This is a genomic window from Flavisericum labens, assembly GCF_045446075.1.
GTDB classification, from domain to species: Bacteria; Bacteroidota; Bacteroidia; order Flavobacteriales; family Flavobacteriaceae; genus Flavisericum; species Flavisericum labens.
The window spans coordinates 1-57,671 of the sequence record NZ_JBJJBQ010000002.1 but is presented as its reverse complement, the minus strand read 5'-3'; the positions used below and the strand labels follow the sequence as shown (position 1 = coordinate 57,671).

General features: G+C 36.4%; 49 protein-coding genes. 23 read left to right on the top strand and 26 right to left on the bottom strand.

The window, feature by feature from the left end; translation table 11 throughout:
• Positions 1 to 148: 148 nt before the first annotated feature.
• Positions 149 to 724 (top strand): tetratricopeptide repeat protein, encoded by a 576-nt coding sequence (locus tag ACIEHO_RS03745; RefSeq protein ID WP_406968811.1) that lies wholly within the window; start codon positions 149 to 151, stop codon positions 722 to 724.
• Here the strand turns inward: ACIEHO_RS03745 and cls are convergent.
• The 3 genes from cls to ACIEHO_RS03730 are packed head-to-tail and all read right to left on the bottom strand — an operon-like array spanning position 721 to position 3,801.
• A complete protein-coding gene (gene cls / locus ACIEHO_RS03740; protein ID WP_406968809.1) occupies positions 721 to 2,172 on the bottom strand; it encodes a cardiolipin synthase in 1,452 nt (483 codons plus the stop codon). The two genes, ACIEHO_RS03745 and cls, sit on opposite strands and share 4 nt — an antisense overlap.
• 6 nt (positions 2,173 to 2,178) lie before the next feature.
• Complete coding sequence (locus tag ACIEHO_RS03735) at positions 2,179 to 3,099, bottom strand: lytic transglycosylase domain-containing protein (RefSeq protein ID WP_406968807.1); 921 nt, start codon at positions 3,097 to 3,099, stop codon at positions 2,179 to 2,181.
• Between the two features lie 36 nt (positions 3,100 to 3,135).
• A complete protein-coding gene (locus ACIEHO_RS03730; RefSeq protein ID WP_406968805.1) occupies positions 3,136 to 3,801 on the bottom strand; it encodes an alpha/beta hydrolase in 666 nt (221 codons plus the stop codon).
• 113 nt (positions 3,802 to 3,914) lie between these two features.
• Here ACIEHO_RS03730 and ACIEHO_RS03725 point away from each other — a divergent pair, with 113 nt between their 5' ends.
• Positions 3,915 to 4,211: a GNAT family N-acetyltransferase gene (locus ACIEHO_RS03725; protein ID WP_406968803.1), complete on the top strand. Its 297-nt coding sequence runs from the start codon at positions 3,915 to 3,917 to the stop codon at positions 4,209 to 4,211.
• A 68-nt stretch (positions 4,212 to 4,279) separates the two neighbouring features.
• Here the strand turns inward: ACIEHO_RS03725 and ACIEHO_RS03720 are convergent, their stop codons facing one another.
• Entirely contained in the window at positions 4,280 to 4,672 is a 393-nt protein-coding gene (locus ACIEHO_RS03720) for a hypothetical protein (RefSeq protein ID WP_406968801.1), read from the bottom strand.
• A gap of 111 nt (positions 4,673 to 4,783) precedes the next feature.
• A complete protein-coding gene (gene mtaB, locus ACIEHO_RS03715) occupies positions 4,784 to 6,115 on the bottom strand; it encodes a tRNA (N(6)-L-threonylcarbamoyladenosine(37)-C(2))-methylthiotransferase MtaB (RefSeq protein WP_406968799.1) in 1,332 nt (443 codons plus the stop codon).
• Positions 6,116 to 6,220: 105 nt separating this feature from the next.
• Between mtaB and ACIEHO_RS03710 the strand changes: the two genes are divergently transcribed.
• Entirely contained in the window at positions 6,221 to 7,849 is a 1,629-nt protein-coding gene (locus tag ACIEHO_RS03710) for an ABC transporter substrate-binding protein (RefSeq protein WP_406968797.1), read from the top strand.
• Positions 7,850 to 7,851: 2 nt separating this feature from the next.
• On the opposite strand, the gene ACIEHO_RS03705 is transcribed toward ACIEHO_RS03710, so the two are convergent.
• From ACIEHO_RS03705 to ACIEHO_RS03695, 3 genes are all read right to left on the bottom strand, one after another.
• Positions 7,852 to 8,184: a hypothetical protein gene (locus ACIEHO_RS03705; protein ID WP_406968795.1), complete on the bottom strand. Its 333-nt coding sequence runs from the start codon at positions 8,182 to 8,184 to the stop codon at positions 7,852 to 7,854.
• Positions 8,185 to 8,187: 3 nt separating this feature from the next.
• Positions 8,188 to 9,363 (bottom strand): GlmU family protein, encoded by a 1,176-nt coding sequence (locus ACIEHO_RS03700; protein ID WP_406968793.1) that lies wholly within the window; start codon positions 9,361 to 9,363, stop codon positions 8,188 to 8,190.
• Positions 9,364 to 9,506: 143 nt separating this feature from the next.
• A complete protein-coding gene (locus tag ACIEHO_RS03695; RefSeq protein ID WP_406968791.1) occupies positions 9,507 to 9,758 on the bottom strand; it encodes a type B 50S ribosomal protein L31 in 252 nt (83 codons plus the stop codon).
• Between the two features lie 160 nt (positions 9,759 to 9,918).
• Here ACIEHO_RS03695 and ACIEHO_RS03690 point away from each other — a divergent pair, with 160 nt between their 5' ends.
• The 7 genes from ACIEHO_RS03690 to ACIEHO_RS03660 all read left to right on the top strand — a co-directional run bounded on the left by ACIEHO_RS03690 (position 9,919) and on the right by ACIEHO_RS03660 (position 17,005).
• Positions 9,919 to 10,431, top strand: a complete 513-nt coding sequence (locus ACIEHO_RS03690) for a DUF4199 domain-containing protein (protein ID WP_406968789.1) — start codon at positions 9,919 to 9,921, stop codon at positions 10,429 to 10,431.
• 57 nt (positions 10,432 to 10,488) lie between these two features.
• Positions 10,489 to 11,439, top strand: coding sequence for a glycosyltransferase family 2 protein (locus ACIEHO_RS03685; RefSeq protein ID WP_406968787.1), 951 nt, complete (start codon positions 10,489 to 10,491; stop codon positions 11,437 to 11,439).
• Positions 11,440 to 11,533: 94 nt separating this feature from the next.
• Positions 11,534 to 13,264 carry a phospho-sugar mutase gene (locus tag ACIEHO_RS03680; RefSeq protein WP_406968785.1) on the top strand — a complete coding sequence of 577 codons (1,731 nt, stop codon included), beginning with the start codon at positions 11,534 to 11,536 and terminating at the stop codon, positions 13,262 to 13,264.
• 81 nt (positions 13,265 to 13,345) lie between these two features.
• Positions 13,346 to 15,175: an ABC transporter ATP-binding protein gene (locus ACIEHO_RS03675; protein ID WP_406968783.1), complete on the top strand. Its 1,830-nt coding sequence runs from the start codon at positions 13,346 to 13,348 to the stop codon at positions 15,173 to 15,175.
• A gap of 291 nt (positions 15,176 to 15,466) precedes the next feature.
• Positions 15,467 to 16,009, top strand: a complete 543-nt coding sequence (locus ACIEHO_RS03670; RefSeq protein WP_406968781.1) for an RNA polymerase sigma factor — start codon at positions 15,467 to 15,469, stop codon at positions 16,007 to 16,009.
• Positions 16,010 to 16,042: 33 nt separating this feature from the next.
• Entirely contained in the window at positions 16,043 to 16,543 is a 501-nt protein-coding gene (locus ACIEHO_RS03665; RefSeq protein WP_406968779.1) for a hypothetical protein, read from the top strand.
• Between the two features lie 6 nt (positions 16,544 to 16,549).
• Entirely contained in the window at positions 16,550 to 17,005 is a 456-nt protein-coding gene (locus ACIEHO_RS03660; protein WP_406968777.1) for a sensor of ECF-type sigma factor, read from the top strand.
• A gap of 58 nt (positions 17,006 to 17,063) precedes the next feature.
• Here the strand turns inward: ACIEHO_RS03660 and ACIEHO_RS03655 are convergent, their stop codons facing one another.
• Positions 17,064 to 18,047 (bottom strand): WD40/YVTN/BNR-like repeat-containing protein, encoded by a 984-nt coding sequence (locus ACIEHO_RS03655; protein WP_406968775.1) that lies wholly within the window; start codon positions 18,045 to 18,047, stop codon positions 17,064 to 17,066.
• Positions 18,048 to 18,147: 100 nt separating this feature from the next.
• Between ACIEHO_RS03655 and ACIEHO_RS03650 the strand changes: the two genes are divergently transcribed.
• The 3 genes from ACIEHO_RS03650 to ACIEHO_RS03640 all read left to right on the top strand — a co-directional run bounded on the left by ACIEHO_RS03650 (position 18,148) and on the right by ACIEHO_RS03640 (position 20,373).
• Positions 18,148 to 19,365 (top strand): RsmB/NOP family class I SAM-dependent RNA methyltransferase, encoded by a 1,218-nt coding sequence (locus ACIEHO_RS03650; protein ID WP_406969839.1) that lies wholly within the window; start codon positions 18,148 to 18,150, stop codon positions 19,363 to 19,365.
• 148 nt (positions 19,366 to 19,513) lie between these two features.
• Positions 19,514 to 19,831 carry a fructosamine kinase family protein gene (locus ACIEHO_RS03645; protein ID WP_406968773.1) on the top strand — a complete coding sequence of 106 codons (318 nt, stop codon included), beginning with the start codon at positions 19,514 to 19,516 and terminating at the stop codon, positions 19,829 to 19,831.
• 8 nt (positions 19,832 to 19,839) lie between these two features.
• The gene (locus ACIEHO_RS03640) at positions 19,840 to 20,373 is read left to right on the top strand and encodes a fructosamine kinase family protein (protein WP_406968771.1); all 534 of its coding nucleotides are present in this window, start codon (positions 19,840 to 19,842) and stop codon (positions 20,371 to 20,373) included.
• Between the two features lies 1 nt (position 20,374).
• Here ACIEHO_RS03640 and ACIEHO_RS03635 read toward each other — a convergent pair whose 3' ends face one another.
• Positions 20,375 to 21,436 (bottom strand): bestrophin family protein, encoded by a 1,062-nt coding sequence (locus ACIEHO_RS03635; RefSeq protein ID WP_406968769.1) that lies wholly within the window; start codon positions 21,434 to 21,436, stop codon positions 20,375 to 20,377.
• A 156-nt stretch (positions 21,437 to 21,592) separates the two neighbouring features.
• Between ACIEHO_RS03635 and purL the strand changes: the two genes are divergently transcribed.
• Positions 21,593 to 25,249 (top strand): phosphoribosylformylglycinamidine synthase, encoded by a 3,657-nt coding sequence (purL, locus tag ACIEHO_RS03630; RefSeq protein ID WP_406968767.1) that lies wholly within the window; start codon positions 21,593 to 21,595, stop codon positions 25,247 to 25,249.
• 75 nt (positions 25,250 to 25,324) lie between these two features.
• Here purL and ppdK read toward each other — a convergent pair whose 3' ends face one another.
• The 7 genes from ppdK to bshC all read right to left on the bottom strand — a co-directional run bounded on the left by ppdK (position 25,325) and on the right by bshC (position 35,773).
• Complete coding sequence (gene ppdK / locus ACIEHO_RS03625; RefSeq protein WP_406968765.1) at positions 25,325 to 28,054, bottom strand: pyruvate, phosphate dikinase; 2,730 nt, start codon at positions 28,052 to 28,054, stop codon at positions 25,325 to 25,327.
• A gap of 191 nt (positions 28,055 to 28,245) precedes the next feature.
• Positions 28,246 to 28,473 (bottom strand): DUF3820 family protein, encoded by a 228-nt coding sequence (locus tag ACIEHO_RS03620; protein WP_406968763.1) that lies wholly within the window; start codon positions 28,471 to 28,473, stop codon positions 28,246 to 28,248.
• Between the two features lie 5 nt (positions 28,474 to 28,478).
• Positions 28,479 to 29,033 (bottom strand): DUF922 domain-containing protein, encoded by a 555-nt coding sequence (locus ACIEHO_RS03615; protein ID WP_406968761.1) that lies wholly within the window; start codon positions 29,031 to 29,033, stop codon positions 28,479 to 28,481.
• Between the two features lie 32 nt (positions 29,034 to 29,065).
• Positions 29,066 to 31,015 (bottom strand): LysM peptidoglycan-binding domain-containing protein, encoded by a 1,950-nt coding sequence (locus tag ACIEHO_RS03610; RefSeq protein ID WP_406968759.1) that lies wholly within the window; start codon positions 31,013 to 31,015, stop codon positions 29,066 to 29,068.
• Between the two features lie 147 nt (positions 31,016 to 31,162).
• A complete protein-coding gene (gene guaA / locus ACIEHO_RS03605; protein ID WP_406968757.1) occupies positions 31,163 to 32,698 on the bottom strand; it encodes a glutamine-hydrolyzing GMP synthase in 1,536 nt (511 codons plus the stop codon).
• 98 nt (positions 32,699 to 32,796) lie between these two features.
• Entirely contained in the window at positions 32,797 to 34,167 is a 1,371-nt protein-coding gene (locus tag ACIEHO_RS03600) for a pyridoxal phosphate-dependent decarboxylase family protein (RefSeq protein ID WP_406968755.1), read from the bottom strand.
• 4 nt (positions 34,168 to 34,171) lie between these two features.
• A complete protein-coding gene (gene bshC, locus ACIEHO_RS03595; RefSeq protein ID WP_406968753.1) occupies positions 34,172 to 35,773 on the bottom strand; it encodes a bacillithiol biosynthesis cysteine-adding enzyme BshC in 1,602 nt (533 codons plus the stop codon).
• A 488-nt stretch (positions 35,774 to 36,261) separates the two neighbouring features.
• On the opposite strand from bshC, the gene ACIEHO_RS03590 reads away from it, so the two are divergent.
• From ACIEHO_RS03590 to ACIEHO_RS03575, 4 genes are all read left to right on the top strand, one after another.
• A complete protein-coding gene (locus ACIEHO_RS03590; RefSeq protein WP_406968751.1) occupies positions 36,262 to 37,524 on the top strand; it encodes a carboxypeptidase-like regulatory domain-containing protein in 1,263 nt (420 codons plus the stop codon).
• A 250-nt stretch (positions 37,525 to 37,774) separates the two neighbouring features.
• Positions 37,775 to 39,028, top strand: a complete 1,254-nt coding sequence (locus tag ACIEHO_RS03585; RefSeq protein ID WP_406968749.1) for an ammonium transporter — start codon at positions 37,775 to 37,777, stop codon at positions 39,026 to 39,028.
• Between the two features lie 29 nt (positions 39,029 to 39,057).
• The gene (locus ACIEHO_RS03580; RefSeq protein ID WP_406968747.1) at positions 39,058 to 39,399 is read left to right on the top strand and encodes a P-II family nitrogen regulator; all 342 of its coding nucleotides are present in this window, start codon (positions 39,058 to 39,060) and stop codon (positions 39,397 to 39,399) included.
• 112 nt (positions 39,400 to 39,511) lie between these two features.
• Positions 39,512 to 40,318: a TerC family protein gene (locus ACIEHO_RS03575; RefSeq protein WP_406968745.1), complete on the top strand. Its 807-nt coding sequence runs from the start codon at positions 39,512 to 39,514 to the stop codon at positions 40,316 to 40,318.
• Here the strand turns inward: ACIEHO_RS03575 and ACIEHO_RS03570 are convergent.
• The 5 genes from ACIEHO_RS03570 to ychF form a co-directional block, all read right to left on the bottom strand.
• On the bottom strand, positions 40,310 to 42,979 hold the full coding sequence (locus ACIEHO_RS03570; protein ID WP_406968743.1) for a DNA gyrase/topoisomerase IV subunit A: 2,670 nt from the start codon (positions 42,977 to 42,979) through the stop codon (positions 40,310 to 40,312). The genes ACIEHO_RS03575 and ACIEHO_RS03570 overlap by 9 nt on opposite strands.
• A 156-nt stretch (positions 42,980 to 43,135) precedes the next feature.
• A complete protein-coding gene (locus ACIEHO_RS03565; RefSeq protein WP_406968741.1) occupies positions 43,136 to 44,989 on the bottom strand; it encodes a DNA topoisomerase IV subunit B in 1,854 nt (617 codons plus the stop codon).
• A gap of 118 nt (positions 44,990 to 45,107) precedes the next feature.
• Positions 45,108 to 46,013, bottom strand: a complete 906-nt coding sequence (locus ACIEHO_RS03560; protein WP_406968739.1) for a DMT family transporter — start codon at positions 46,011 to 46,013, stop codon at positions 45,108 to 45,110.
• A 139-nt stretch (positions 46,014 to 46,152) separates the two neighbouring features.
• Complete coding sequence (locus tag ACIEHO_RS03555; RefSeq protein ID WP_406968737.1) at positions 46,153 to 46,626, bottom strand: SRPBCC family protein; 474 nt, start codon at positions 46,624 to 46,626, stop codon at positions 46,153 to 46,155.
• 104 nt (positions 46,627 to 46,730) lie between these two features.
• On the bottom strand, positions 46,731 to 47,825 hold the full coding sequence (gene ychF / locus ACIEHO_RS03550) for a redox-regulated ATPase YchF (RefSeq protein WP_406968735.1): 1,095 nt from the start codon (positions 47,823 to 47,825) through the stop codon (positions 46,731 to 46,733).
• Between the two features lie 156 nt (positions 47,826 to 47,981).
• On the opposite strand from ychF, the gene ACIEHO_RS03545 reads away from it, so the two are divergent.
• Positions 47,982 to 49,448, top strand: coding sequence for a carboxypeptidase-like regulatory domain-containing protein (locus ACIEHO_RS03545; protein ID WP_406968733.1), 1,467 nt, complete (start codon positions 47,982 to 47,984; stop codon positions 49,446 to 49,448).
• 236 nt (positions 49,449 to 49,684) lie between these two features.
• Here ACIEHO_RS03545 and ACIEHO_RS03540 read toward each other — a convergent pair whose 3' ends face one another.
• From ACIEHO_RS03540 to ACIEHO_RS03525, 4 genes are all read right to left on the bottom strand, one after another.
• Positions 49,685 to 51,049: a fibronectin type III domain-containing protein gene (locus tag ACIEHO_RS03540; RefSeq protein ID WP_406968731.1), complete on the bottom strand. Its 1,365-nt coding sequence runs from the start codon at positions 51,047 to 51,049 to the stop codon at positions 49,685 to 49,687.
• A 275-nt stretch (positions 51,050 to 51,324) separates the two neighbouring features.
• Positions 51,325 to 52,317 carry a Gfo/Idh/MocA family protein gene (locus tag ACIEHO_RS03535; RefSeq protein ID WP_406968729.1) on the bottom strand — a complete coding sequence of 331 codons (993 nt, stop codon included), beginning with the start codon at positions 52,315 to 52,317 and terminating at the stop codon, positions 51,325 to 51,327.
• Between the two features lie 73 nt (positions 52,318 to 52,390).
• Positions 52,391 to 52,996 (bottom strand): thiamine diphosphokinase, encoded by a 606-nt coding sequence (locus tag ACIEHO_RS03530; protein WP_406968727.1) that lies wholly within the window; start codon positions 52,994 to 52,996, stop codon positions 52,391 to 52,393.
• 103 nt (positions 52,997 to 53,099) lie between these two features.
• Positions 53,100 to 53,453, bottom strand: a complete 354-nt coding sequence (locus ACIEHO_RS03525; RefSeq protein WP_406968725.1) for a 4Fe-4S dicluster domain-containing protein — start codon at positions 53,451 to 53,453, stop codon at positions 53,100 to 53,102.
• 69 nt (positions 53,454 to 53,522) lie between these two features.
• Here ACIEHO_RS03525 and ACIEHO_RS03520 point away from each other — a divergent pair, with 69 nt between their 5' ends.
• The 4 genes from ACIEHO_RS03520 (at position 53,523) to ACIEHO_RS03505 (ending at position 57,542) form a co-directional block, all read left to right on the top strand.
• Positions 53,523 to 54,584: an acyl-CoA reductase gene (locus tag ACIEHO_RS03520; protein ID WP_406968723.1), complete on the top strand. Its 1,062-nt coding sequence runs from the start codon at positions 53,523 to 53,525 to the stop codon at positions 54,582 to 54,584.
• Between the two features lie 73 nt (positions 54,585 to 54,657).
• Complete coding sequence (gene serC, locus ACIEHO_RS03515) at positions 54,658 to 55,722, top strand: 3-phosphoserine/phosphohydroxythreonine transaminase (protein WP_406968721.1); 1,065 nt, start codon at positions 54,658 to 54,660, stop codon at positions 55,720 to 55,722.
• Positions 55,723 to 55,800: 78 nt separating this feature from the next.
• A complete protein-coding gene (locus ACIEHO_RS03510; RefSeq protein WP_406968719.1) occupies positions 55,801 to 56,751 on the top strand; it encodes a D-2-hydroxyacid dehydrogenase in 951 nt (316 codons plus the stop codon).
• Positions 56,752 to 56,900: 149 nt separating this feature from the next.
• Positions 56,901 to 57,542, top strand: a complete 642-nt coding sequence (locus ACIEHO_RS03505; RefSeq protein ID WP_406968717.1) for a DUF937 domain-containing protein — start codon at positions 56,901 to 56,903, stop codon at positions 57,540 to 57,542.
• Positions 57,543 to 57,671: the final 129 nt, after the last annotated feature.

The window sequence follows — 57,671 nt, the reverse complement described above, 5'->3', positions numbered from 1 at the left end:
CCCCCGACACCAGTATTTAAGTGTCATGAGGCAATTTTTTACAGGCTCGTCACACCTTATTTTTCATAAAATTTTAGTTTCTTTGCAGTCTTAAATACTTATTAAAGTTTCTTTTTAGGAAACCGGACCTAAAAATTGTATAAAAATTATGTTCAATAAAAATATAAAACTAGTAATTGCCGTGGGGCTAATAGCCTATGCTGTTTACCTTTTCACTGAAGGCTACGTTGGCAATGGCATCATGTTAATCTTATTATCGCTAATTTTTGTATTTCTATATTTTAAAAACGAATTTATTCTTTTAGCCTTTTTAAGGTTACGTAAGCAGGATTTTGATGGTGCAAAAAAGTGGTTAAGCAAAATTAAAAATCCGGAAGCTGCATTGGTAAAAAAACAACAGGGTTATTACAATTATTTACATGGTATCATGGTGTCTCAAACCAACATGAACGAGGCCGAAAAATACTTTAAAAATGCTATTTCTTTAGGATTATCTATGGACCACGATTTAGCCATGGCAAAATTGAACTTGGCCGGTATTGCTTTTTCAAAAAGAAGAAAGCAGGAAGCACAAAAACTACTTACCGAAGCTACTAAGCTGGACAAGCAAGGTATGCTTACCGATCAAATTAAAATGATGAAGGAAAATATGAAGCGCGCCCAAATGCCAAACCAACATTATGGTTCTGGTGGCTCTATACGTTCTCAAAAAAGGAGAGGTTAAATTAACGGCGACCACAACCTACAATACGACTCTTTTAGTTTTTCAATCTTTGGGCGGCTTGCCCATCGTTCAGGTTCAATCTGTTCAGCATGTTTTAAATCCTGGAGAAACTGCTGCTTAAGCATTTTGCTTTTTCCTTCATTGTATATAAAAGCATTGACTTCAAAATTAATGTTAAAGCTTCTGTAATCCATATTTGACGTACCTATGGTAGAAAAGATATCATCGACAACCATGGTTTTTGCATGCACAAATCCTTTAGTATAACGGTACACTTCAATACCTGCCTCCAAAAAATGCCGTAAATAAGAATTGGTAGCATGCTTAACAACCCAAGAATCTGATTTTTTTGGAATAATCAATTTAATATCCACACCACTTTTAGCAGCTACTTGTAGCGCCATAATCAATTGGTCATTGGGCACAAAATAAGGGGTCGTGATATAAACATAATTTTCCGCTGTGGTTATCGCTGTAAAAATGGCTTCCATGATATATGCCCAATCAGTATCTGGGCCACTAGCCGCTATTTGAACCGCCACATTATCTTTGCAATCGACCTCTGGAAAATAAGCGCGATCTATTTTTAGTTTTTCATTTGAAACAAAATGCCAAGTGGTAAAAAAATTAATCTGCAACGATTTCACCGATTCGCCCACAATGCGCACATGGGTATCGCGCCAAAAACTGTCGTTGTATTCATTAACATATTCATCGGCAATATTAATGCCACCTACATATGCTATTTCTCCGTCTATAACAGCGATTTTTCGATGGTTTCTGTAATTCATCTTTCCCGTAAACCTTGAGAAAACCACCGGCATAAATGGATGATGCTCAATACCGCAATCTTGAAACTTTTTTTTGGTTTTAGAAGACAGTTTACTGCCAACATCATCGTAAGCCAATCGCACTTGGACGTCTTCTGCTGCTTTATCGCACAGCACCTCTAAAATTTCGTCCCAAAGCCTGCCTTCAAATATCACATAATATTCTAAATGGATGTGATGTTTTGCCGATTTTAAATCCTCAATAAGTCGTTTAAACTTTTCATCGCCATTTATCAACACATCCATTTGGTTGCACAGGGTTAATGGCGAATTTTTGTTGCTGTACAGGAGCTTCACCAATTTCAACTTACCTTCAAGTTCGTTATCAACTTGATCTATTTCTTCCTTATCCAATTCCAATTCATCGTTTATCGATTTAATGGTAGCTTGGTTGAGGACGTGTTTTCTACTGAATATTTTATTCTTTCGGTATTCTTGTCCGAATAAATAGTAAATAAGCACCCCAAAAAACGGAAAAAACACTAAAACTATGACGTAAGACAAGGTTTTGGTAGGGTTGATGTTTTTAAGCACAATGGTTATAACCGCAGATATGGCTATAACGTAATTGAGCACTATTAATATAACCCAAATATGCTCTTTTATAAAGTCTATCACCACAGATTAGTTATAATATCCTTCTTTTGGAATATCAATAAAGTACTGTTTGCGAGATTTATTATTTAAATGAGGTTCGCGTAACCACGGGTTGTGTATTTTTAGCAGCTTATAGTTAATGCCAAACTGTTCGGCAAATTTTATAAAATCGGTAACCGCGGTATCTACTTCTACCTTAAATGTAGGTACTTGACTATAAAGATCCTTTTCACGAAAGTTGAATCCGTATTTTGAAGGGTTTGACAAAATTTCTTTGAAAGCCACAATCCTAAATACATATCGTCCCGTTTCTTCACCAAGCAACAAATCGTAGTAACCTGATACGTTCTGTTCTTTCAGCCGCCTCGACACACCCGCATTGCCAGCATTATAAGCGGCAGCAGCCAATGTCCATGACCCTAAATTTTCTTTTGCATCTAAAAGATACTTACAAGCTACCTCGGTTGCTTTTTCTAGATGGTAGCGTTCATCTACATTATCATTAACCTCTAGTCCGTTTTCACGACCAGTGGCTGGCATAATTTGCCAAACGCCTCGCGCTCCGGCAGGAGATACGGCATTTGTTAATCCGCTTTCGATAACGGCCAAATATTTAAAATCGTCTGGAACACCATATTTGGCAAGAATAGGCTCTACAATCGGGAAGTATTTTTTTGCTCGCTTGAACATAAGCAACCCATTTGATTGCCAATAGGTATTGACCAATAACTCCCTATCGATTCGTTCCAAAATATCGGGGTTTTCAATAGGTACTTGCTCTCCTGCAAAATTTAAATCTTGCGGAACTTGAAGTGCATAAACGTTATAATCGTTTATCAATTTCTTTTCAAAGTTTTCATCTGTTGGCGCGTCTTGTAGGGCATAAATAAATAATGCGCATAAACTTATTAATCCCACTAACGCCAGTGCTTTCTGTACAATCTTCATTTTTAAAAAGTTTTCTATAAAATTAAACAAATAAACCTAGTTATCTAAAATTATCCTAGGCAAATTTTCATTAAACCACTTATACTTATTGATTACCATAATGTGCGTGCCACCCTTTATAACCATACACTTTTTTATGTTTTTAATGGGAAACACAGGGTCGTTATCACCATGAATATGAACAAGATCTTTTCGGTATTCCATTTGTTCCCAGCACACCATATTTTTTATGGCCCAACTTAAATATTGGTCGTTATTAACCGAAAGATACTTTTTGTAAAGCTTTATTCGTTTTTCTATGGTTTTGCCAAACGTATACTTTTCAAGAACGTCTATTTTGCTAGCCAATTGTGTGGGCACAATCTTATAAGCCCCAGTAGCTTTTGCCAAAACCATTCTTTTGGGAAGCTCGTCCACACTTTTTATACTAGATATAATGATGAGTTTTTTTGCATGGATACATTTATCCATTTCTTGAACCAAAACCCCACCAAAAGACACACCGATTAACACAACATTACTGTGCTTTACTTTTTTGCACATTCGAACAGCATAATCGCTAAGCAACTCATTATCAAGGGGTATATGCCACTCCAAAAAATGCATCTTAAATTGATCCTCTGGCAATTTAATAAACTCGAAAATTTTTGGGCTAGCTGCCATTCCAGGCATAAAATAAACATGTATTAACTCTTGATGCATAGGAGATTAACCTTAGACTTCCTTTATTTTTAGCTTTTTTTTACGTACTTTTGCACAAAGTTATACAATAGTGCTCACTATTTCACATTCCTTATAAATTAAAATATTTTACCATGGTTGAAGCTGCAGAATTAATTGACAATGAGTTCTTGCGTCAATTTGAAATTAAAATTGATGGTCATTTAGCAAAAATTGAATACTCACTTCAAGAACGAAAGATCTTTTTAACCAAGCTAATTATCCCGGAAGACATTAAAGACGAGAATTTTCAAAAAGACTTTTTAGCTCTTGTCTTTGAACAAATTGCAGAACGCAATTTGAGTATTGTCCCTACTAGCCCAGAAATCGCAAAGTTTGTGAGAGGCAACAGAAAATACAAAAGAATGCTTCCTGTTGGGGTAAGGATATAGTGTTAGACAAAATAAAAAATCCGGAACTTTTAAAGTTCCGGATTTTTTATTTTATTTTTTGTGAGCGTTTATTGTTTCTTTAAAAAGACTGAATAATCATTGGATATTTTTTCCAGTAATATATCTTCCGAAGTACTTTGAACAAGTTCCCCATCAGAATTTATTAAATACTTTTCCTGAAGGGTATCGTCCATAATAGTAATTACATTATTACTTTCATTCCAATTAAATGAAGTAGCGCTTGATGTAATTGCTCCCGAACTAAAAAAAGACTCAGAAATTTTTAAACCTTCATTTTCAGGCGCGAATACTAATTTAAAAGTATTAGTGGTATTATTTTCAACCATAACCGCTTCCCAGACACCAAATAATTGATTACTTTCTTCAATGCTATCTTTAGAGCAAGACATAAATAATAATACAAGAGAAAGAAAGACTACTAGTTTGGGGCTGCATTTCATAATTAATAGGTTTGTTTATTTATTGTAGGTTTTCAAATTTATAGTAATCCTTAAACTTCAAATAATAAAAGCGTTTAAACCCAATTAAATTGGCTGAACTACAACCTCCTGTTATTCAGCAAGCATTTTAACATTAAAAAAATCAAACCTCACCAACCCGTCATCATCAATTTTCGTAAGTTCAACTTCATGCAAAGTGTTTACCAATTCTGGGTTCCAAGGGGCTTTTACCTTAACATAGTTTTCGGTAAACCCATGAATATAACCTTCTTTATTTTCACTTTCGAACAAAACAGTTCGAGTCGTGCCTAATTGCCTTTCGTAAAATGCACGACGTTTTTTAACCGATAAACCGCGTAACATTTTGCTACGTTTACTCCGCACATTTTTCGCCACTACACCTTCCATTTCTGCCGCTTCAGTATTATCGCGTTCAGAATAGGTAAATACGTGTAAATACGAAATATCCAACTCGTTTAAAAAATTGTAAGTTTCTAAAAAATGTTCGTCGGTTTCACCTGGAAAACCAACAATCACATCAACACCAATGCAGGCATGAGGCATCACTTCTTTTATTTTTGAAACACGGTCTACATACAATTCGCGCATGTAACGACGTTTCATCATTTTTAATATTTCGTTATTCCCAGACTGCAATGGCACATGAAAATGGGGTACAAAAGCCCTTGACTTCGACACCAAATCTATCGTGTCGTTCTTCAGCAAATTGGGCTCGATGGAAGAAATACGCAAACGCTCAATACCTTCTACTTCATCCAACTTGGTCACCAAATCCAAAAAAGTATGCTCGTGTTTTTTATTGCCAAATTCACCTTTTCCGTAATCACCAATATTCACACCAGTTAAAACAATCTCCTTGATATTTTTTTCTGAAATTTCCTTGGCGTTTTTAAGCACATTTTCCATAGTATCGCTACGGGAAATACCTCTTGCCAATGGGATGGTACAATAAGTGCATTTGTAATCGCAACCATCCTGAACCTTTAAAAATGCCCGGGTTCTGTCGCCAATAGAATAACTCCCCACATAAAAATCAGCCTCTTCAATTTCGCATGAATGCACCTCTCCAAAATCGTTTTTGGTCAGGTCGTTTAAGTAATCGGTAATCTTAAATTTTTCAGTGGCACCTAAAACCAAGTCTACACCATCAACATCGGCCAACTCTTGCGGCTTTAACTGGGCGTAACAGCCAACAGCAGCCACAAAGGCTTCAGGGTTTTTCTTTTGAGCCTGCTTCACAATGGTTTTGAAACGTTTATCGGCATTTTCGGTTACCGAACACGTATTTATCACATAAATATCAGCGTTTTCAGAAAAATCAACCCGATCAAAACCTTCATCATTAAAGCTTCTGGCAATGGTAGAAGTTTCAGAAAAATTCAGCTTACAACCTAAAGTATAAAATGCGACTTTTTTATTCATGAACCCTTTTATTATTCTGTACCAATCTCCATCGGGATTGTTTCAGAATCATTTAATATATATCTTTACATTTAAAAGATTGCAAATTTACAACTAATAAACCATATGATAAAACCTGTTTTAGGCCAAATAATATTCTATCTATCAATTAGTTGTACTTTATTTTTGTTTTTTTCTTGCGGAAACGACGCCAACCCAAACAGAGACCATTTGGTTTTTCGGTACAACGAATACGCTAATATCAACACCTTGGACCCAGCTTTTTCGAGAACGCTACAGGACAATTCCGTTTGCAACCAACTTTATAACGGACTTGTTCAATTGGATGACGAATTGAACATACTTCCAAGTATAGCAAAGCGTTGGCATATTTCTGAAGACGGATTAACATATACGTTCCATTTAAAAAACGACGTCTCCTTTCACAAACATGTACTTTTTGGAAAAGATTCAACAAGAACTGTAACTGCTCAAGATTTCACCTATAGCCTAAACCGCCTACTGGACGAAAAACTAGCCGCACCGGGCAGTTGGGTTTTAAACAAAGTTGATGATTTTGAAGCTGTTAACGACTCCACTTTTCAAATCTACCTAAAACAACCTTTTCCAGCCTTTATTGGCTTGTTGACCATGAAATACTGTTCGGTGGTGCCCAAGGAAATTGTAGAGCATTATGGCTCTGAATTTAGGTCGCAACCCATTGGAACCGGCCCTTTTAAATTTAAGCGCTGGGAAGAAAATATTAAACTCGTTTTAAGAAAAAATGAAAACTATTTTGAATCCGATGAAAATGGCGAGCGACTCCCCTATTTAGAAGCTGTTGCACTCACATTTTTACCCGATAAACAAAGTGAGTTCTTGCAGTTTGTGCAAGGCAATCTCGATTTTTTAAATAGCTTAGACGCCTCTTATAAAGACGAACTGTTAACGGCAGACGGAAAGCTAAGAAACAAATATGCTAAAACCGTTAATATGATTCGTGGCCCATATTTAAATACCGAATATTTGGGTTTTTATTTAGATTCAGACACACCAGAAATACAATCTGAACTCATTAGAAAAGCCATCAATTACGGTTTCGACCGAAAAAAAATGATGATTTATTTGCGCAACGGAATTGGTAACCCTGCTAACGGCGGTTTTATTCCCATCGGGCTTCCTGGTTACGACAAATCCATCGGCTTTGCATATCAACCGGAAAAAGCCAAACAGCTCATTGAGCAGTTTAGGGCTAAAAGCGGTATAACAAATCCTGAAATCACCTTAGTTACAACCAGTAATTATTTAAGTTTTTGTGAATTCATTCAACGAGAACTTGAAAAGGCAGGACTTACAATTAACGTAGACGTAATGCCCGAAGCCACTTTACGAGCAGCACGTTCAAACGGGAAAGTAGACATGTTTAGAAGCTCTTGGATTGCCGATTATTTGGACGCCGAAAATTATCTATCAATTTTTTATAGTAAAAATTTCGCGCCCAACGGCTCTAATTATTTCCATTATAAAAACACTGCTTTTGACAGCTTGTACAATAGAGCATTTACCATTACCGATATTGAAAAACGGAAGCACCTATACAAGACCATGGATTCCTTAGCTATGGACAAAGCTTTAATGGTACCATTGTATTATGATGAAGTGGTACGATTTACACAAAAAAATGTAAAAGGTTTGGGGATCAATCCGATTAATTTATTGGATTTACGACACGTTAGGAAAGAAAAGACTAACTAGTCTTATTCTTCAATATTTCTTCCAATATCATTAATTTCATCCTTCACAACTACTATAGATTTTTTCCATCGATTTTCAAGAAGGATATAAAACCCCCAAAGAGCAGCTAAACCTATGGGCAGAGCCAGTAAATTTACACCTAAATTAGACTCCCAATTAAACCCCCAATTGAACACGGCCATATCTAAAACAGCTATTAAAGCTAGTACAACAAAACCCGAAACATAATAAATAATAATACTTAAAATAGCATACAACCATTTACTTTGATTGTAGTCTTCGGCTAAATCGTAAAATCGTTTGCCGATAAAATAAATAAGTAAAATTCCGAGCATATGCTATCCTCTTCTGTATTTTTTAGTTTCCTCAAAAACGTGCTCTAAAATAGCTCGGTCTTTTTCGGAAAACTCAACACTTCTCCTTGCCATAACCACCTTGGAAACTTCAAACGACTTTTTTGTTAAGTATGTTGTGAAACCACTGCTACCTCCCCAACTGAAACTAGGGACAAAATTTCTTGGAAAACCACTACCAAAAATATTGGCACTTACGCCAACCACCGTACCGGTGTTAAACATAGTGTTTATACCACATTTACTATGATCGCCCATCATGAGTCCACAAAATTGAAGTCCTGTTCTAGCAAAACCTTCTGTTTGGTAGTCCCACAAGCGTACTTCAGTATAGTTGTTTTTCAAATTAGAATTATTAGTATCAGCCCCCAAATTGCACCATTCACCTAAAACGGAATTACCTAAAAAGCCATCATGACCTTTATTGGAATACCCAAAGATTACTGAATTATTAACCTCTCCACCAACCTTACTGTAAGGCCCTACCGTTGTAGGCCCATAAATTTTGGCACCTAACTTAAGAGCTGCACCTTGGCACAGTGCCAAAGGCCCACGGATTATTGCCCCTTCCATAATTTCAGCTTTCCGCCCAATATAAATGGGCCCGTTACTGGCGTTAAGTGTAGTGAATTCCAATTTTGCTCCTTTTTCTATAAATATATTTTCTGGAACTATTACATTATTACTTGACGGAATAGGTTGTGACTTTCGGTTTTTGGTAATTAATGCAAAATCTTCTTGAATAGCCTCGCCATTTTTCGAAAAAATATCCCAAGTATGTTCTATTTTAATAATGTCTTCACCAAATTCAATGGCTTCAAAAGCATCAAAATTAATATCGTCTTGTGCTTCTTTAGCGAAAAACGCAATAACATCTTCTCCTTTAAAAATAGCTTGATTTTCCCTGAGGTCTTTAATCATCTCAACCAATTCCAAATTTGGCAGGTATGAAGCATTTATCATCACATTTTCTTCCATCTCTACCATGGGGAATTTATCAGATAGATAATCTTCGGTAACCGTGGTTGTAGTGGTATCTAAAAAAGATTCCCATTTTTCTCTAATAGTTAAAATGCCAACACGTATATCAGCCACTGGTCTGGTATATGTAAATGGCAACAGGCTGTTTCGAGAAGGTCCATCAAAAAGAATATAATTCATAATAGCAGATGTTATAAACTGGATGTCAGAGCTGTTTCAAGTTCTTTTTCCAAAAAAAATTACACACTCAAATGTAGTTTAATTGTACAAAACAAAAAAGCCTTTCATTGCTGAAAGGCTTTAAAAATATCTTTGGTCTAAAATTACTTTTTAAACTTAGCGTATTTGTTCTTGAATTTATCAATACGACCAGCAGTATCTACCAATTTAGATTTACCAGTATAATATGGATGAGAGGTTCTAGAAATCTCCATTTTTACTAATGGATACTCAACACCTTCAACCTCGATAGTTTCATTAGTCTGTGCAGTAGATTTTGTTAAAAACACATCGTCGTTAGACATATCTTTAAACGCTACTACTCTATAATTTTCTGGATGTATACCTTTTCTCATCGCTAAATGCTTTTTATTCTTTTCAATTTTGGAAGTGCAAATTTAAGCAATTTTTATAAACGCACAACACTTTTTAATATTTTTTATTTCTGCTACAAATGTAACGTTTTAGTATCTTTGGCCACCAACAAACTAACTAACAAAAAACTTTTAAAATATTATGGATAAACAAACACCTTCTGTAAAACCAATTGCATACAATTATGGTTTATACCTTGCCTTAATAAACATAGCTGTTTTACTTATTATATATGCTGCAAATATTGATAAGAATTGGGGTTTATCAATTGTGAGCATCATACTTACCATTACTGTTTTTGTTCTTGGCATAAAAACATATAAAAGTTCTAACGACAACAAGTTAACCATCGGACAAGCCATAAAAGTTGGTCTAGCAATTGCAGTTATTGGTGGGATTCTTACGGCTTTATATTCTTATTTTCATTATGAATATATTTATCCAGAATTCATTGAATTGCAAAAAGAAACCGCATACAGCCAAATGCTTGAAAAATCTCCAGACTTAACTGATGAACAAATAGAAAAAGCAATGGGTATCAGTAATATTTTCATGAATTCAACCTTTTTTAGCCTATCCGCCATATTGGGCTCATTAATTTTCGGTTTAATTACGTCATTAATTTTAGGGCTAATTATGAAAAAAGAAGACTAAAATTCCTTAATTAAATTCAGTACTTTTGGTTATTGAAATTTGAAATCATTTATTTGAATGAACATATCTGTAGTTATACCACTACTTAACGAACAGGAGTCTTTAAAAGAATTACATAATTGGATTGAAAAAGTGATGGAATCCAATCGTTTTTCATATGAAATCATTTTTATTGATGATGGCAGTACCGACGATTCCTGGAACACTATTTTAAATCTTTCGGAACAAAACAGTAATGTAAAAGGGATTCGGTTTTTAAAAAACTTTGGGAAATCGCAGGCATTGCACGCCGGGTTCGATAAGGCCGAAGGTGACGTTGTTATTACCATGGATGCCGACCTACAGGACAGTCCTGATGAAATACCAGGTCTTTACCAAATGATTACTGAAGAAGAGTACGACCTAGTTTCAGGTTGGAAAAAGAAACGTTACGATTCGGTGATTTCTAAAAACATGCCTTCAAAACTATTCAATTGGGCAGCACGAAAAACCTCAGGAGTAAAACTTAACGATTTTAACTGTGGGCTTAAAGCATATAAAATTGAAGTAGTAAAAAACATTGATGTTAACGGCGAAATGCATCGTTACATTCCCGTTCTTTCAAAAAATGCCGGTTTTACCAAAATTGGAGAAAAAGTGGTGCAGCACCAAGCCCGCAAATACGGTGAAACCAAATTTGGCATGAACCGATTTATACACGGCTTTCTAGATTTAATCACCATTTGGTTTTTATCGCGATTCGGCAAACGCCCCATGCACCTATTTGGCGCCCTAGGCTTTATTATGTTTGCTATTGGTTTTGCGTTTTCGGCTTATTTGGGTTTAGATAAGTTGTTTTTGAACCCTTCAGGAAGGCTTATAACACAACGTCCACAATTTTATATCGCCCTTTCTACTATGATTATTGGTACTCAATTTTTTGTTGCAGGATTTTTAGGAGAAATTGTTTTGCGAAACAAATCAGATAAAAAAAGATATCTAATTAAAGAGAAATTAAAATTAAGTTAAGATTTTTCAAACTATTTATTAACTTTAAAACATCAGCCAATTGCTAGTTAATCAACGGCAATTGTTTAATTTTGAACTAAACTTTCACCATATTATGATACACATCGAACCAAAAATTTTAGAGAGAATTAATGCTTGGTTAACTCCTGCATTTGATGAAAACACACAATCAACTATTAAAGACAGTATTGCCAACAACCCAAAAGATATACAAGAAAGCTTTTATAAAGATTTAGAATTTGGTACCGGTGGTATGCGCGGCATCATGGGGGTTGGCACCAACAGAATCAACAAATACACTCTAGGAAAAAGTACCCAGGGTTTAAGCGATTATCTTAATAAATCATTCCCGGGAGAAAAAATAAAAACGGTTATCGCATACGATTGCCGTCACAATAGTAAAACTTTGGCTAAAGTTGTAGCCGACGTGTTTTCAGCAAATGGTATTGAAGTATACCTTTTTGAAGATTTACGTGCTACACCGGAGTTATCGTTTGCAGTAAGACATTTAAACTGCCATTGCGGAATTGTTTTAACGGCTTCGCACAATCCGCCAGAATACAATGGTTATAAAGTGTATTGGCAGGACGGAGGACAATTGGTACCTCCACACGATAGTGCCGTGATAAACATGATCAACGATTTGGACTATGCCGACATAAAATTTGAGGCCAATAATGACCTAATTCATTATATAGGAAAAGATGTTGATGCCGATTTTGTTGACGCATCAGTAGAAAATGGCTGTGTTGGTGCCACACAGGCTGCAAAAGACGATTTAACTATTGTCTTTACTTCGCTTCATGGGACTTCAATCACAGCAGTTCCTGAAACTTTAAGAAAGGCTGGTTATAAAAACGTTCATATTGTAAAAGAACAGGAAGTGCCTGATGGTGATTTCCCAACGGTAAAATCGCCAAACCCAGAAGAACCTGCAGCCTTAAAAATGGCATTGGAATTGGCAGAAGAAGTAAATGCCGATATAGTTATTGGTACCGACCCCGATTGCGATAGGTTGGGTGTGGCCGTTCGTAATTCTGAAAACAAACTGCAATTGTTAAACGGAAATCAAACGATGATTATGATGACGGATTTTCTGTTAAAACAATGGAAAGCAGAAGGTAAAATAAAAGGAAAAGAATTCATAGCAACCACTATAGTTTCAACGCCTATGCTAAACCAACTGGCTGATGCTTATGGCGTTGACAATAAAATTGTCCTAACCGGATTTAAATGGATTGCTAAACTTATTTACGACTTTACAGACTTGGATTTCATTGGCGGTGGTGAAGAAAGTTTTGGATATCTTGTCGGCGATTTTGTTCGCGATAAAGATGCCGTTACCTCAACTTTGCTGGCTTGTGAAATTGCAGCCATTACAAAATCGAATGGAAGTTCGTTCTATAAGGAACTTTTAAAACTTTACGTTGAGCATGGTCTATATAAAGAAAAATTGATATCGTTAACCAAAAAAGGGATTGAAGGGGCCGAAGAAATCAAACAAATGATGACTGATGCCAGAAACAATACGCTTAAAGTTATCAATGGTTCAAAAGTGGTGAAATTTGAGGATTATGACTTATCCGTTTGTAAAAACATGATAACCGGAGAAGAAAGCACTATTGATATTCCAAAATCCAACGTACTTATTTATTATACCGAAGATGGCAGCCAAGTGGCATTAAGGCCAAGTGGTACAGAACCAAAAATTAAATTCTATGTAAGTGTGAATACAAAATTAGGCAGTGTTGAAGATTTCAAAAAGACAGAGGCCGAACTTGACGCAAAGGCCGAAGCTATTTTAAAAGACATGAAACTAATTTAATAACCCGTATCTTTGTAAACAATTTACATGCTTTTATGGTAACCATAAAAGCATGTTTTATAAATAGACAATTCTGATTTAATGAATCATTTTTATAATATCTTAAGATATGCAAAGCCCTATAAAAAGTACGCCTTAGGCCATATCATTTCGAATATATTTTATGCGCTATTTGGCACATTGTCTTTTATTGCATTGATTCCTATGCTCGATATTTTATTCGAAAAAAAGAATGAAGTTAAACAGCTTACCAAACCGGTTTATGAAGGTATAGCCAATCTTAAAGATTACTATAAAGATTTCTTGGCTTACCACGTTAATCAATATGCTGAAAACGACCCTCAAAGGGCATTACTTTTAGTCGTTGGCCTTATCATTTCGTTATTTTTACTAAAGAACATTTTTGGTTATTTAGCCAATTATTTTATGGTCTTTTTAAGGAACGGTGTAGTACGTGATTTAAGGAACGCCGTTTACACAAAAACGGTTGAATTGCCACTTTCCTATTTCTCGGAACAAAAGAAAGGTGACATCATGGCGCGTGTAACCAATGATGTCTCAACGCTTCAATATTCTATGTTGCCCGTTTTAGAGCTCATTGCCAGAGAACCACTTATGATTATTTTCACCTTATTAGGGATGTTAATCTTGAGTGCCAAACTCACCATATTCGTATTTATTTTTATACCCATTTCAGGACTTATTATTTCAAGAATCGGTAAAAGTTTAAAACGAAAATCAGACCGTGTTCAAAACGAACAAGGTGTCATTTTATCAACATTAGAAGAAACTTTAACAGGATTGAGAATCATCAAAGGTTTTAATGCTGAACAAAAATTCGATAATAAATTTAGGGAATCTTCAAATCGTTTTTACAACTTTTCCAATAAACTGCTTAACCGTCAAAATTTAGCATCACCAACCAGTGAGTTTTTGGGTATTTTGGTTATTTCTATTTTACTGTGGTATGGTGGACAACTGGTGTTAGTTGATGGTTCATTAGATGGCAGCTCATTCATCGCATTTATGGGCTTGGCTTATAACATTATGGTTCCCGCGAAAGCTATTTCAAGAGGACTTTACAACGTAAAACAAGGAAATGCTGCTGCAGAACGTATTCAAGAAATCATTGATACGCCTAACCCGTTAAAAGATAAAGTCAACGCCATTGAACAAAAAGGTTTCGACGATAAAATAGAATTCAAAAATATTTCTTTTAAATACCAAAACGACTACGTTTTAAAAGATTTCTCATTAACTATTCCTAAAGGTAAAACCGTAGCATTGGTTGGACAGTCTGGTAGTGGAAAATCGACTATAGCCAATTTAATCACTCGTTTTTACCATGTAAACAAGGGCGAAATTCTAATTGACGGCATAAATATTAATGACCTTGCAACAAGCTCTTTACGCGAACAATTAGGAATTGTTACACAAGATGCCATTTTGTTTAACGACACTATTAAAAACAACTTGAAATTAGGAAATGACAAAGCATCTGAAGACAATATTATTGAAGCCCTGAAAGTTGCCAACGCTTGGGAATTTGTTAAAGATTTACCTAAAGGTATAGAAACTAATATTGGTGACGCAGGTGGCAAACTTTCTGGTGGACAAAAACAGCGCTTAAGTATTGCTCGTGCTGTCCTTAAAAGCCCGCCCATTATGGTTTTAGATGAAGCCACTTCTGCTCTTGATACTGAAAGTGAGCGATTGGTGCAAGTCGCTTTGGAAAATATGATGAAAAACAGAACATCAATAGTTATTGCGCATAGACTATCTACCATTCAAAATGCCGATGAGATTGTCGTGCTCAATAAAGGAGAAATAGTTGAACAAGGGAAACATAACGAGCTAATTGCCAAAAAAGGTGTTTACCAAAAGCTGGTTGAAATGCAAAGTTTCGAATAAACTAATAGTTATATAAAATAAAAAAGGATAGAGATTTGGGGGCTTCTATCCTTTTTTTGTTCTGTTAGATTTGGGACGTCTAACAACTTTAAGTAGGTTTCTGCTACAAACATAGGGCATAAATCTAATTCTCACAAGAAAAAATGCATTTAATCGTATTTTAAATACACTTTATCGATAACAATAATTTCATATTACTGGTTTTCAAGATGTTAGGTTTTATTAAAAATCACCAACTAAACCTTTTTAAACTTTTGCTATATTTAGGAGTCTAAAAACTAAAACATTTTTGTGGCTGACGAAGTACAACTGTTAGAACAATTAAAATCCGACAAGCATAAAGAAGAAGCGTTTAGAGCGTTAATTTCGCTTTACAAGGAACGCTTATATTGGCATATTAGAAATATTGTAAAGTCGCACGAGGATACCGACGATGTACTTCAAAACACATTTATAAAAATTTATAAAAATATTCATAAATTTAAAGGAGAAAGCAAATTGTTTTCGTGGATGTACCGCATAGCCACTAACGAGTCTATTACATTTATAAACAAAAAGGCGAGGCGTTTACAAACCACGCATGAAGAAGTACAGCAACAGGCTATAAACAACTTGACATCAGATGTTTATTTTGAAGGTTCTGAAATTCAGTTACAATTACAAAAAGCTATTGCTACCCTGCCGGAAAAACAGCAATTGGTGTTTAACATGAAGTATTTTCAAGAGTTAAAATATAAAGACATGTCTGAAATTTTAGAAACCAGCGAGGGCGCCCTCAAGGCCTCTTACCACATAGCTGTAAAAAAAATAGAAGACTATTTAACTAAAAATTAAACCTTTATAAAAAAAAGTAGTCTTATTAATAGAATGAAAGACAAAAAGCTACATAATATCAAAAACTCCGGTTTTACTGCGCCAAAGGGTTATTTTAACACTTTAGATGACAGGTTGTTTAATGAAGTTAAGCTAAAATCAAAGATAGACAACTCCGGTTTCAGTGTACCTGAAAACTATTTAAACAACTTAGAAAATACTATATTAAGTAAAGTTTCAGAAGAAAACACTCCAAAAGTTATATCTATTTTCAGTAAAAGAGACTTAATTTATATATCGGGCGTTGCAGCTGCTGTCTTGTTACTATTTAGTTTATCGATTTTAAAAACAGACCATATCACATTTGATAGTTTAGATACCGAAACTGTTGAAAATTACATTTTAGAAGAAAACATAGGCACATACGAAATTAATGCTGCCCTAACGGAAGATGATTTTTATGCAGACAATTTTTCCGAAGTTACTATTGACGATGATTCCTTTGAAAACTATATACTGAACGATATAGATATTGAAGATATAATGCTAGAATAACATATCATGAAAAAATTTATAATCCCCATATTAGTGCTGTTTATTTCAGTCAGTGCATTTTCGCAACACCGCGGAGATAAGTTTAAAAAGTTAAAAATACCTTTTATTTCAGAGCGCGTTAATCTAACCCCCGATGAAGCTGAAAAATTTTGGCCAATCTATAATGCCTACGAAGAAGCTAGTTCTAAATTAAGACATGAAAAAATCCGTAGCATTCACCGAGAAATTAAAGATAACCGTGATGGCATAAGTGAAACGAAAGCCAAAGAATTACTTGAAAATTTAACCAAGTACGAAAACGAACTTCAAGCCGAAGAATTAAAACTGATAAAACAGTTACAAAAAATTATTTCTAATAAAAAAATAATTCTTCTGAAAATGGCGGAAGAAGATTTTAAAAAACGGCTGTTTGACAGATACGTCAATAAAAAAATAAAACACAGAATGGAAAAAGAGAAGTAAAACAGTCCTTTTTTTATTCCCTGAAAGTAAGTTTTGAAATCCTATCAGCACCAGCAGCTTAAGCCACACTGTCATTCAAAAATCTAATTGTGTAAAAACCTTCATCATTCAGGTGCTTCCATGATTCACCGGCATCATTGCTAACGTCAACACCCTTAAAACCAACGGCTACCAACTCCTTAGCCTTTCCATTTGGGACATACTGAACGCAACTTCGATATCCTGGATTTTGGTTTTGGGCTACCAACTGCCATGTTTTTCCGCCATCGCTAGTTGCTATTTTATTGGCAGTATTGTCATTTGGTTTGGTATAGTCCCCACCAATGGCAAATCCGTTTAATTCGTTATAAAAATCAATTGAATAGATACCTTCGGTATCCTTTTCTTTTACAATAGGTGTATCAAAAACCTCCCAAGTTTTTCCTTTATCAGGTGAATAGTAAACACGACCATAAGTAGTTGCCACCCAAGCTTTATTTCCTACAATTGCAATATTGGTATCGCTGGCGGCAAAAGCCCCTTCATTTTCTGAGCCTTTTGGCAATTCGTTACAAGATAATTTTGTCCAAGTTTCGCCACCATCCCGAGTAATTATTACGCTTAAACACCCATCTGTAGAATCACCGATGGCAATACCTTCTTGGTCGTTCCAAAAACCCATAGAATCAAAAAAGGCTTTGGGATGCTTTTCATAATAAACCAACATCCCGTTTTTGTATAGCTCAGCAGGAGACCCTATAGAGAGGTAAAAAAAGTTATCATTCCTAATAGCGCAAGACCTAAAGCGGGATTCAGGATTCCGAACTAATTCAGTTTCAATTAACTCATTTAGCCCATCAAAGAATAAGGAATACTGCATTCCAACGGAAGAAATGCCCAATAACCTCTCATCATCCAACTCTAAAGTCCTAACATTCAAAAGCGAATCATGCACAAGTGTTTCAATTTCAATGGCATCAAAATTTCGAGGAATAAACCCGCCTTTCTTTCCGCAAGAAAACAATAAAAAGGCAGCTAAAAAGACTGTAAAAACTGATTTCATAAACACTAATTTTCTAGAAAGATAAACCTATTCATCTAATTAATAAAACATTCGAGAATTCGTGGCAATTAACGTAACTTTGCAGCCTTATTTACACAACATGCGATTACACAGAAATTTATGCTTTGCAGTTATTGACGGATTAACCTTAATTTTTAACGAAGGAAAGTATGCCGATAAAGTCATCCAACAATTATTAAAACGCGATAAACGTTGGGGCTCGCGCGACCGTGGTTTTGTAGCCGAAACCACCTACGATATTGTACGTTGGAAACGTCTTTATGCAGAAATTGCTGAAGTTAAAGAACCGTTTGACCGTGATAACCTATGGCGCATGTTTGCTGTCTGGGCGACCTTAAAAGGAATAAAATTACCCGATTGGAAATATTTTGAAAACACCCCAACTCGAAAAATAAAGGGGCGTTTTGATGAACTTTCAAAAATCCGAAAATTCAGGGAATCCATTCCCGATTGGATTGAAAACGTTGGACTTGAAGAATTAGGCGAAAAAGAGTGGACCCAAGAAATTGCCATGCAAAACCAACAGGCCGATGTCATTTTGCGCGTAAACACCTTAAAAACTACCAAAGAAAAACTACAAAGCATTCTTTTTGACGAAAATGACATTGAAACCGAGTTTATAAAAGGCTATCCTTCGGCTTTAAAATTAAAGGAACGTGCTAATGTTTTTGTTACTGATGCTTTTAAAAATGGATTATTTGAAGTTCAGGACGCCTCATCGCAATTGGTGGCCGATTTTCTAGATGTAAAACCGGGCATGAAAGTGGTTGACACCTGTGCCGGTGCCGGCGGAAAAACTTTGCACCTCGCTTCTTTAATGGAAAACAAAGGACAGGTTATAGCCATGGATATTTACGAAAGTAAACTAAAAAAGCTAAAAATTCGTGCGCGGCGTAACGGTGTGCATAACATTGAATTAAAAGTCATCGATTCCACGAAACCCATAAAAAAACTATACGATAAAGCCGACCGTGTTTTAATTGATGCTCCCTGTTCTGGTTTGGGTGTTTTACGAAGAAACCCCGATGCAAAATGGAAATTGGAACCTGAGTTTTTAGATCGTATCCGTGTGACCCAACAAGAAGTTTTACAACAGTACTCAAGAATGGTAAAACCCGAAGGTAAAATGGTTTACGCTACCTGTTCGGTATTGCCTTCTGAAAACCAAAAGCAGGTAGATGCCTTTTTAAAATCGGAAGCTGGAGCCAATTTCAGTTTGGTAAAAGATAAAAAGGTGTTGGCACATAAATCTGGGTTTGATGGCTTTTATATGGCTTTGATGGAGAGGAAGCCTTAGGTTTAAGTTGTTGTGTGTGTGCTGTGTCATTCTGAATTTATTTCAGAATCACACCACAAAATATTTATGGTGAGAACCTGAAACAAGTTCAGGTTGACAAAAAACAAAATCATACTATCATCTAAAACTTCTTCCGTATTTTTAAATCATGCAAACCGATTTAAAAAAACATCTTACGAGCATTCTAAACGAAACCATAACAAAAGTTTCGCCAGTTCATGGTGGCGATATCTCAACGTCTTATAAAGTTGAAGCGGAAGGCCAATCTTACTTTTTAAAGGTAAACAGCAATCCTGATGCATTGGATATGCTCAAGATTGAAGCCAGCGGTTTAAAACTTGTTGAAAACACCAACACCATAAAAACACCTCAAGTTTTAGCCTATGACGCGTTTCAAAACACAGCCTTTCTGTTGATGGAGTTTATCGAACCGAAACAACCATCATCTAAAGATTTAAAAGTTTAGGAGTTCAATTGGCTAAATTGCACCAATGTCATTCGAGAAATTTCGGCCTCGACCATAATAATTTTATTGGCAATTTGCTACAAAGTAATACCGAACATAAAACTTGGGGAAACTTTTATATTTACGAAAGGCTCCTGCCACAATTAAAATTAACAAAATCAAAAAATTTGCTTCACTCCAATGAAATTCCTCCTACGGAAACTATGGTTAAATCACTTTCTTCACTTTTCAGAAATATTAAGCCATCGTTACTTCATGGTGATTTATGGAGTGGTAATTATTTGATTTCTTCAGACGGCACACCCTATCTAATCGACCCGGCGGTGTATTATGGACATAGTGAAGTTGACATTGCCATGACTAAGCTTTTTGGAGGTTTTGGCGAAGACTTTTATGATGCTTATGTCGAAAGTATTCCGTTTACAAGTGATACTACAGCACGAATTGAAATATACCAACTGTACTATTTGTTAGTGCATCTTAATTTATTCGGACGCTCGTATTATGATTCGGTAAAATCTATACTCATAAAATATTTCTGAGTTACATTTGTACATTGTATTTTTCTGGAATCCCAGCAGGAATTTGCTCAGCATTTTCATCAAGCATTTGTCGCATGTCAATTTCAATACCTCGGGCAATAGTTGAGATTGGCACATCGTTTGGCGAACCTTCAAACGGGTTCTCTCCTACTCTAGCCATACGTTCCATAATATGAAATGCCCACGATACCACCCCACAAAACGGAATGGCCACCCAGACAAAAATTTTAGAAATTATTGGCGTGGAACCTGCAAAACCTTTAGCAATGTCTGCAAATTCAGGTACAATTCCAAACGGCAACAAAAACAGAAAAATGGCTACCAAATAATATGCTAATCCTGCGTATTGTCTAGGATATGGAAAGTTCTTTATGCGTTCAGATTTTCCTTGATGGTCAAACAAATCGCCCAAAACATTTTCCAATTCCAAAAACGAAAACTCCCAAACCAAACCTTGTTCTTTTAGTTCACGCAAATGTTTAGATTGCAAGTACAACAAAGCCGTTTGTTTATTACTTTTTGTAAGCACATATTTTTTTTCTGAATCAGATAAATACGCCTCTAATTCTTTTTCCAAAGCATATTTATATTCAGGAATATACATCTCTTTTTGCCACTCCCGATTGGTAACGTGCTCGCTAAACGATTCCCATGATTTTTTTTGCCGCATGGCATGGCGCAAGGCAGTCATCCAAGCAATATGACGATATACCAAGGTTTTTTTGTGGATTTTCAATTCATCTTCCGAAACGGGGTTATCACAATATTCGTTGGTTACCATATCCTGTACTTTCATTCCAAAGGCTCTAGAAGAATTTACAATGGCACCCCAAATTTTTCGTGCTTCCCAAATCCTATCGTAAGCCGAATTGTTTTGAAACCCTACTAAAAAAGCCACGGCTGTACCTATAAGGGCAACAGGCGTCCATGGTAAATCTAAAAACGTAAAATCAAATACATTATACAAAACGGCTATAATTGTAGCATACGAAATAAAGATAAAGGTTTCCCAACGGGACCAAATCATTAAATCTTTTACGGAGTAACGCTTTTTAGTAAGCATATCATTGTTTTATTCTCTAAATATAAAGAAAATTAAACACAATAAACCTTGTTAAAATACTGTTGATAACCAACCTTTCTTGAGAAAAAAAGGGGCTAGGAATGGGTAAAAAAGTGTATTTTTGCATTTTCTGAAACACTAACAAATTCAAACCTAATGATTCATTTCTTTGGAAACGTAAATAGCAAGGTTTTTGCTGTTCAAACAACAAAAGATTTATCTTCTGAAACCATTTCTAAATTAATCTGGCTTTTTGGCAACCAGCCTAAAATTGAGCAAGCATCGCTGGATGCGTTTTATGTTGGGCCTCGTGCTGCCATGATTACCCCTTGGAGTACTAATGCGGTAGAAATCACCCAAAACATGGGCATTACCGACATTATTAGAATTGAAGAATTTGAAACTGTTGCTGAAGGTTTTAAGAATTACGACCCGATGATCTCGGAAAAATTTAATGGTTTGAGCCAAAAGTCTTTTACCATTGATATTGAACCTGAACCAATTTTAAACATTGAAGATATTGCTGCTTATAATGCTCAGGAAGGTTTGTCATTAAGTGATGAAGAAGTGCTTTATTTAGAGGGTGTAGCAAAGAAAATTGGCAGGCCCCTTACCGACTCTGAAGTGTTTGGATTTTCACAAGTAAACAGTGAACATTGTCGCCATAAAATTTTTAACGGTACGTTTGTTATTGATGGTGAAGAAAAACCGACGTCGCTTTTTAAACTGATTAGAAAAACATCTGAAACACATCCAAACGATATTGTTTCGGCATATAAAGATAATGTAGCTTTTATTAAAGGCCCGAAAGTGGAACAATTCGCTCCTAAACGCGCCGACATTCCTGATTATTATACTACTCAGGATTTCGATTCTGTAATTTCGCTTAAAGCGGAAACCCATAATTTCCCTACTACCGTTGAGCCTTTTAACGGTGCCGCAACGGGTTCTGGTGGTGAAATTCGCGATAGATTGGCCGGCGGAAAAGGCTCACTACCTTTAGCTGGAACTGCGGTTTACATGACCTCATATTCACGTTTAGAAGAAAACCGTCCATGGGAAAATGGCGTTGCTGAACGCGATTGGTTGTACCAAACACCTATGGATATTTTGATAAAAGCCTCAAACGGTGCTTCGGACTTTGGGAATAAATTTGGGCAACCACTAATTTGTGGTTCGGTATTGACTTTCGAACATGAAGAAGAGGCTCGTAAATTAGGCTTCGACAAAGTTATTATGCAAGCTGGAGGTATTGGCTATGGTAAAACAGACCAAGCTCTAAAAGACACTCCTAAAAAAGGAGATAAAATAGTTATTCTAGGCGGTGAAAATTACCGTATTGGTATGGGTGGCGCCGCAGTTTCATCTGCTGACACTGGGGAATTTGCTTCCGGTATTGAGTTAAATGCAGTACAACGTTCTAACCCAGAGATGCAAAAACGTGCCGCAAACGCCGTTCGTGGCATGGTAGAGAGTGATGAGAATTTCATTGTTTCTATTCACGACCACGGTGCAGGAGGCCATTTAAATTGTCTTTCTGAGCTGGTTGAGGATACTGGTGGAAAAATCGATTTAGACAAATTACCTGTTGGCGACCCAACGCTTTCTGATAAAGAAATTATCGGTAACGAATCTCAAGAGCGTATGGGCTTGGTTATTGGCGAAAAGCATATTGACTTTTTACATCGAATAGCAGACCGCGAGCGTTCGCCGATGTACACCGTTGGTGACGTTACTGGTGACGACCGCTTTACTTTTCAATCTAAAACCAAAGGCAACAAACCTATGGATTTGGCTATGGAAGATATGTTTGGAAGCTCGCCAAAAACAGTAATGACAGACCAAACCGTAAAAAGAAATTATAGCGATGTCGCTTACAATTCTGATGAATTCCATAATTATTTAGAGCAAGTTTTGCAGCTTGAAGCTGTAGCCTGTAAAGATTGGTTGGTAAATAAAGTAGACCGTTGCGTTGGCGGAAAAGTAGCCAAACAACAATGCGCTGGCCCGTTGCAATTGCCCCTTAACAATGTTGGTGTAATGGCATTGGATTTTAAAGGAAAAGAAGGTATTGCCACTTCCATTGGGCACTCCCCTATTTCTGGGTTGATTAATCCGGTGGCAGGAAGTAGAAACTCTATAACTGAAGCCCTTACAAATATCATTTGGGCACCTTTAAAAGATGGATTAAAATCTATTTCTCTGTCGGCAAACTGGATGTGGCCATGTAAAAATGATGGGGAAGATGCGCGTTTATATGAAGCCGTTGAAGCCGTTTCAAAATTTGCCATCGATTTAGGTATTAATGTACCAACAGGAAAGGATTCGCTTTCCATGAAGCAAAAATACCCGAATGAAGATGTAATTTCTCCAGGCACCGTCATTATTTCGGCAGCCGGAAATTGCAACGATATCAACAAAGTGGTGGAGCCTGTTTTACAAAAAAATGCGGGTGATATTTATTACATCAATCTGTCAAAAGACAACTTTAAATTAGGCGGAAGTTCTTTTGCTCAAATATTGAACAAAGTTGGAAACGATGCACCGAATATAAACGATTCGGCTTACGTAAAAATCGTTTTTAACACCATTCAAAATCTAATAAGAAACGAACAAATAGTGGCCGGTCACGATGTCGCTTCTGGCGGACTAATTTCGACGTTGTTAGAGCTTTGTTTTGCAGACCATAATTTGGGAGCTGAATTAGACTTATCCAGACTGGATGAGAAAGATTCACTAAAAGTTTTATTCGCAGAAAACGCTGGTATTGTTATTCAAGCTAAGGATGATTCAATTGAAAAACCCCTTTCGGAAGCTAATATTGAATTTGTCAACATTGGAAAAGTTACCGAAAGTGACACCTTAAGTATTGTCAACCATACTGATGTATTTACTTTAACCGTTTCTAGATTACGTGATGTTTGGTACAAAACGTCTTACCTTTTGGATCAAAAACAAACAGCAAACGGTCTAGCGCAAGACCGATTTGATAATTACAAAAACCAAGCTTTACAATATACCTTTCCAAAACATTTTACAGGCAAATTACCAGCTATTGGAAACTCAAGACCAAAAGCAGCCATACTACGTGAAAAAGGAAGTAACTCGGAGCGCGAAATGGCCAACGCTATGTATTTAGCAGGTTTCGATGTAAAAGATGTACACATGACCGATTTAATTTCTGGTCGCGAAACACTAGAAGATATTCAGTTTTTAGGCGCCGTTGGTGGTTTTAGCAACAGTGATGTTTTAGGCTCTGCCAAAGGTTGGGCGGGTGCCATTAAATATAATGAAAAAGCAAATAGAGCTATTCATAAATTTTTTGAAAGGGAAGACACTTTATCTGTTGGAATTTGTAACGGTTGCCAGTTATTTATGGAATTGGAAGAAATCAACCCAGACCACGATATCCATGGCAAAATGCATCACAACAACTCGCATAAACACGAAAGTTCTTTTACTTCGGTAAAAATTCAAGAAAACAATTCGGTGATGCTTTCAACACTTGCAGGAAGCACCTTGGGTGTTTGGATTTCGCATGGTGAAGGAAAATTTAGCTTACCTTATTCTGAAGACCAATATCATATTGTCGCTAAGTACGGTTATGAAGGCTATCCACACAATCCAAACGGTTCAGATTTCAACACAGCCATGATGTGTGATAAAACAGGACGCCATTTAGTTACCATGCCACATATTGAGCGTTCTACGTTCCAATGGAATTGGGCACATTACCCTGAAAGCAGAAAAGACGAGGTTACACCTTGGTTGGAGGCATTTGTAAATGCTAGGTTATGGATTGAAAAGAAATAAGTTGATTGAACATCTAATAATTAAAAGACGGATAAATAAATCTTTATCCGCCTTTTAATTTTAATTTATAATTCTTTAAATCGCCTCTTTTATAACAGCTTGTGCAGCAACCAATCGTGCAATAGGCACTCTATATGGCGAGCAGCTTACGTAATCCATTCCTGTCTTATAACAAAATTCTACGGAACTAGGTTCACCGCCATGCTCACCGCATATTCCAACTTTTAAATTAGGCTTAACGCTTCTGCCACGTTCTGTCCCCATTTTTACCAACTGGCCGACACCTTCCTGATCTAAAACTTCAAAGGGATCAACTTTTAAAATACCTTTTTCGATATAAATTGGTAAAAACTTGCTGGCATCATCACGGGAATACCCAAAAGTCATTTGTGTTAAGTCGTTTGTTCCAAAGGAAAAGAAATCCGCCTTCTCTGCAATTTTATCGGCCATTAAAGCAGCACGAGGAATTTCAATCATAGTTCCTACGAAATAATCTACACTATCTTTTCTTTCTTCAAAAACAGTATTGGCCGTATCTCTAATAATTTTTTCCTGAGCTTCAAATTCTTTAACTGTGCCAATCAACGGTACCATAATTTCAGGAACTACTGTCATTCCTTTTTCTTTAAGATTTAAAGCCGCTTCTATTATGGCGCGCGTTTGCATTTCGGTAATTTCTGGGTAGGTATTACCCAACCTACAACCTCTATGGCCCAACATGGGGTTAAATTCTTCCAACTCTGCTACTTTATTTTTTACGGCTTGTAATGAAATATGCATCTCGTCAGCAAGTTCTTTTTGGGTAGCCAATTGATGAGGTACAAATTCATGCAATGGTGGATCCAACAATCTAATTGTAACCGGTAAACCTTCCATTGCTTCAAAAATACCTTCGAAATCCTCACGTTGCATTGGTAATAAATCTTGCAAAGCAAGTTTTCTACCCTTAACGGTATCCGCTAAAATCATTTCGCGCATGGCTTTAATTCTATCTAGTTCAAAGAACATATGCTCAGTCCTTGTCAAACCAATACCTTGAGCTCCAAAATTTCTGGCTACTTTGGCATCTTTAGGTGTATCTGCATTGGTGCGCACTTTCATAACACCATACTTATCGGAAAGCTTCATGATTTGGGCAAATTCCCCAGTAAGTTCAGGTTCGGCAGTTTCTACTTTCCCCTCAATAATGTTTCCGGTTGAACCGTTTAAGGAAATCCAATCGCCTTCATGAAACTCCTGGCCTCCAACGGTAAGGGTTCTTGTTTTGTAATTAATTTTTAAGGCTCCAGCACCAGAAATACAGCATTTACCCATACCTCTCGCAACAACGGCCGCGTGTGATGTCATACCTCCACGTGCGGTTAAAATGCCCTTGGCTATATTCATACCTTCCAGATCTTCGGGAGAGGTTTCAATACGAACTAAAATGCTGCTTCTAAATTTATTGGCCTCATCTGCAAAAAACACGATTTTCCCAGTGGCTGCTCCTGGCGAAGCTGGTAGGCCTTGAGCAATAACATGTGCTTTTTTTAAAGCTTTTGAATCAAAAACAGGGTGCAGCAATTCATCCAATTTATTAGGTTCAACTCTTAACAATGCCTCTTTTTCATCAATTTTGCCTTCTTTCAATAAATCTATGGCAATTTTAACCATGGCCGCCCCTGTGCGTTTACCATTTCTGGTTTGAAGTATCCACAATTTTCCATCTTGAATGGTGAACTCCATATCCTGCATATCTCGATAATGCTCTTCAAGAGTTTTTTGGTAAGAATCCAGTTCCTCAAATATTGTGGGCATAAGTTCTTCCAAAGAGGGATAATTCTCTTTTCTGTCCTGCTCTTCTATTTGAGCCAATTCTGCCCATCGCTTCGAACCTAATTTGGTAATTTGTTGCGGTGTTCTTACCCCTGCAACGACATCTTCACCTTGGGCATTGATTAAATACTCGCCATTAAAAACATTCTCTCCAGTGCCTGCATCACGGGTAAAACAAACTCCCGTTCCAGAATTATCACCCATATTACCATATACCATGGCCTGTACATTTACGGCCGTTCCCCAATCGGCGGGATAACCATGCATATTTCTATAATAAACGGCTCTATCACCGTTCCAACTATTAAACACCGCAATAACGGCACCCCAAAGTTGCTCCCATGGGTCTGTTGGAAAACTGTGTCCTGTTCGTTTTTTTACAGCATCTTTGAAATCATAAACCAAATCTTTTAAATCTTGAATGGAAAATTCAGTATCTAGTTTAATGTTTCTTTTTTCTTTTAGGTGTTCCATGATTTCTTCAAAAGGGTCAATATCATCTTTTGAAGCAGGTTTCATACCTAAAACCACACCTCCATACATTTGAATAAAGCGTCGATAAGAATCCCAAGCAAATTGTTCATTATTGGTCTTTTTAGCCAGCCCTAAAACTACTTCGTCATTCATTCCTAAATTTAAAACGGTATCCATCATTCCTGGCATTGAAACTCGTGCTCCAGAGCGCACAGAAACCAGTAATGGGTTGTCTTTATCACCAAATTCGCTCCCCATTAAATTCTCAATGTTTTTGATGGACGCTTCCACTTCATCCTTAATAGTTTCGATAACCGCATCTCTTCCCAATCTATTATACTGCGTACAGATTTCGGTCGTGATTGTAAACCCTGGAGGTACCGGTATACCAATAGCGCTCATTTCTGCCAAATTTGCGCCCTTCCCTCCTAAAAGATTTTTCATTTCACTATTTCCATCAGCCTGTTTGTCCCCAAAACGGTAAACCCCAGCTTTTGTTTCTTCTAATAACTCCATGATTTTCTATTTAAAAGATTATAAAAATTGTTTTTTAATAACTTTTAAATTTAAGCATTGAACAACTGGTTTTCAATGACATAAATCATGTTCTTAATCTTGTTGGTTTTGTTCAAAATTGAACTTATCATCTCGGGGGCTTGCCAAAAAGACAGGAAAAGAAGCTATAAACAAGCTATTTGATAATAAAATTATTTAGGGTATCGCCTTTTAATATTCCGAATTAAATCTTCCAGGCCATTAAGCTTTAGCTCGTAGACTTGTTTTAGCATATCGCCCAATTTACCTTTTGGAAAACCTTTGCTATGGTACCAAACCACATAATACTCGGGCAAATCGATTAAATACCTATCCTTATATTTCCCAAAGGGCATTTTGGTATGGGCTAAGTCTATTAAAAATTGTTTGTCTGGAAGCATCAGATTTAATCTACAGATTTGAATTTTGAGAGTTTTTGAAGCTCAGCCTGAATATACACTTTCCATTTGATTTGAGATTCCTGATTTCTGGAAAAATCCGTCTCTTTATCATAGCGGTTTTGCACTTCGGCAAGCTCAAAATTTATGGATTCATTAATTTCTTTAAGTTTCTTTCCAATAGTGTTAGATACCTTCAACCGTCCAATACGTAGTCTCAACTTTCGGGCATAAAGCTCTGTAATATCAAAATGCAATTGCTCATGACCTAAAACGTGATTATCTGCCCTTCCCTTTTTATACCATGACGATTCGGGGTAAAAATGTGCATGAATCTCGGTGGAGTAACTTATTACTTGATTTTTGTCGGTTTGCTTTATGGAAAAACCAAATGTAATTCCTGATGCCGTAATAGCTGCAGCACTTACTAAATTATCTGGTTTTGCTCTAAAGTCTGACCATGACAATCGATACGATTCATTCCATGACTTTACAGGTTGGTCTTGTTTAAAACCAATAGTAAACCAACAAAACAGAATAATATATTTTAAAGAAAACACCATTTTATTGAATATAAAACGTCAAGCATTTTAGCTTATTGTTTTACCTCAACAATAGATAGGTTGTCATATTTCACAAGGTAAGCGGTGTCATTGTAATAACCGCCCATAAGTTTCTTTTTGTACCCGAATTTGTTTTCAATGTACTCGGTTAAAGGAGTGTTTTTTGCAGACAAGTACAAATCATCGGAGGACACCAAACGTAATACCACATCCATAGTTAAATCAAACCCCTTAACCGCTTTATTATTTGGTGTAATATTGTATAATTGCGTGTACTTCCTTAAAAATATTTGGTTATCATTTTCATTATAATCTTTTGTTCCAGTTGCAAAATGAAACTGAAGTTTGGACAAATGGGTGTTATTTATTTGGTCACCAACAAAAGCTGAATTTCGATCAGTGGTTACCAAAACAATTTCCCTTGGTTCTTCCTTTTCTTCGTCTTCACCATTTCTAGCTGGAGCATCACCAGTTCTAATTAGTGAAGCCAAAACACTCGTAACATTAGCCGCAAAACCTGCATTTTGTGTTTCTAAAAACACAACGTTTTTTCCTGGTTTTAAAGCATCCTCTATATCTTCAGGCGTTACAAAAAACTCGTCTTCCCCGTCTTTATTCTTTCTAGAGAGTACATGTTTAGCATAACCAAATTCACGCTTTAACTCATTGTAAATAGCCGTATTCTTTGTATCATGAATGATTAAAACATTTTTTTCCAAGGTATCGGATTTTACAAAACTCACAACTTTACTTTTCAATAAGTCATCTGAGGGTCTCGCTTGAAACACATTATCATACAAATTTAATTTTGTGCCAATTGGAGACACTATCGGGGTATTGTAACGTCTAAGTTCTGAAGCCGCTCTCTCAAAGTTCCTAGTTGTTAATGGACCTATAACCGCATCAACATCGTCAAAATTATTTTCTCTAATTATTCGTGATATTTCACTTATCTCGTTCTTGGTGTCATAAATATCAACTTTTAACGAAACACCTAATGATTTTAGCGAGTCAACAGCCATTAGGACACCAGTATGAAAATCTAAAGATGTGCTTAAATAAGGGTCGTTATTAATGCTTTTTTTAGTATCGGCGACCGTATCAAACTCTACACGATTCAACCTGAAAGGCAATAGTATAGCTATGCGTTTTGTACTAAAATCTGAAATACTATCAATTAAATTAATATTTTTTGATATTGAAAAACCCTCTGTGGAACTCGTATTAGGTATTTTCAAAATCATACCTTCTTTTAAACCGCTTTCCTTTAATTCTGGATTTAAAGCTTCAATCTCATCTTGCTCTAGACCTAGTTTCAGTTTCAATCGGTAAAAACCTTCTTTTGGCAATACCTTGTAGTAGCCATACTTTTCGTCTACAACCTTTTGTTCTCCTGAATCTAAATTTGGTACATTTATAACTTCGCCAACTTTTAAAACCTCAGCCATATCTGGATTGAGAGCTTCCAATTCGCTTACCGATATTCCAAACTTATAGGCAATACGCCACTTACCTTCTTTTGGTTTAACCGTGTAGGGCTTCGTTGTTTCAACCTCCTCAATCGTTTCAGTTATTTTATAGATTGGAATTTGAATTTTATCACCCTTTTTTAAGGTATTGGCGTATAAAAATTTATTGTGTTTTTTAATTTCTTCTTCCGAAACATTATAACGTTTGGTTAGGCTGTACAGCGTTTCCTTGCGCTTGGTTTTATGTTCTTTATAACCTTGCAGTTCTTTGGTGACAATAATTTCGGGCTTTTGCGCCTTAGATATTGGAATAATGAGTATGGTATTGGGCTTTAAACCTTCTTTGGCATCTGGGTTTAGCTTATAAATATCGTAGGGTGTTACATAATATTTTTTGGAAATTTCTTCAATGGTCTCCCCTTTTTTGACCTTATGGGTACTAAAATTTTGTGCATTTAAGGATGTAAAACCGAATACTAAAACCAGAACTATTGCTAAGAAAAATCTACTCATACTTTTTGATGTGAAAACCATAAATATAATAAAAACGCTAAGTATTTACTTATATACGTTATATGTTAGTTTAAGGGACGGCATGATGCCGCTTTTATTAAACTTAACATATAATATGCCAAAGACTACTTTAAATTGATAAAAAGATTACTCCCACTCAATGGTGGCAGGAGGCTTAGAGCTAATATCGTACACTACTCTATTAACGCCTTTTACCTTATTTATTATATCGTTTGATGTTTTTTGAAGAAATGCATAAGGCAAGTTTACCCAATCTGCTGTCATACCATCTGTACTTTCAACAGCTCTTAATGCCACACATTTTTCGTAGGTGCGCTCATCTCCCATAACTCCGACACTATTTACAGGAAGGAGCATAGCACCGGCTTGCCAGACTTTATCGTAAAGTCCCCATTCTTTCAGGCCGTTTATAAAAATGGCATCAACTTCTTGAAGAATTCTAACCTTTTCGGCGGTAATATCACCTAAAATACGAATGCCTAAACCAGGTCCAGGAAACGGATGACGACCTAACAATTCTGGATCAATACCCAAAGTAGCCCCTACTCGCCTAACTTCATCTTTAAATATGGCACGAAGTGGTTCTACTATTTTTAACTTCATAAAATCGGGCAATCCGCCTACGTTATGGTGACTTTTTATTGTAGCCGAAGGTCCTCCTGTAGCCGAAACACTTTCAATCACATCGGGGTAAATGGTACCTTGAGCCAACCAATCCACATCTTCCAATTTATGGGCCTCGTCATCGAACACTTCAATGAATGAATTACCAATGGCCTTTCGTTTTTTCTCGGGATCCTCAATACCTTTTAAAGCATCTAGGAAACGTTTTGAAGCATCAACGCCTTTTACATTAAGCCCCATACCTTTGTATTGATTTAGTACACTTTCAAATTCGTTTTTACGAAGCAATCCATTATTTACGAAAATACAATATAGATTCTCGCCAATGGCCTTGTTTAGAAGAACAGCTGCTACGGTAGAATCAACACCACCTGAAAGCCCTAAAACAACCTTCCCATTACCAACTTTTTCTTGAATGGCCTCAACGGTTTCTTCAACGAAGGATTGCGGCGTCCAATCTTGGTGTAACCCCGCTATTTTGACTAAAAAGTTTTCCAATAACTGTTTTCCATCCGTGGAGTGATAAACCTCTGGGTGAAACTGGATTGCATACGTTTCTTCTCCATCAATTCTGTAAGCCGCATTTTCTACATCGTGCGTGCTTGCAATTAAAACTCCATTTGTTGGCAGCTCTTTAATAGTATCGCTATGGCTCATCCAAACTTGACTACCCGTATGGATATGAGCAAAAAACGGCTCATTCCCTTTAATGAAAGATAAATTTGCGCGACCATATTCTCTAGTATTTGAAGGTGCTACTTCTCCGCCAGAAAAATGCGCTAAATATTGCGCACCATAACATACGGCCAACATAGGCTTCTTGCCTCTTATCTCCCTTAAATCGGGATGTAACGCTCCTTCGTTACGAACCGAGGTTGGGCTTCCCGATAAAATTACAGCTTTGTAATCTTCGATACCATCAGGAATCTTGTTGAACGGATGTATTTCGGAATAAATGTTGAGTTCTCTAACTCTGCGGGCAATAAGTTGTGTGTATTGCGATCCGAAGTCTAAAATTAGTACTTTGTCGTGTTGCATGCGCAAAAATAGTAATAGATTTTTTATTGACGAATTACCAATTATAATTTTTTGTTTAAATTTTCAACAGTCTACAAACTTATTAAAAATCAACTTTTTCACTTCATGGAATCCAAAATCATTTCAACATCATTTTTAGTGGTGTCAGGGTTAATGAAGCAAAATCGAGAAACCGTTTCAAATGTATCGCCGTTTTTCCACTTCGTTGGTGTTACCAAAGCAAAACCCTTTTCGTGATTTTCGTAGGTCCAATGCGTATAATCATCAGGCTTCCATCCTATTCTTCTATACAAAACACAAGATAAACTTGGGGCTCTAACCAATTCTAGATTAGGATTTTCTTCAATCAATTTCCCGGCAATTTGTGCCAACTCCAAACCACGTTCAACAGCCTCTTTATATTTATCGGTGCCATGTGTTGCCAATGAGAACCATAATGGCAACCCTCGCACACGACGGGTTAACTGTATTTGGTAATCGGTTGGATTAAAACCGTGAGCTCCTTCATCTTTAAAAATATCTAAATACGAACCTTGTTGCGAATGGGCCTCCTTGGCCAGAATAGGGTTTTTATAAATTACCGCACCGCAATCGTATGGCGAAAACATCCATTTGTGTGGGTCTATGGTAATGCTATCAGCCCTTTCAATACCATTAAACAAATGCCTTACGGAATCGGCGACCAATGCACCTCCACCATAAGCTGCATCGACATGAAACCAAAGTTTTTCGACTTCACAAATCTCAGCAATACCTTTTAAGTCATCAATAATACCGGCATTTGTTGTTCCACCGGTAGCCACTACTGCGAACAAACGTTTACGTTGATGAAAATTTAAGTCATCAATGGTATTTCTCAAATCTTTTCCTGTTAACTCTTCCTCAGAGTCTACCAACAAAATATCGACATCAGCTACCTTGGCCATGGCTTTTATTGAAGAATGCGCCCCAATGGATGTAATGATTAAACCTTTTTCTCTTTTGTAAGTATCATCTCTACGCCAATATTCGCGTGCAGTAACAATAGCAGATAAGTTGGCCGCTGTACCGCCACTGGTAAATACTCCAAAAGCGCCCTCTGGCAAACCGGTGAGTGAAACCATCCAACGCATAGCTTCATTCTCGCAAAAAATACCGCCTGCACCTTCCATCCAATAAGCCCCATGAATACTGGAAACCGAAGTCACCAAATCGAACATTACGGCCGCTCTAGTTGGTGATGCAGGCACAAATGCCAAATGCCTTGGATGGTCTATTGGCACATTAGCCTTAGATAAATATTTCTGCCAAAGTTTAAAAGCATACTCGCCTCCAACCCCTTCTCGCGTAACGGTTTCACCTACCAAAGCTCTTAATTCTTCTTCCTTTTTGGGTTTTCCTATAGGGTGTTCGGTCGCAGAAATTCTGTTGATGGCATATTTCATGACATCTAAGGTCATTTCTACTAAGTCCATGTCTACTTTGTGCATAATTTTATAAGTTCAAAACTAAAAACTCGCCTTTTAAAGGCTTTAAGTTTTCAATTAAATGAGGAATCAACGATTCACCATATTCCAGATAAAATTCTGAGAAGTTCGTGTTTCGCTCTTGCAGACCTTGATTTGGAAACAATTCATTTTGAAGTTCTGTCATTCGTAAAACTTCATCCGACAGTTTTCGTTTTTGCGCTTTTAACAACCGTTTTTCTAAATTATCCAATCCTTTTAACTGCTTAACTTCTTGCGCTTTTACAGCCCCTAAAAATGACTTATCGGTTTGTTCAGCCAGTTTATACAAATCTTCAAACTGTTGCTTTAAATGCTCTTTTTGCGGTGAGAAATCAATATCAACATTTGATATTTCACGTACTTTTTTATTGATAAAGTTATCTCGTTTCAGAAAAACCTCCTCTGCAGAAATATTTAACTTTTGAAGCTTTTTTAACTGATTATTAGATTGTAACAACACTGAATTTCGCAGTAACAAAATCGGAAACGGCACCTTTACCTCCTCAAAAAACTGTTTTAACTGAAACCAATACGCCAACTCTCCACCGCCACCAATATAGCATAGATTGGGCAAAATCACTTCTTGGTACAACGGGCGCATAATTACGTTGGGCGAAAACCGTTTTGGAAAATCAGAAACTTCTTTCAACATCTCACTCTTACTCCAAGATATTGTTGTATTTAAAACTTTATACACCTCATTTTCATAAACGATTCGTTCACGTAGATTTTCTTTTAAGTAAAACAGATTTATTTCCCTCGGATTTACCTGTATTTTATAGTTGTCGGGTAATTTATTAATTTGTTCATTGGTTTGAGAAACGAACTTAAAAGCCTTTTGCTTTACCAATTCTTCTTGCATGTACGGAATAAACTGTTTTTTCAGTTCGACATCGTTGGCATCGATAATAACAAGCCCAAAATCTTTAAACAGTTCATTAGCTAAATATCTTGTTGCATCGGTTAAATTATCATGTTTTAAATAGGTGTTTTCAAAAAGTTGCTTTAAAATATCAGCATTTTTGCCTTGCCCCAATTCTTGCGAAAACAAATCCAGAACAGCCTTTAATCCATTTGTTGAGAGTTCACCCACAGCACCCTTTGCCTTTTTATTCCAATTCAGTTTTTTTCCTTTGAAAGTAAAATAATTGATTTCTTCAAAATCGTGGTCTTCGGTAGCCATCCAATAAACTGGCACAAAATTTAAATCTGGATATGCTTTCTTTAATTCTTTTGAAAGATTTATAGCCGAAACAATTTTATAAAGAAAATAAAGTGGCCCCGTAAATAAATTGAGCTGATGCCCTGTAGTAACGGTAAAGGTGTTTTTAGATTTTAGACGTTCAATATTTTGAAGTGATTTTTCTGAAGCGTCGAGATTTTTGTATTGCTGCCTTAAAACTGAAACCAATGCCGTTCTTGATTCCGCAGAAAACCAATTCTTCTTATCTTCAATTTGCCCTTCAAAATTTTCAAGAGCTGGAAAGCGGTTGTAAAATAGCTTTAACTGCGGCTTTTCATCTAAATAATCACAAATTAATGATGAAAAATAGCCTGTCTTAGGAAACGGAATATGGTTGTACTGCATATTTCAGATTAAAATCATGTAAATATACAGCTATTCTATTTTTTGAATTCTAAAAATTACGTTAAGAGTTTTTTGGTCATCTTTATGACTTCTGAATTGCAATAATTTAAACTTAAAAATTCCTGAATCGGAGGTATTTTCCAAAACATCTTTAATTATAATCTTCCGGCAATAATTTGTTCAGGATGATAATGAAACCCTGAATTCTGAAGACGACACATCACTTGAAAAGCATTTGGAATTTCAGCCGGAGGTGGGTACAGAAAAATAAATCTATAAATGCCCATCTATTGTCAATTAGAATGAACTTCGCAAACAGCAAAACATACCACAAATAAAACTTAATTTCATGTTGCCGAGCAAATGGCCGTGCTCAATTTTTATTTGTATTATCCCATGAGTTCAAAACAACAATAACCACTCTTAAAATTAGATAATTACGTGTTTTTTTTGTACCTTATAACGTTAATCCCAATACGCCCTTTGTTATGAAAACCATATATAAACGCCATTTTATTTATACGCTTCTGGTCTTTTTTATGTACTGTCCAATATACAGTGCGCAAACCAAAGATAACTTTGTTGAACTGGAAGGTAAAATTGTCGATGCCGAGACAAACAACCCCTTAGTTTTTGTTGATATTGTTATTACAAATTCAAACATTAGCACCGTAACCAACAGCGATGGTGAATTTCTGCTAAAAGTACCTAGGCCTTTAATAAACGGCACCATCAATATTACACATCTTGGATACGAAAAACAAGAAATTCAGTTATCATCAATGAATAAAAACGAGCGAATAAAGCTTATACCCGCGTTGACAAAATTAAATGAAATTAATATTGTTGCAACATCACTAAATGCGCGCGAATTAGTTGAAAAAACATTAAAAACGAAAAGCACGCTTTACAACAACCATAACACCCTAATGACTGCTTTTTATAGAGAAACCATAAAAAAAAGAAGACGAAATGCCTCCCTTTCTGAAGCAGTTGTAAAAATCCACAAACAGCCCTATGGCAACTTTAGGAAAGACCATATTGAACTCGTAAAGGCGCGAAAAAATACAGATTACAGCAAATTAGACACTTTAGCTGTAAAACTGCAAGGTGGACCATTTGGCAATCTATATACAGATATCATAAAATACCCCGAGTATATTTTTACTGAGGAAAACATGATGCTATATGAGTTTAGTTATGCGAATTCTACCATAGTTAACAGCGAACTTATATATGTGGTTAATTTTAAACAAATTGAGGAAGTTAAAGACCCGTTATATTACGGTAAACTTTATATTGATGCAAAAACGCTAGCGCTAACCAGTGCTGTTTACAGCTTAAATGTTTCAAATAGAGAATTGTCTAGCAGAATTTTTGTTCGCAAAAAGCCACGCAAGGTCGAAGTTTTTCCCAAGGAGGCCAACTACCGCGTTAATTACCGAACGAAAGATGGTTTATGGCATTATGCCTATAGCAATATTTCTCTAACTCTTAAGGTAAATTGGAAAGGCAAATTGTTTAATAGCGTTTACACTCTAAGCAGTGAAATGGCCATTACCGATTGGGAAATTAAAGACACCAAATTGGCCCATGTAAGAAATCAATTAATACGCCCAACTACTATTTTAACCGAAAAAGCATCCGGGTTTTCCGACCCTCGATTTTGGGGCGCATACAATATTATTGAACCCGAAAAATCAATAGAATCAGCCATTAAGAAAATTCAAAGGCAATTAAAAAAAACTTAATCTTCATTCAGGAATAAATACCAAAATTCCTCATTAAGACCGATATCATATTAAAAAAACATATCGGTTTTTTTTTAATTTATTTTAACCATTTTATCAAATTAGCTAAATATCCATATAATTGAAAATACTGTCTTCTTTTTTAACAAATTCATAAAAACATAACCTAGTTATTTTTATATATTGCGTTTTTCGAAAAAAACAACCAAATATTTTTTTATCAACTAACTAAACAAAAAACAACAATTTTATGGAAACAGTTGCAAATTTTGCACTAGAACAAACTGAACTAATTTCGGCAATTGATACCGTTTGGGTATCCATTTGTGCCGCAATAATTTTTTTAATGGAAGGCGGTTTTGCACTTCTTGAAGCAGGTTTTGTACGTTCAAAAAACGCCATGAGCATTATAGCCAAAGTATTTATCGATGTAACGTTCGGAGGCCTTGCTTTTTACTTTGTAGGATTTGGAATTGCATATGGTAGTTCAAACGGTTGGTTTGCATTCGATACCGGGATTACAAACAACGATTTAGGATTAGGGCTTACCGTTTCAAATAAACTATTCTGGTTTATTCAATTAGGCTTTGCCATTGCGGCTATTTCAATAGTTTCGGGAGCGGTTGCCGAAAGAATGAAGGTATGGGCCTATGCGATTTATGTTGTCATATTTTGTGCCATTATGTATCCAATGGCGGCCAATTGGGTTTGGAATCCGAATGGCTGGCTAGCTTTAAGAGGTTTCAATGACTTTGCTGGCTCTGCTGCCGTTCATGCCATGGGAGGTTTTGCTGCTTTGGCAGCAGCTATTGTATTAGGGCCGCGTATGGGAAAATATGACAACAATGGCGAACCGGTTGCCATACCTGGACACAACCTACCTTTAGCCGCCGTAGGTGCTTTTATACTATGGTTTGGCTGGTTTGGCTTTAATCCCGGATCAACACTTGGTGCTGTGGGCAATTGGGAATTAATAGGAAGCATTGTTACCAATACATTTTTAGCCTCGGCCGCCGGTGGAATTTCAACAATGCTGTACACCTATTTTAAATACGGACAGATCGATATCACAATGACAATTAATGGTGTGCTTGCAGGCTTAGTAGCCGTAACTGCTGGTTGTAATGTTGTCGATTCCAGTTCTGCCATTGTAATTGGTTTAATTGCAGGAGTGCTTGTAGACGTTGCTGTAATTTTTATTGATAGATTGAAAATTGACGACCCCGTAGGAGCAATTGCAGTTCATGGTATCAATGGTTTATTTGGCGTTATTGCCGTTGGATTATTTGCAACAGAAGGTGGATTATTTTTTAGCGGTGAAACTAGCCTTCTTCTCACTCAAATTATAGGTGTTGCCGTAATAGGTGTTTTTTCTTTTGTGATTACTTTTATTATCCTAAGTATCATGAAAAAGACCATTGGCATACGGGTAGAAAAATCTGAAGAGCGCGCAGGTATCGATGCCGTATCATTTGGTGTTGAAGCGTACACCACTTTTGAATAAGAATTATAGAATAACTTTAAATTACAAAAATGAAAAAAGTAGAAGCCATAATAAGACCATCAAAGCTTAAAGATGTACAACGCGGATTAAAAGATGCGGATATCCCTTGCATTACTGTTGTTCCCGTTAAAGGAATAGGGTTACAAAAAAGTTACTCTGAACGCTATCGTGGAACCGAACAATCTATGATATTACAAAGCCGAGTCATGATTATTTGCGTGATTAGCGATAAGCACTTAGAAAAATGCATCAAAGTAATTAAAGACAATGCCTCTGAAAATCAAGTTGGTGATGGTAAGATATTTATATATCACGTAGAGGATGCTATTCGTTTAAGCACCGGTGTTCAAGGCGTTGATGCTATTATTTAAATGAGCAAAGTATTCACTCAATCTTAAGGGACGCCATATAAAAATCATCCTATTTTATTTATAGCTTAAAAAAGTTAATTTTATTAAATTTACATATTAACTTTTTTAAGCTTTGATAGACTTTCTTTTAACAAGCGACGCCATAATGGCACTGCTTACACTTACATTTTTAGAAATAATTTTAGGTATTGATAATATTGTTTTTATATCGATAGCCGCTAACAAATTGCCAGAAAACCAACAATCAAAAGCCACCAAAATTGGTTTGGTGCTGGCTATGGTTCAGCGCATAATATTGTTATTTTTTGTTAGCTTTTTAATTGGCTTAAAAGAACCTTTTTACACTATTGAACTTTCTTGGCTCCACATTGCCGTAAGTTGGCAAGCCGTTATACTTTTTGCAGGTGGATTGTTTTTAATCTATAAAAGTACTTCGGAAATACACGAGAAAGTAGAAACACCCAACCACGACGAAAAAAATCTCAATAAAAAGAAATTAAAGACTCTATCACAAGCTTTGATTCAAATACTGATTATTGATTTTATCTTTTCAATAGACTCCATTCTAACTGCAGTTGGAATGACGAACGGATTGCATCCTAACCACAACTACACGTTGGTATTGATGATTATTGCCGTTGTTATCTCAATAATTATTATGATTGGTTTTGCTAACCCAATTAGGAAATTTATCAAGATTCACCCTAGTATGCAGATTCTAGGGTTGGCTTTTTTGATATTGATTGGTTTTATGCTTATAACGGAAGCGGCACATTTATCGCACACCAAATTATTTGGAAATGAAGTGGGCGCAATCCCCAAAGGCTACCTTTATTTCGCCATTGCATTTTCACTTTTTGTAGAATTTTTGAATTTCAGGTTTAGCAAAAAGAACAAGGAATCAAAAGAATTAAAATAACGTCGTTTGGCCTTTATCGTCTTTTGTCGAATCGTCGTTATTCTCATTTTTCGGACCCAAAGGTTTTTCTTCATCTAAACTACCCGATACATTAGAGGACACGTTAGTCTCATCAACCACTTCCAATTCATCTGCATGCACCTCTTCCGGAGCTTCGTACGGCAAAGGATTTAATAAGTTTATTTGATTGACTTTATCTTTGGTAAGCTGGTTTCCTTGTGCAGAAACACCCTTAATATCAATGAAATCCTCTAGGTTGACCTCCAAATTATCCTTTCTGTCTTTACCACGCTCTTTTGCAAAAACAACTTCAGCCATCGGTTTCCAATCGGTAGACACAATTTCAAGTTGCGAATTTGGATGTTCAGAAATAAAAGATTCTTCCCGTCCTTCCTGCTCTATTAAAAATCGCTTAACGTAATATAATTCCTTTTCCCCATTATAATAAATGGCTGAAATGGGCTTTTTAGGCACCCATTTTTCCAGTACAATCATATCGTCATCAAAGTGCATGGTGACTTCAGGCGTAACCGTTTTTACGATTCCAGATTGCGAGATAATCAACAATTTATCTTCCCCCCTAAATTCACCAATGAGCTCTCCTCTACCATCAAGGTTTAAACGTTGAACGGTATCATCAAACCAAATTTTACGTGGCTTTAAAGTTGAAATACCTTTCTCCTTAAGCTCAACCCGTTTTACTGAATATTTAGTAACCAGGTTTCCTTTTGAAGCACGGCCTTTGATTATAATATCGGCAAAATCCATATCCCACTTCAGCTTTTTGATACTACCCACCTGACGCAACAAAATGGTTACCACTTCGGCCTCACCATTGGGGTTAGCGGAAAAATACAACACCACTGAACCTTTATTTCCGTTGGTCAAATCATATTCCCTATCGCGTGTCATACTGGTAACCGCAAAACGTTTTATATATGACGGACCTTTCTTGCCATCACGATAGATCATGTTGTAAATGGTGCGCTTGTCTTTCTTTTTGAATACCGCGACATGAATGATGTCTTTTCCAATAAAGGTTTTAGAGTCCACCTTGGTCACCATCATTTTCCCTTCTTTGGTAAACACAATAATATCATCAATATCACTACAATCACACACATATTCATCACGACGTAGCGACGTTCCAACAAAACCTTCTGTACGGTTCACATAAAGTTTAGTGTTTCTAATCACCACTTTCGTGGCATCAACATCATCAAAAATCCTGATTTCAGTTTTGCGCTCGCGTCCTGCGCCATATTCCTTTTTCAGTCTTTCGAAATAGGCAATGGTATATTCTATTAAATTGGCTAAATGACCTTTCACCTCTGCTATTTGGTCTTCTAAAGCATCAATTTTTTGTTGCGCTTTATCAATGTCAAATTTAGAAATACGCTTGATTCTAATTTCAGTAAGACGAACAATATCGTCTTCGGTCACGGCACGTTTTAAATGCTTTATATGTGGTTGAAGTCCTTTATCGATGGCTTTAATTACACCTTCCCAAGTTTCTTCTTCTTCAATATCGCGATAAATTCTATTTTCAATAAAAATACGTTCTAATGAAGCAAAATGCCACTGCTCTTCAAACTCGCCCAACTTTATTTCGAGCTCTTGTTTTAAAAGTTGGACTGTGTTATCTGTACTTCTACGAAGCATTTCGGAAACTCCAATAAAAAGCGGCTTATTATCTTCAATCACGCAGCCAAGCGGAGAAATAGAACTCTCGCAGCTAGTAAATGCGTAGAGCGCATCAATAGTTTTATCAGGTGATAAACCTGAAGGCAAATGCACCAAGATTTCGACCTCGGCAGCCGTATTATCTTCAATCTTTTTAACTTTTATTTTACCCTTATCGTTGGCCTTTAGAATCGAATCGATTAAGGATTGGGTGGTTGTACCAAACGGAAGCTCAGTAATAGTCAACGTGTTTTTATCAAACTGAGAAATTTTAGCACGAACACGTACTTTACCCCCTCTTAACCCGTCGTTGTAATTAGAAAAATCGGCGATACCAGCCGTTGGGAAATCGGGTAAAATAGTAAATCGCTTGCCCCGTAAATGTTTAATAGAAGCATCAATGAGTTCGATAAAATTATGTGGTAATATTTTAGTTGAAAGCCCTACGGCAATTCCTTCGCCACCCTGTGCCAACAATAGCGGAAACATAACCGGCAAGTTTACCGGTTCTTTTCGCCTACCATCATAACTGGCCTGCCACTCGGTAATTTTAGGGTTATAAACAACATCCAACGCAAATTTAGAGAGGCGTGCCTCAATGTAACGAGAAGCTGCAGCGCTATCACCAGTAAGGATGTTACCCCAGTTACCTTGGGTATCAATCAGCAAATCTTTCTGACCGATTTGCACCATGGCATCGGCTATACTGGCATCACCATGTGGATGATACTGCATAGTATGCCCCACAATGTTCGCCACTTTATTATAGCGCCCATCGTCAAGGTCTTTCATAGAATGCATAATACGACGCTGAACAGGCTTAAAACCATCTTCAATGGCTGGTACCGCACGCTCTAAAATAACGTACGATGCATAATCCAAAAACCAATCTTTGTACATACCCGTAACACGGGTTATGGTTTCTTGGGGCTCGCCTTCGTTTTTTATTAAATCGTCGTCGTTTTCTTCTTCTATCATTAAGAACTATGTTTCTTAGGCTTACCATTTAGGGTAACCTTACCCTTTATTTGTAACCTGTGTACTTGTTCGCTACTTGTGCGATTACGCAAATATGCGTAAGACCGTTTTTTTTTGGCTTTTTTGTATAACATAATATATCTATTTTAATCTAGTTTATTCTTTTATTAAATCCAGTTCAACTTTTAGGTTATCTATGATAAACCCCTGTCTTGATGGCGTATTTTTACCCATATAAAACGACAACAATTCGTCAATTGACATACCATCATCCAGCATTACTGGGTCCAGCCTGATATCGTCACCTATAAAATGCTTGAACTCATCAGGCGAAATTTCACCAAGTCCCTTAAATCGTGTGATTTCAGGTTTTGGCTTCAGCTTTTCTATAGCGTCGATACGCTCTTGCTCCGTATAGCAATAAATAGTTTCCTTTTTATTTCTTACTCGGAAGAGTGGCGTTTGTAAGATGTACAAATGTCCCTCTTTTATCACTTCGGGAAAGAATTGCAGAAAGAATGTTATTAACAACAATCTAATGTGCATACCATCAACATCGGCATCGGTAGCAATTACAACATTGTTATAACGTAAATCCTCTAACGATTCCTCTATATTTAAAGCTGCTTGAAGCAGGTTGAACTCTTCGTTTTCGTAAACAATTTTTTTAGTTAACCCATAGCAATTTAATGGCTTACCTTTTAAACTGAATACCGCTTGCGTATTTACATCGCGCGATTTGGTAATACTTCCAGAAGCCGAATCACCCTCGGTAATAAAAAGGGTCGTTTCTAAATTTCGGTTGTTCTTGGTGTCTCCAAAATGCACACGGCAATCTCGTAATTTTTTGTTATGTAAACTTGCTTTTTTAGCTCTATCTCGTGCTAATTTACGAATTCCGGAAAGCTCTTTACGCTCACGTTCAGCCTGCAAAATTTTACGCTGAATTTTTTCAGCCGTATCGGTATTTTTATGTAAATAATTATCGAGATTGGTTTTTACAAAATCATTGATATATGTTCTTACTGTTGGGTAATTTCCACCCATATCGGTTGAACCTAATTTGGTTTTGGTCTGACTTTCAAAAACAGGCTCCATCACTTTTATGGCTATAGCCGAAACTACCGATTTTCTAACATCGGAAGCATCATAATTTTTGCCATAAAATTCGCGAATGGTCTTTACCAAAGCTTCCCGAAAAGCATTTAAATGTGTTCCGCCTTGCGTGGTATTTTGACCGTTTACAAAAGAATGATATTCTTCACTGTATTGTGTTTTACTGTGCGTTAAGGCCACTTCAATGTCATCTCCCCGTAAATGAATAATAGGGTACAACAAATCTGATTCATTAATGGTTTCGCTCAATAAATCTTTTAATCCATTTTCACTAAAATACTTTTCACCATTAAAAACAATAGTTAACCCAGGGTTAAGATACACATAGTTTTTAAGCATCTTAACCACATACTCACTTCGGTATTTGTAATTTTTGAAGATGCTATCGTCTGGCACGAAAGACACTTTTGTTCCTTTTCTACGTGTAGTATCATCTAACTTTTCCTCGTTAGTTAATTCACCCTGCTCAAATTCTGCGGCCGCTGATTTTCCATCACGATTAGATTCTACCCTAAAATAATTTGAAAGTGCATTTACGGCTTTGGTACCTACCCCGTTTAAACCTACCGATTTTTTAAAGGCTTTGGAATCATACTTTCCACCGGTATTCATTTTTGAAACCACATCAACCACTTTTCCCAAAGGAATTCCGCGACCGTAATCGCGAACAATTACTTTATTGCCTTGTATGGAAATATCGATGGTTTTTCCGGCTCCCATCACAAATTCATCGATGGAATTATCCAAAACTTCTTTTAGCAAGATATAAATGCCATCATCTGGTGAACTGCCATCGCCCAATTTACCAATATACATTCCTGGACGCATACGGATATGCTCTTTCCAGTCTAAAGAACGTATATTATCTTCGGTATAATTGGTTTGTTCCGTCATATATCTATTTATGCAAAGTTTAGTGAGGGTTTGCTAATATAATATAACCATTTAAAAAAAGAAAAAGGCAGAACACAAAATAATTAACAATATACCATGGTATTGTTGAGAACCCAAATTAGACAATCGGCTTCTTTTTAACAGAGACCAATAATATCCCTAAAATAACTGCCAGAGCACCAAACCATTGCATTATCGTGAGGCGTTCATTTAAAAATATAGCAGCTAAAATGATGGTTGAAATAGGACCAAAACCTGCTATGACCGCAAAATTTGATGAATTGATACGATTAATAGCTTCGGAAACCAAATACGAAGGAATAACAGTTGCAAAAAAGGCGATTAAAAACCCGAATAAATATACCTGCCATCGGTGATTAAAAATATCAACTTTTGAAACCAATCCGTAATGAACAAAAACACATATACAAGAAACCAACATCGCGTAGGTTGTAAATTTAACCACCCCAAATTTTGGAATCAACCAACCGCTCCCTACCAAATAAGTAGCATAAGTTATGGCACAAAGCAAAATTAAAACCCCTCCAATAAGCGCATCGCTGCCCGTATTTACAACTTCTCCCCAAAAAGCAACAACAATTCCCAAATAACTCAAGGCGATGGCAATTATTTGAATTTGTGTAATGGGCTTCTTTAAAAATAGCTTATTAAAAACAAGAACAATTGTGGGGTACGAAAACAGTATGATACGCTCTAAACTTGCTTTTATATATTCCAACCCAACAAAATCGAAGTAACTAGATAAATAATAGCCCAAAAAACCAAAAAAGAATATCCAAGCATAATCTTTAGGCACTATTTTAACCGCATCTTTCTTTTTGCTATAAATTATGGCGACTACCAAATAAAATGGAAACGAAAACAACATACGCAACAGTAAAACACTAAGTGCATCAACATGGTAACGGTATGCCAATTTAACCATTACGGCTTTTGAAGAAAACATAACGATACCTAAAACACCCAATAACATGCCATAAATGAATGATTTTGTTGATTTCATTCATCTAAAATAAATGCTTAGATGATTAAGGAAATTCCAAAATTGAATGAATTACGACGTTCAACCCACTACTAAAGTTAAAAACTATAATGAACTTAAGCAGGAGCACCAAGGCAAGGCCTTAAAGAATTATCTTCAACTAAAACCCTATTACTTGTAAAGCTAAATTTTCAGCCTTTTCCTTTACAAAAAGGTTTCTTCGTATTAATCGGTTTTTAAGATATCTCTTTAAAAATAGAAAATTAAAAATTTGGTCTATAAACATATATCGTGCGGCATAGCTAAATATATCGACCATAACGGTTTCTCCATTTTTTTCGCTAAATAGGTGCTCATGCTTAAAAAACTTTAGGTCTCCATTGAGCATTTCATCTACAAAATAGTAAGGCGAATCAAATTCCGTTATTTTAAACTTTAAATGTTGCACAAAACCAAAACGTTTGACTTCCCAGTTTACCCACTCACCCAGTTCCATTAGCCCTGACACCTTTCCTCCTACTGCTATTTCTTCAAAAGATTTTAAAGATTCCTGATGAACATCTATACTTCGAGCTACATCAAAACAAGTTTTAGCATCAGCTTTTATTACGGTTTTTAATTTTATTAGAGACATTAAAGATTACATTAAGAGACTACAGCCACATTAATAAGGACACATAGTACGGAAACAAGTCACTTTAAAAAGTGAATTTTCTAAAACCTTTTAAAACTTATGTTCTAAACGTTAAATAAGAAGTGCATCACATCGCCATCTTTTACGATGTAGTTTTTGCCTTCTACACGCATTTTACCGGCTTCTTTCACTTTGGCTTCACTTCCATAAGTTACATAATCGTTATAGCCAATCACTTCGGCACGGATAAAACCTTTTTCAAAATCGGTATGGATTACTCCAGCTGCCTGAGGCGCCGTAGCACCAATATCAACGGTCCAAGCACGTACTTCTTTCACGCCAGCTGTAAAGTAAGTTTGCTGGTTCAATAATTTGTATGCTCCACGGATTAATTTAGCCGAACCAGGCTCATCCAACCCGATATCCTGAAGAAACATTTGGCGTTCTTCGTAGTCGTCCAACTCATTAATATCAGCCTCAGTTCCAACTGCCAAAACCAAAACCTCTGCCTTTTCATCGTTTACCGCTTCTTTTACTTTTTCAACATAATTGTTACCTGAAACAGCACTACCTTCATCTACATTACAAACGTACATAACGGGTTTATCAGTAATAAACTGATTAGTTTTTACGTAATCCTTATAATCATCTTCTGAAAACTCCAACGCTCTAACCGATTTTCCAGCTTCTAAACCTTCTTTGATTTTTAACAAAACAGCCTCTTCCGCCTGAGCTTCTTTATTACCCGTTTTAGCTGCGCGTTTTACTTTATCTAGTTTCTTCTCGGCAGTTTCCAAGTCTTTTAACTGCAACTCCATATCAATGGTTTCTTTATCACGAATAGGGTTTACATTGCCATCAACGTGCACTACGTTATCGTTATCAAAACAACGCAACACATGTAAAATTGCATCGGTTTCTCGGATATTTGCTAAAAACTGGTTCCCTAACCCTTCACCTTTGCTTGCTCCTTTTACCAATCCCGCGATATCTACAATCTCTACCGTAGCCGGCATAACACGCTCTGGATTAACCAAAGACTCCAATTTTTCCAAACGTGGGTCGGGTACGTTAACCACACCAATATTGGGTTCAATAGTACAGAACGGAAAGTTTGCACTTTGCGCCTTGGCGTTAGACAAACAATTGAACAGCGTTGACTTTCCTACGTTTGGCAATCCTACAATACCTGCTTTCATTTTTGGTTAAATTGATTATGTTAAAAGAATCGTCTTTTGGTTTTTGCGAGTGCAAATGTAGTTAATTCCGTGGTTATTTTTTGTAACATTATCCAGCTTTAATCGTTGGATTGTTATAAACCTTTATTATTAAGGTATAGCAACTTAATTACACAGATGAAGAAAATAATCACTAACATAGCCTTGGGCTTAATTTATTTTTCTGGTTTTTCACAAAGTATAACCGCAAGATTGGTTTCCAATGAAAATGACAAACCCATCCCCTATGCCTCAATAAAAACTGGTGAGCATACTGGTGTGATTTCCAACGAAGAAGGGTATTTTACTATAAAAAATCAAATTAAAACCATTACTATTTCGTGCATGGGTTACAAAAACAAGATCCTTAGCACGAAGGACATTAAAGCCTCAAATTTTATTATTAAATTAAGTGAAGCTACTAATCAACTTAGTGAAGTTTACATAAGCAACAAAATTCCCAATGCCGACTCTATTATTGCCCAAGTAAGACAAAATATTTCCAAAAATTACGATTACGAACTTAACAAGCATAGCATTTTCAGAAGAAGTTCAAATTATGCCAATTTTGAAAGTTTAGAGTTCGAAATTGAAAAAGCCTCACACGTTAGCAAAAAAAACATCAAAAAGGCCAATGCTGATTTAAGAACGCTTTCACAAAAAGTTCGAGAAAGTGATATGGTTCATTTTACTGATTTTAAGGGCGAACTATACGCATTCAATCAAGATAGCAGTAAATTGAACGTACAAAAAGCCACCAAATTGATAGATTACAAAAATGACTTTTCTATTGAAGAGATTCAAGAAAATGCACAAAATATTGTTTTAACCTACTTAGACACCACCAAAACCTATAAGGTTAAAACTGGCATATTTAAGGTTGAAGATTCGCTGTCATTAAATGGTGAAGATTTTAAAGACGACGACAAAAATGAATTCGAATTATCGAATTTAAATGACGAAACAAGAGCCTTATTGGGTAAGGCCCAATTTTTAGACGAGTCGTTTTTAAGCAACATCACGGACAAAAAGCATTACGAATACACCTTTAAAGACGCCACCATTAGTAACAACGAACTAAATTACATCATTCATTTTGAGCCCCGTCGCGGAAAAAGTAAATACACCGGTACCTTATACGTTAGCGATTCTACTTATGCCATAACCCGAGTAGACTATAATTACTATAAAAAACGTCATGGTGGCAAAGTGAACCTAAAACTACTTTTGGGAATTAAATATATAGCCAACGTTAGTGAAGGCACTTTACTTTTTGAGCGGCACACCAACAATATGTATCAGCCTAAATACATAAAACATACCTCTGGCAGTTATTTTTATGTAAGCCGCGATTTGAAATTTATTGAAAACAGCACGGCCAAAAACAAAATTGGTTTCAGTTTTAAAATTGAAGGCAGTAACGCCAATAAGGAAGAAATTCTTTTCACCGAAAACAGCAAATTAAGTTTAGGCGATTTTGAAACCATCAATCAAGAAAAGAAAGGAACATACCAAATTTTAAACAAGTTTGACCAAACCCTATGGGAAAGCGATGAAACTTTAGAGCCATTAGAAGAAATGAAAGCGTTTGAAGGCGGAGAGTGATTTGAGGAAATTGCAATTATCGTGTTTGGGCATGAAACTAAGGCATATTGGATCTGAGCACCTGTCCATCGAGATAAAGCTTGCTGTGTCTCCGAATCTTGCAGAAACCACTGCACGCCCTATGTTTTACACACTTTTTATAAGTTTGATTAAGTAAACTACCTTCGTCACTTTGGGATTTCAAAAAATTGTTTTTTAGTTACTGAAGTATGTTGCCCAATTAAAATAACGTATACCTATTCTTCTATTTGCCAGAGCTTCTTCTTTCCTGTACTGAAATCTTTACTTATGGTAGCCCGGTCATATTCTTTTCCTAGAACATCATAAGCTATATAGGTGAGCGTGTTATTCTCAACAGTTATGACCTGATAAAATTGATTCTGTTCAGCTGCTTTGTCTAACTGGTAACCCTGAGCTCTATAGGCTTTCATTTGCTCAGTCTCAAGTTGATATTGTTTAGGGCCGCTAACAGAGGTGACATATATGGTTCCGAGGTCACCATTGTCTTCTGATTTAGCAGTTCTGACGGGAACATGACCTCTTGCATAGGTATGATCATGACCATTTAGCACTAGGTCTACATTATATTTATCGAACAAAGGTTTCCAGTTTTTACGTGCAAACTCGAAGTCACGTCCTTTAGCTGGAGAGAATACAGAGTGATGACATGTTAAAATCTTCCATTTGGCCTTACAATTTTTTAGTTGCTGTTCAATATATTTAGTTTGTTCTTGTATTTCTTGTCGATTCGCAGAGTTGAGTACGATGATTCGAATGTCCTGATAATCGACTGTATACACAGTTTCGTGGAGTTCTGGCGGTAATCTCTTTTCAATTGGCAAGGTAAATTGTGGTCTCCATTGAATAGCAAGCTTTTTAGGTTCGCCATCAGTTAACCGTTGAAATTCATGATTTCCAACTACAGGTATCGCCGTCCATTGGCTATAAATAAAGCCACCAGCCTTAAACCACTGAGCCCATTCATGGTCGTGGTGCGCATCATTGATTAGATCCCCTGCGTGGATGACAAATGATGCTTTAGGAGCTGTTTGGTACACCATACGGATTACCCGAGACCAATGTGCGAGAATACTGTCCTGAGCATCGCCCAAGTACACGAATTGCGTAGAGGCATATCTCGTCTTTGCTGTGCGAAATTGAATCCACTCAGACCAATATTCTTTACCGTCTCCCACTCGATAAGCATAAAGTTTATCCGGTTTCAGTTCATCAAATATTACACTGTGATAGTGGACTAACAGGGAGGTATTCCCTTTATATAAACCTAAGTCAAATTGTTCAGTCATGGCATCTTTAGTCACACAATTGTTTGTAAACTTTGAATTTACCGTTGCTTCAGCAATTTGTGCGACTGCATTTATAATGCTTGTGTCGGTTCTCCAGGTAACGGCTCGACGTATTGCTGGGTCACCATGGAAAGTAAGCATAATTCGGTCCGGATCTTTGCTTGGAACCTCCCAATGATGAAGTCCATTCTGGTGATTGTGTTGTGCTGTTAACGGAATAACCGAAAGGCATACCATTGCAGCAAAGCAGAATGTTAGATAATTATATCTATTTATCCTTCTGACTGTTTTCACTTATATTAATCACTTTTATGTCTTAATTTAAAGATTAGCATAATTTCTTAGTTCTTTATTAAATCACAAAGAATCTGCATATTGGTTAATTAACCCTATAATATTACTGATGGCATAAAGATAAAATGCAGTTTCAATTCATTTTATCGATTGATAAACGAAATTATCACTTTAAAAACAGAAAATCAAACAGATAGTTATTTAATTATGTTAATTCATTAATAAAAGAATAAGACCAACAAGATTCTTAAAAAGAAGCAAGTTCAGCCTGTAGCCTAAAACTGGCTATTATAAATTTCCAAAACCATTTCGGTGGCATTTCTGGCGGATTCTCCTGTAACTAAACAATCGTCTCCCGTTTTTACAGCGTTTACAAAATCATTTAAAATAGTCTCATGGTTGGTGGTATCCGCAACGGCAGCCGTTGCTGCTCCAGTATGGGTGTTTTCGCTTGCGGATTGGGTAGTCGGGTTTTCAACGCCCTGAACATCCCAATGGGTGATGACGTCATTTTCTAAAATTAAATAACCTTTGCTGGTATAAATTTCCATTTTGGCCGGAAACCCAGGTTTTGTAGCTGTTGATGCCGTTATCGTTCCAATCATCCCCAAGTCATGAGCACAAATGACAGCACCGTGGTCTTCCACTTCAATATCATGAACAAAAGTACCCAACTTACTTACCAATTTATTAGGTTTCCCGAAAAACCAATAATACAAATCAATATAGTGCGAAGCCTGCTGAATAAAAGGTCCGCCACCATCAATTCCATAAGTCCCTCTGTACGGCGATGAATTATAATAGGCATCGTTGCGGTAGTTTTTAACCGATAAATCGACCGAAAAAATTTGCCCCAATTCACCAGAATCTATCATTTTTTTTACAATAGGATTATCTGAACTATAACGCCTTTGGTAGGCCACCCCAAGCCTAACATTATTATTGCGGCAAGCATCAATCATTTTGTCGATTGATTTTAAAGTAATATCTATAGGCTTTTCGCAAAGCACATGTTTACCCAAATTAGCGGCTTCAATGGCACTAAGATGATGGATACCATTGGGCGTGCAAATGATAACAGCATCAAAATCAATGTCAATTTCAGAAATGTTTTTAAAAAAAGGGAGATGGCTTAACGGATGTGGCTTTTCAGTTTTACCAGAAACAATGGCGACAACCTCAGCATTTTCAATGTTGTTTAATGCCGATAAGTAAGTACCTGCAATATTACCACTTCCTATAATGACGAACTTTATGGATTTGCTCATAGTTGATGTTTATAAAATTGAATTAGAACTATTCCCAACTCGCCACTAAGTTATAATTTTTCTTTTAGTATCATCAGTCATTAACAAACACAAACAAGACGCCGCTTTTAAAAGTTATAATAACTTCATTTGAAATAGCTTCATTTCTTGTGCCAATGCGTTTTCCAAAAGTTAAAGGTTCATCGGCAAGTGCATATTTTAAACCTTGGGTCGTTATGCCATGTGCTTCAGGAAAAGGAACTAAAGACACTATTTTATTTTTACTTTCGACTATCTTGGTTAGATTATCGGCTAAAAAATAATAGCCATAATTATCGAAAAAGTTAAGGTTCAATTTAGATTTCCATTTTATGGCTGCGCTCAAATTTCCCAAAAAATGGTCCTGCTCTTTTCCGCTAGCGCCATAAACATCAATATTAACAAAGCCTTTGTTGTGCAAGATTCTTAAAATCTTTTCAAAATCGGTATAATCTTGGTCGGGTGTTGGAATGGCCTCAATATGTGTTGGAAGACTTTCCAAAGCATCAAAATCACCACTGATAAAATCAGGCGTCACATTGTTTTCAGCTAAGAACCGATAAGCTCCATCTGTAGCACAAACAAGGTCGTAACTGGAAAAATCCGGTAGTTGTTTTGGGCGCTCGCCATCAATTAATAGGAATACTTTTTTTGAGTTCATTTAGAAAATAGTTACTGCTAAAATAAAAATCCCAAGCCAAAGCTCAGGATTTAATTTATTATTTCATGTCGATTAGATGTACTGAAATTGTTTCAGTATCGACTTATCCTTCTGGATGCATAAACTTTTGCTTAGCCAAAAGTTCTTCTTCAGTTTCCTCATGATCTTCATCAGGCACACAACAGTCTACAGGGCAAACCGCAGCACACTGTGGCTCGTCGTGGAAACCTTTACATTCCGTACATTTATCGGGTACAATGTAATAAAGCTCATCACTCACTGGTTCTTGTGCCTCATCGGCGTCAACCTCGGTTCCATTGGTAAGAACAACCTTGCCTTCTAAACTGGTTCCGTCTTTATAGCGCCAATCGTCCGCACCTTCATATATTGCTGTGTTTGGGCACTCAGGTTCACAAGCACCACAATTTATACATTCGTCTGTTATTATAATTGCCATAGCGTTTTTTTCTTTCTAACTTTGCAGTCGCAAAAATAAAGCCAAAACCATTCATAACCAAATTTCACGATGCAATTACAGGAAAGAATTACCGCTTTTGTAAAATTAGGAGATTTTTTAAGGCAATTTTCTAATGATATCATTCAAAAGGAGGATCATGTTGAACACAATGATATGTTCTTCGATGGTTTTAAGCATCAATTAAAATTGGCCCAAGAACACAATGGCTGGTTTACGCCAGAAAACATACGCTTTGCCATGAGTGGTTGGGCAGAGTCTTTAACCGAAGACCATTTAAACACCTGGCTTAACCCTTATAATTTCACTGACGCTAAGCCAAAACAAGTGGCCATAATTATGGCAGGCAATATTCCTTTAGTGGGGTTTCATGATTTTTTATCTGTACTGATTACGGGGCACCATGTTTTGGTAAAACAGTCTTCGAGTGACAAACACCTGTTGCCTTATCTGGCAAAATATCTAGAATATGTTGAACCTCAGTTTAAAGGAAAAATAAGTTTTTCAGAGAAAAAAGTTGAAGGTTTTGATGCCGTTATTGCAACCGGTAGTAACAACACAGCTCGTTATTTTGAATATTATTTTAAGGGCAAACCTTCCATTGTAAGAAACAACCGAAATTCTGTGGCTGTTTTAACAGGAAATGAATCTACGGAAGAACTAAAAAACCTATCAGAAGACATTTTTAGATACTATGGCTTGGGATGCCGAAACGTTTCAAAAGTATTTGTTCCAAAAGATTACAAATTCAATGATTTTTTCGAAGCCATTTACCATTGGCATCCTATAATTGAAAAAGCCAAATACGCCAACAATTATGATTACAACAAAGCCGTTTACTTAATGAGCGAATTTGATATGCTTGAAAATGGTTTCTTTATGATAAAAGAAGACGAAAGCTACGCCTCGCCCATTGCAACATTGTTTTACGAACATTACGACAATACAGAAGAACTAAAGAAAAAACTAGTTGCCGAAAAAGCCCAAATTCAATGTATTGTTTCCAAAGGTTTTATTGAAAAAGAAATTCCATTTGGCCATACCCAAAAACCACAACTTTGGGATTATGCCGATGATGTAGATTCCGTTGAATTTTTGTTAGCAATTTCTTGAAAAAATTATTGAATTTATAACATATAATCCCTAATTAATTAGCAACTTTGCATCTTAATTTTTACCACATATAATGAAAAAACATAACTTTAGCGCAGGACCAAGTATTTTACCACAAGAAGTATTGTTGAAGGCTTCTCAAGCAGTAATGGATTATAACGATTCTGGCTTGTCTTTAATTGAAATATCACACAGAAGCAAAGACTTTGTTGATATTATGGAAAATGCACGAGCTTTAGTTTTAGAATTACTAGGCTTAGAGGGCAAAGGCTATAAAGCATTGTTCTTACAAGGCGGTGCCAGCACCCAGTTTTTAATGGTGGCTTTAAACCTGTTGGAAAAAAGAGCAGGCTATTTAAATTCTGGTTCTTGGGCAGCAAAAGCCATAAAAGAAGCAAAAATATACGATGATATTTATGAAGTTGGTTCGTCAAAAGATGCTAACTACAATTACATCCCAAAAGGCTACGAAATCCCTGAAGATTACGATTATTTTCACTGCACATCAAACAACACCATTTTTGGAACGCAAATGAAGAGTTTTCCAAAAACCGATATTCCGTTGGTTTGCGATATGAGTAGCGATATATTCTCTCGTACCTTGGATTTTTCTCAATTCGGATTAATCTACGCTGGAGCACAAAAAAACATGGGACCAGCAGGAACAACTTTAGTAGTAGTCAGAGAAGATATTTTAGGAAAAGTATCTCGTAAAATACCATCAATGATGGACTATAAAGTGCATATCGACAAAGGTAGTATGTTCAATACGCCACCTGTATTTCCAATTTACACTTCTATGTTAACCTTAGAATGGTTAAAAGGTCTTGGTGGTATTGCCGAAATTGAAAAAGAAAACGAAAAGAAAGCACGCTTGATGTATTCTGAAATTGACCTAAACCCATTATTTAAAGGGTTTGCTTCTAAAGAAGACAGGTCTTTGATGAATGCCACGTTTACTTTAGAAAATGAAAATTTAAAAGAAACCTTCGAAACCATGCTTAAAGAAGCTGGTATTAGTGCCGTAAATGGGCATAGAAGTGTTGGAGGCTATAGAGCTTCTATGTATAACGCCTTGCCTATTGATAGTGTAAAAGTGTTGGTGGAAGTAATGAGCGAATTGGAAAGTAAAGCATAAAGAAAAGTTTAACCTAATCGGTAAAATTCAAAAGCTGATAGTTGAACACTAAATTAAATATAACTTTTTACCTAAAAAATGAAAGTATTAGCAAACGACGGTATTTCACAAAGCGGAATTGATGCTTTAGAAAAAGGCGGTTACGAAGTAATTACAACCACCGTAGCCCAAGAACAATTAATAAACTACATTAACAAAAACGACATTGCAGTTTTATTGGTACGTAGTGCAACTACCGTGCGTAAAGACTTAATTGACGCTTGCCCAGACTTAAAAATTATTGGTCGTGGTGGCGTTGGAATGGATAATATTGATGTTGAGTATGCTCGTGAAAAAGGCTTAAACGTTATCAACACACCTGCAGCATCTTCACATTCTGTAGCAGAGTTGGTTTTTGGACATTTTTACGGATTGGCACGTTTTTTACACAACGCCAATAGAGAAATGCCTCTTGAAGGAGACAGTAATTTTAAAGGCCTAAAAAAAGCATACGCCAAAGGAACTGAATTAAAAGGAAAAACTTTAGGTGTTTTAGGTTTTGGACGAATTGGTCAAGCCACTGCAAAAGTAGCTTTAGGAGCTGGAATGAAAGTTATTGCTTTTGATCCATTTTTAGAAAAGGCCAACTTAGGATTAGAGTTTTTTGACGGACAAAAATTAAATTTTGAAATTGAAACCATTTCTAAAGAAGAAGTATTAAAACAAGCTGATTTTATTACGCTACACGTTCCTGCTCAAAAAGACTACGTGATTGATGAAGCCGAGTTCAATATGATGAAGGACGGTGTTATTTTAGCCAATGCAGCTCGTGGCGGTGTTGTTAATGAAGTAGCCCTAGTAAAAGCACTTGAAAGCGGTAAAGTAGCTAGAGCAGCTTTGGATGTTTTTGAAAAAGAACCAAAACCAGAAATGCAATTATTAATGAACCCTGCGTTATCATTAACACCCCATACCGGTGCGGCAACTAATGAAGCGCAAGATAGAATTGGAGAAGAATTAGCGTCACAAATTATTAGCATTCTAGGATAAATCCTTGGAATGCATTCGTCAAAACCATGTAGGTTTTGATGTAAATGTGACCTAAACGTTATAAATGAGTCCTAACCTTAGATGTTGGGACTTTTTTTGTACATTCAACATCCAATTTTACTCATCTTATTAAAAAAACATAAACAATCATGTCAGGAATTTTAGATTTATTGAACAGTGACCTAGGAAAAACATTAATTAGTGGTGTATCCAATCAAACCAATCAACCTCAAAACAAAACTCAGGATGTTTTAACTATGGCCTTGCCTGTATTAATGCAAGCTATGAAACGTAATGCCTCATCTCCTCAAGGTGCAGAGGGCTTAATGAGTGTCCTAAACAGCAAGCACGACGGAAGTATTTTAGACAATTTAGGTGGATTATTTAGTGGTGGTGTTGATGACAATGTTATGAACGACGGAAGTAAAATTTTAGGACACGTCTTAGGAAATAAACAACCAAGAGTAGAACAAACTTTAGGAGCCAAAGCAGGAATGGATGCAGGTTCTGTAGCACAAATACTAAAAATAGCTGCTCCTATTTTAATGGGTGTTTTAGGTAAAGAAACCAGACAAAACAAAGTGAGCGACCAAAGTGGTATTCAAAGTCTTTTAGGTGGGCTGATTCAAGGGAACTCGCCACAGCAGGAGCAAAGCTTTTTAGAATCTATTCTTGATGCTGACGGCGACGGCAGTGTAATTGATGATGTAGCAGGAATGGTATTAGGTGGAAACAAAAAGAAAGGTGGCCTAGGTGGACTGTTGGGCGGACTTTTTGGAGGAAAAAGATAAATTCCTGAATTATAATGTCTAGTCCTAAATAACCGATACAGATTATTAAAGGATTAAATTTATAAATTAAAGCTGAACAATGGTAACATTGTTCAGCTTTTTTGATTTGTATATTTTTCTTTTGAGTTT

What these genes read in the sequence shown, in the direction of transcription:
- ACIEHO_RS03590 (WP_406968751.1), top strand. Translation starts at nt 36,262, where the DNA reads ATGAAAACCATATATAAACGCCATTTTATTTATACGCTTCTGGTCTTT.
- ACIEHO_RS03535 (WP_406968729.1), bottom strand. Translation starts at nt 52,317, where the DNA reads ATGAGCAAATCCATAAAGTTCGTCATTATAGGAAGTGGTAATATTGCA.
- ACIEHO_RS03520 (WP_406968723.1), top strand. Translation starts at nt 53,523, where the DNA reads ATGCAATTACAGGAAAGAATTACCGCTTTTGTAAAATTAGGAGATTTT.
- ACIEHO_RS03735 (WP_406968807.1), bottom strand. Translation starts at nt 3,099, where the DNA reads ATGAAGATTGTACAGAAAGCACTGGCGTTAGTGGGATTAATAAGTTTA.
- ACIEHO_RS03525 (WP_406968725.1), bottom strand. Translation starts at nt 53,453, where the DNA reads ATGGCAATTATAATAACAGACGAATGTATAAATTGTGGTGCTTGTGAA.
- ACIEHO_RS03710 (WP_406968797.1), top strand. Translation starts at nt 6,221, where the DNA reads ATGATAAAACCTGTTTTAGGCCAAATAATATTCTATCTATCAATTAGT.
- ppdK (WP_406968765.1), bottom strand. Translation starts at nt 28,054, where the DNA reads ATGGAGTTATTAGAAGAAACAAAAGCTGGGGTTTACCGTTTTGGGGAC.
- ACIEHO_RS03585 (WP_406968749.1), top strand. Translation starts at nt 37,775, where the DNA reads ATGGAAACAGTTGCAAATTTTGCACTAGAACAAACTGAACTAATTTCG.
- ACIEHO_RS03675 (WP_406968783.1), top strand. Translation starts at nt 13,346, where the DNA reads ATGAATCATTTTTATAATATCTTAAGATATGCAAAGCCCTATAAAAAG.
- ACIEHO_RS03720 (WP_406968801.1), bottom strand. Translation starts at nt 4,672, where the DNA reads ATGAAATGCAGCCCCAAACTAGTAGTCTTTCTTTCTCTTGTATTATTA.
- ACIEHO_RS03570 (WP_406968743.1), bottom strand. Translation starts at nt 42,979, where the DNA reads ATGATAGAAGAAGAAAACGACGACGATTTAATAAAAAACGAAGGCGAG.
- ACIEHO_RS03730 (WP_406968805.1), bottom strand. Translation starts at nt 3,801, where the DNA reads ATGCATCAAGAGTTAATACATGTTTATTTTATGCCTGGAATGGCAGCT.
- ACIEHO_RS03530 (WP_406968727.1), bottom strand. Translation starts at nt 52,996, where the DNA reads ATGAACTCAAAAAAAGTATTCCTATTAATTGATGGCGAGCGCCCAAAA.
- ACIEHO_RS03650 (WP_406969839.1), top strand. Translation starts at nt 18,148, where the DNA reads ATGCGATTACACAGAAATTTATGCTTTGCAGTTATTGACGGATTAACC.
- ACIEHO_RS03680 (WP_406968785.1), top strand. Translation starts at nt 11,534, where the DNA reads ATGATACACATCGAACCAAAAATTTTAGAGAGAATTAATGCTTGGTTA.
- ACIEHO_RS03580 (WP_406968747.1), top strand. Translation starts at nt 39,058, where the DNA reads ATGAAAAAAGTAGAAGCCATAATAAGACCATCAAAGCTTAAAGATGTA.
- mtaB (WP_406968799.1), bottom strand. Translation starts at nt 6,115, where the DNA reads ATGAATAAAAAAGTCGCATTTTATACTTTAGGTTGTAAGCTGAATTTT.
- ACIEHO_RS03695 (WP_406968791.1), bottom strand. Translation starts at nt 9,758, where the DNA reads ATGAGAAAAGGTATACATCCAGAAAATTATAGAGTAGTAGCGTTTAAA.
- ACIEHO_RS03660 (WP_406968777.1), top strand. Translation starts at nt 16,550, where the DNA reads ATGAAAAAATTTATAATCCCCATATTAGTGCTGTTTATTTCAGTCAGT.
- ACIEHO_RS03655 (WP_406968775.1), bottom strand. Translation starts at nt 18,047, where the DNA reads ATGAAATCAGTTTTTACAGTCTTTTTAGCTGCCTTTTTATTGTTTTCT.
- ACIEHO_RS03700 (WP_406968793.1), bottom strand. Translation starts at nt 9,363, where the DNA reads ATGAATTATATTCTTTTTGATGGACCTTCTCGAAACAGCCTGTTGCCA.
- serC (WP_406968721.1), top strand. Translation starts at nt 54,658, where the DNA reads ATGAAAAAACATAACTTTAGCGCAGGACCAAGTATTTTACCACAAGAA.
- ACIEHO_RS03620 (WP_406968763.1), bottom strand. Translation starts at nt 28,473, where the DNA reads ATGCTTCCAGACAAACAATTTTTAATAGACTTAGCCCATACCAAAATG.
- ACIEHO_RS03545 (WP_406968733.1), top strand. Translation starts at nt 47,982, where the DNA reads ATGAAGAAAATAATCACTAACATAGCCTTGGGCTTAATTTATTTTTCT.
- bshC (WP_406968753.1), bottom strand. Translation starts at nt 35,773, where the DNA reads ATGCAGTACAACCATATTCCGTTTCCTAAGACAGGCTATTTTTCATCA.
- guaA (WP_406968757.1), bottom strand. Translation starts at nt 32,698, where the DNA reads ATGCAACACGACAAAGTACTAATTTTAGACTTCGGATCGCAATACACA.
- ACIEHO_RS03560 (WP_406968739.1), bottom strand. Translation starts at nt 46,013, where the DNA reads ATGAAATCAACAAAATCATTCATTTATGGCATGTTATTGGGTGTTTTA.
- ACIEHO_RS03565 (WP_406968741.1), bottom strand. Translation starts at nt 44,989, where the DNA reads ATGACGGAACAAACCAATTATACCGAAGATAATATACGTTCTTTAGAC.
- ACIEHO_RS03645 (WP_406968773.1), top strand. Translation starts at nt 19,514, where the DNA reads ATGCAAACCGATTTAAAAAAACATCTTACGAGCATTCTAAACGAAACC.
- ACIEHO_RS03635 (WP_406968769.1), bottom strand. Translation starts at nt 21,436, where the DNA reads ATGCTTACTAAAAAGCGTTACTCCGTAAAAGATTTAATGATTTGGTCC.
- ACIEHO_RS03725 (WP_406968803.1), top strand. Translation starts at nt 3,915, where the DNA reads ATGGTTGAAGCTGCAGAATTAATTGACAATGAGTTCTTGCGTCAATTT.
- ychF (WP_406968735.1), bottom strand. Translation starts at nt 47,825, where the DNA reads ATGAAAGCAGGTATTGTAGGATTGCCAAACGTAGGAAAGTCAACGCTG.
- ACIEHO_RS03600 (WP_406968755.1), bottom strand. Translation starts at nt 34,167, where the DNA reads ATGCACAAAGTAGACATGGACTTAGTAGAAATGACCTTAGATGTCATG.
- ACIEHO_RS03505 (WP_406968717.1), top strand. Translation starts at nt 56,901, where the DNA reads ATGTCAGGAATTTTAGATTTATTGAACAGTGACCTAGGAAAAACATTA.
- purL (WP_406968767.1), top strand. Translation starts at nt 21,593, where the DNA reads ATGATTCATTTCTTTGGAAACGTAAATAGCAAGGTTTTTGCTGTTCAA.
- ACIEHO_RS03510 (WP_406968719.1), top strand. Translation starts at nt 55,801, where the DNA reads ATGAAAGTATTAGCAAACGACGGTATTTCACAAAGCGGAATTGATGCT.
- ACIEHO_RS03690 (WP_406968789.1), top strand. Translation starts at nt 9,919, where the DNA reads ATGGATAAACAAACACCTTCTGTAAAACCAATTGCATACAATTATGGT.
- ACIEHO_RS03610 (WP_406968759.1), bottom strand. Translation starts at nt 31,015, where the DNA reads ATGAGTAGATTTTTCTTAGCAATAGTTCTGGTTTTAGTATTCGGTTTT.
- ACIEHO_RS03745 (WP_406968811.1), top strand. Translation starts at nt 149, where the DNA reads ATGTTCAATAAAAATATAAAACTAGTAATTGCCGTGGGGCTAATAGCC.
- ACIEHO_RS03685 (WP_406968787.1), top strand. Translation starts at nt 10,489, where the DNA reads ATGAACATATCTGTAGTTATACCACTACTTAACGAACAGGAGTCTTTA.
- ACIEHO_RS03615 (WP_406968761.1), bottom strand. Translation starts at nt 29,033, where the DNA reads ATGGTGTTTTCTTTAAAATATATTATTCTGTTTTGTTGGTTTACTATT.
- ACIEHO_RS03705 (WP_406968795.1), bottom strand. Translation starts at nt 8,184, where the DNA reads ATGCTCGGAATTTTACTTATTTATTTTATCGGCAAACGATTTTACGAT.
- ACIEHO_RS03555 (WP_406968737.1), bottom strand. Translation starts at nt 46,626, where the DNA reads ATGTCTCTAATAAAATTAAAAACCGTAATAAAAGCTGATGCTAAAACT.
- ACIEHO_RS03665 (WP_406968779.1), top strand. Translation starts at nt 16,043, where the DNA reads ATGAAAGACAAAAAGCTACATAATATCAAAAACTCCGGTTTTACTGCG.